Here is a 55,865-nt window from a genome sequence, read left to right as displayed (position 1 = left end):
TCCCGTTTGACCGCGAGCCCGTACATCGGCTCCTCGGCGAGGATCGTTAGAATGTTCTGTTGGAACGCGGTCAAGTCGTGCGCAGTCGTCGTCGCCTCCGGAACCGATCGTGCCTCTGACATGCTGGATAGAAAGGTTCCCTAACATATAACCTTTCTCAACGTTTATCGAATTTACGACCTCTCGACGAGGCCTATCTCGACGAACGGGCGTTTCGGCCGATCGATCCGGCGTTTCCGTGTGATGAACCGATAACGGGGGAGAAACGATCCGTCGGCGTCAGTCGGGCATACATATACTGTGGACGGTGAAACCGGTTTTTCGGTGACGGATCCACGATCGGCTGTCGGTTCCGATCCGCCAGGACCTTCTCGAGAGAATATCGAACGCCTCTCGAGCGAATAGCGCGAACGGTTCGAGTCGTGCCGAAAGCATTTTCCACGCGTTCGTCGCAGTACTCGATACATGGTAAACCTCTGGGAGGACCTCGAGACGGGGCCGGACGCCCCCAGCGAGATCTACGCGGTCGTGGAGTGTCTCAAAGGCGAGCGCAACAAGTACGAGTACGACAAGGACGTTCCGGGCGTCGTCCTCGATCGGGTGCTCCACTCGAACGTCCACTACCCGTACGACTACGGGTTCATCCCGCAGTCGTACTACGACGACGGGGACCCCTTCGACGTGATGGTGCTCGTCGAGGACCGGACGTTCCCCGGCTGTATCATCGAGGCCCGCCCCGTCGCGCTGATGAAGATGGACGACGACGGCGAGCAGGACGACAAGGTGATCGCGGTCCCGACGGAGGACCCGCGGTTCGACCACGTCGAAGACCTCGAGGACATCCCCCAGCAGATCCGCGACGAGATAGACGAGTTCTTCTCGACGTACAAGAACCTGGAGGAAGGAAAGGAAGTCGAGACGCTGGGCTGGGAGGACAAGGCGACGGCGAAGGAGGCCATCGAACACGCCCGGGACCTCTACGACGAGGAGTTCGGAGCCTGACTGCGGCTATCGGCTCCCGAAGCGAGGCGGTGGCGGCCCCCGAGCGATAACCGGCGCGTATGGTTCCCGTCTTTTCCGATGCGTTATGCGTATGGGTAATTTTTAGGGAGTGGAACTGCTACTGTCCGGTAGAACCATGACGGCAACCACCACGTCGTTCGGCATGGATCACCCGACGGTCGTGCCGGTCAACTTCGACCCGGAGCGACGCGACCGGACGGACGATCGCGAGTCGGACGGTGCCGAGGGGTCCGAGTAGTTCCTCGTCGCGGAGACGACGGGTGGCTCCAGTCACCTCCTTCGAAACGGGACGGTAGTTCACTCGTGTGTCGGGGACGACTCTCCGATCACCGTCGAGAGCGGCGTGGCCTCCCTCGCGAGCGCCTCGAACCGCTCGTCGGCCCACTCGCGGACCGTCTCGTTTCCGGACTCGAACACACAGCGCGGGTTGTTGTGCTCGTCGTAGGCGACCACGCAGGCGAGGTCGTCGTACCGGAGGATCCCGTAGCCGATCGGGTCGGGCGCGACGTACACCGCCGCGTCGTCGTCCGTGATCGCACGGTCGGTCGCGGGACCGAACGCCCCGATCGACGTCTCCAGTACCTCCCCGTCGATCACGAGCTCCATCGTCGCGCCGCGATCGAGCGCCGTGGCGGCCGCCTCGTTGTACTGGGCGGTGACGATCGGCGAGACGGACCGGACCGCCGATCCGCCGGAGTCCCGGATCAGTTCGACCACGCGGTCGAGCGCGGCGAGCGGGTCGCGGTCGGTCGCGGCGGTGAGTTCGCCCGTCTCGAGCCCGTCCGCGGGGAACCCCGCACCGGCCCGCTCCAGGTCGGCAGCGAACCGTCCGTAGCGGTCGGCGCGGTCGATCTCCGAGAGCAACGCCTCGTAGGTGTCGTGGACGCGCTCGCCCGTGGGCGTCACGTGGTAGGCACCGTCGCGTTTGACGACCCACCGCCGCTCGCGGAACCCCGACAGGATCCGCTGGACGGTGGTTCGCGTCGCGTCGACCGCGTCGGTGAGGGACGCCGGTCGCCGCGGGTTCCGGTCGAGCGCCCGGAGGATCGCGACCCGTATCGGCGACCCGGCGAGGTATCTTGCGTCGTCGTGTCCGCTGTCGGACGCCATCGTCTCTCACGGGATACGAACACCCGGGTGATAATCGTGTCGTCGGAGGACGCCGCCACGGACGCTATCGACGGGGATCCGTATCCGACGGGGAACGCGCCCTCGCGACCGTGGGGACCGAGTTCCGCAGTGACGTGAACCGTGTTAACGGCCGAACAAATTTGTTTCTCTTAGATGTAGATTCAAACATCTAGAACGTACCACTTCGTATAAGACTAGAACTTAATCTCACGCGCGTTCTGGTGTAATATGCCCGAAAGTGTTGCGGCATACCTGGCAGAGCACCCGAAGATGACCGGCGTCCTGTTCACCGCCCTGCTGTTGTTGACGCAGGCGGCCCCCGCGGCAGCGAACGCGGCTCAGGCGACGCCCGGCCCGTAAGACGAGATACGGATCAAAGCGGCAACAGTTCGTCGCTCCAGTGGAGTTCGTCCTCGAAGAAGACGGGTAGCGTTTCGAGCTGAAGCAGACCAGTCAACCGCTCGGAACTGAGCCCGGCTATTCTCGCGTCGGTCGGAACGGCATAGTTCTCGGAGACCCCGTCGATCGTCGGGCTGTACATGCTCCCCACGCCGTACGGCCCGTTCGGGTACGCCGACATCGTGAAGTCCCACGTCGAGCCCGCCGGTTCGATGTCGACGACGATCGCGATCCCGCTCCGGCTCTGACAGATCGTGGTCGCGCCGTCGCCGACGACGATGTACTGGTGGCCGGTGAGCAGTTCCCGTTTCGCGACGTGTAGTGCGGTCCGGAGGTTGAACCCGCTGTTCATCAGCCGGGCGACGATCCGGCCGAGCTTCGTCGCCGGCGAGTTCGCGACGTCGCTGAGCGTCACGATCCCGCCGCGGCTCCCGCGATGGATCAGCGCCTCCCCCTGCTCGTAGGACTGACAGGCGTTGAGGAGGAACGCGCTGACGCTGACCCGGAGGTCCTCGCGCGTGAGATCGAGGTAGGCGTCGGTACACTGCATGCCCCGGTCGTCGACGTGGCCGACGTAGTGGAGGAAGTCGACGTCCGAGGCGAGCACCTCCCGCATCTCCGCGCGAGTGAGGTCGTGGCGCACCTCGATGTCGAACTGGACCATGTCCCGGAGCCCGTAGAGCTCCGACACCTTCCCCTCCTCGCGCATCTGCTCGTCGTTACAGACGACGAGCACCGAGATGCGCGACTGCTCGACCGTGTCCGTCTCCAGCCGTCGGCGGTAGGCGTCGAGCGTGGCCTTGTTCGCGTCGAGGGGAACCCCGTCGCCGACCCACGCGTGTTCGACCGTCTCGACCGGCTCGGGACGGACGAACTCGGCGGACCCGAGCACTGCCCCGCGGTCGCCCGGGGCGTCGGCCCCGCGCGGTCCCACCCCGCGACGGACCGGATCGTCGCCGAGGTCGGGACCGTCGCCGAGGTCGGAACCGTCGTCGACGCCCGCCCCGCCGCGGACGAACTCGGCGGGCCCCGGGTCCGGCGCTCGGAGGAAGCCGATCCCGCCGCCGGGACCGGTCTCGGCCGGCGTGACCGTCCCCGGCGACCGGACGATGGAGAGCTCCCCGGCCACGAACGGGAGCGACTCGACGTTGTCGGGGTCCGGCCGGATATCCGTCGTGAGCGTCCATTGCGGGAGCTCCGGTTCGATCCGCTCGAACGGCACGTCGAGGTACGCCCCGAGCCGTTCGGCGAGGGGGGCCTCGTACAGCGCGGCCCAGTCGAGGTCGGCGACGGTCGTCGCCCGCTCGTGGAGGTCGACCGGGTAGAACCCCTCCGTCCGGGTGATGCAGTCGAAGTGGAACGACTGTCGGAGGACCTCCGCAGCCCGCCGCTCGACGTCCGGTTCGAGCGGGTGCTCCCAGCCGTCCCCCTCGATCCGCGCGACGGACCCCGGAACCACCTCGGCTGCGAAGTAGTACGCGAGCGGAACGACGGGGTAGAGGTCCCGGTAGGCGGGCGGAACCACGATCCGCACGCCGCTTTCGGGCCGCTCGATCCGGTCCGGCACGTGGAACGTTTCGCCCGGCTCGATGAGCGGCGGGTGGCCGCGGAGCGTCGGGAAGGAGCGCTCCGGGCTCGTCGTCCCGAGCGCCGACCCCAGACACGAGACCGCGTCCAGCAACGACTCGGGGTCCGTCGGCGTCGTGATCGTCCCTGCCGGTCGCTGGTGGAGCGACCTGAACCCGAGGGTCACGTCGGCGACCGCCTCGAGGTCGATCCGGGTGGTTCGGTCCGTCGTGGTGACGGAGAATCCGGACTCGAAGAACGAGTAGAGCTTCGTCGGGGCGGGGTCGATCCCGAGGTGGTACTCCCCGGTTGGCATCGAGAGGTCGTCCCCGCGGGCGAGCAGGGTTCCGTCGCTGGAGCGGGCCTCGACCACCGCGATCCGCGGGATCTCGATCGAGCCGGCTTCGACGGTCACGCTGGCGTCGACCGGGAAGTAGTGCTCCTCGACCGGCGACGGCCGCGGCGTGACCCGTCGGTCGGTGTAGAGTTCGAACTGCGTGTTCTCGATGTGGTCCGTGACCGTGAGACCGGGCGCGTCACACAGCGGGTCGATGTCGATACTCATGTGCGGTGGTCTGCGATCGGCCGCCGGGACAGCGGTGACTACCGCCCGTTCGACCGAAGCGAGTGTAAACCTTGTGTCGCGGAGCGGTCGACACCGCTCGGCGGGGACGCTCCGGACCGCTCGTCATCGGTCGAGCGGGCGGGCGGAAACCGCCGCCGACCGAACGGATAAAGGGGTCGCCGACCCACGTCCGCGTAATGATCACGCTGGGTACGGCGCGAGCGTCCCCGGGCGAGACGGACACCGGCCGTCTCGAGGTGGGCGAGACGCGGGACGGGAGCCCGGTCCGGCTCCCCGTCGCCGTCATCAACGGATCCGAGGAGGGGCGAACCCTCTACGTACAGGCGGTCAGCGACGGCGACGAGCTCAACGGGCTGGGCGTCGTGAACCGGCTCGTTCCACGGATCGACCCGACGGAGCTGTCGGGCGTCGTCCTCGTCGTCGGGATAGTCAACTACTTTGCGTACCAGGTGGCCGAACACCGGAACCCGATCGACGACCGGAAGATGAACCGCGGCTACCCCGGCGACGCCGAGGGCACGACGAGCGAACGGATCGCGCACGCGACCTTCGAGGAGGCGAAACGCGCCGACCTGATCGTCGACCTCCACCAGGGGTCGACGAGCCGCATGATAAACGAGACGCGGGTCCGCTGCGGGATCAGACACCACCTCCACGGGGACTGTCTCGAGCTCGCGAAGGTGTTCGGGTGTGGATACGTCCTCGATATCAAGGGGCCGGACGGCCAGCTCGCGCGGGCCGCCCCCGACCAGGGGGTCCCGACGATCGACCCAGAACTCGGCGGCTGCGTCGGCTGGGACGAGGAGTCGATCCGATACGGCGTCGAGGGGACGTTCAACGTGCTCCGCCACTACGGCTTCCTCGACGGGAATGTCGAGGTCGAACGGCAGGTCCGGGCCCGCGGGTTCGACCAGTACGGGTCTCCGGCGGGCGGGCTCGTCCGGTTCGAGGCCGACCTCGGCGATCGGGTGTCCGCGGGCGAGACGCTCTTCGAGGTCACCGACGTGTTCGGCGGGCGAAAGGGTCGGGTGACCGCCGACGCCGACGGGGTGTTCTGGCGGACCCGACGGCTCCCGCAGGTCGCCGCCGGCGAGTACGTCTGCTCGGTCGGGACCAACGTCGACCGATACTGATGACCGGACCCGACCACGCCGACGACGCGCCCCGACCACTCGTGTGTCCCGACTGCGGAACCACGTTCCCGGACCGCTGGCGCTGTACGTGCGGCTCCCCGCTCGAGTTCGCGGATCGGCCGCTTCCGCCGGGCGGGCCGCCGGACCCCGACGCGTTCGACGCGCGGTCCGGCCTGTGGGCCTTCGAGGAGTTCGTCGCGGTCGGCGACGACCCGGCCGACCGGGTGACCCTCGGCGAGGGGTCGACGCCGCTCGTCGACGCCGACCGCTGGAACGCCGAGTTCAAACTCGAGTACGTCTTCCCGACCGGCTCGTTCAAGGACCGCGGCGCGACGACGACGCTCACGCGCGCCCACGAACTGGGCGTCGAGCGGGTCGTCGAGGACTCCTCGGGCAACGCCGGGGCCGCGATCGCGACGTACGCCGCCCGCGCGGGGATCGACGCCGAGGTGTACGTCCCGGCCGACGTGAAGGAGGCGAAGCTCCGGGCGATCCGGCGGGCCGGCGCGACGCCGGTTCGGGTGGACGGCTCGCGGGCGGACGTGACCGACGCGTGCGTCGCGGCCGTCGAGGGCAGTAACGACGGCGCCGGCACGGACGCCTGGTACGCGAGCCACGCCTGGAACCCCGCCTTCTTCGAGGGGACCGCCACCGTCGCCTACGAGATCGCGTACCAGCGTGACTGGGAGGCGCCCGACGTGGTCGTGACTCCCCTCGGACACGGCACCCTCTTTCTCGGCGCGTACTGGGGGTTCGAGCGACTCCGCAGGGCGGGCTGGATCGAGTCGGTCCCGCGGCTCTACGGCGCGCAGGCGGCCGGGACCGCGCCGATCGTCCGTGAGCTTCACGGCCCCGAGACTGCCGATCCCGACGGGAAACGCAACGATTCGGCGGACGGGATCCGGATCGCCGAGCCGGTTCGACGGGACGGGATCCTCGAGGCGGTACGCGCGACCGGCGGCGACGCGGTCGCGGTCACCGGAGCGGCCGGCGAGCGGGAGCTCGACCGGCTCCACGCCGCGGGCTTTTACACCGAGCCGACGTGTGCGGTCGCGCCGGCCGCCCTCCGCGACCTCCGCGACCGCGGGGCCATCGACGCGGACGAGGACGTCGTCGTCCCGCTGACCGGAAGCGGACTGAAGGGCTGACGGCCCGGGAACGACGCCCCCGCCACCGACACCGCTTTTCCCCGAGGGATCGTTCGGCCGCGCATGGAGGTGCTCGTGTACGGTGCCGGCGCGCTGGGCAGCCTCGTCGGCGGGCTGCTCGCGCGCGCACACGAGGTGACGCTCGTCGGCCGGAACACGCACATGCGGCGGGTCCGCGAGGAGGGATTACGGATCGACGGGGCGATCGAGGCGTGCGTCCGACCGCGCGCGGTGACGGACGGGTACCACCGCTCGTCCGACCTCGCGCTCGTGACCACGAAGGCGTACGACACGGACGAGGCCGCCCGGGCGATCGGGACCGGGGAGCACGGCGCGGTCTGCTCGCTTCAGAACGGGCTCACGGAGGAGCGGCTCGTCGCGGCGCTCGACGCGCCGGTCCTCGCGGGGACGGCGAGCTACGGCGCGCGACTGCTCGAGCCCGGACGCGTGCGGTGTACGGGCGTCGGCGAGGTCGTCGTCGGGGCGCTGGCCGGCGGGGAGAGCGCGCTCGCGGGGCGGATCGCCCGGGCGTTCGTCGACGCCGGGATCGAGGCGGTCGCCACTGCCGACATGCCCCGACGGCGGTACGAGAAGCTCGCGGTCAACGCGGGGATCAACGGCCCGTCGGCGCTCGCCCGGGTCACGAACGGGGAGACGGTCGAGGGGCCGGCGGGCGGGATCGCCCGCGAGGCGGCACGCGAGGTCGCCCGCGTCGCCCGGGCCGAGCGGGTGGACCTGACGGAGTCGGCGGCGGTCGACGCGCTCGAGCGGGTCGCCCGCGACACGGCGACGAACCGCTCGTCGATGTCCGAGGACGTCGCGGCCGGCCGGCGGACCGAGGTCGACGCGATCTACGGGGCCGTCGTCGACCGCGCCGACCGACGGGGCGCGTCGGTGCCCACGTGTCGGACGCTAGCGTCAGTGATCCGGGCGTGGGAGGCGGGGCGGGACCTCGGGGAGGAGGAGGAGTAGCCCGAGAACGGACGGTCAGCGGACCACAGCAGTCAGCACCACTCCTCGAGGACGGTGGCGTTCCGCTCGTCGACGGAGAGCCACGCGTTCTCGCGGGAGACGTCGGCGATGACGAGTTCCGGTCGCGACGAGGAGGAATCGATCGACGCCATCACGTCGGTCGAGGTGGGGGTCGTCGCCTCCGCGTCCGTCGGCAGGCGCGTCGGCCGACGGTCGGGGTCCGGGTCGTCCCAGGGAGTGGAACTCCGTGACATGGTTGTCATTAGTTCACAGTCAGTCAAAAGGGTTGCGAACCACGGATCGGGACCCGCCGGAAAACGCGGCTATTCGTGCCGGGAGCGATGACACGGGCGAGCGATCCCCGTCGATCCGGCGCTCGTGGAGGGAAACGGCGACCGTCGGCCGAACGACGAACCGGAGACGCCGACCGTCGGCCGAACGACGAACCGGAGACGCCGGCCGTCTCCGACGGAGACGGTGGACGAGACGCCGGCATCGATCCGGTAGCGCGCCTCGGTCGCCCTTCGGGGGATACAAGAGGAGCGACGCTGAAAGACGGGGCATGAACGTAGCAGACGCCATGACGCCGCGGGCCGACCTCGTCGTCGTCGAGATCCCCGGGAGCCGGAACGACGTGTTGGAGTACCTCCAGGAGTACGGCTTCTCCTCGGTCCCCGTCGTCAAGGACGTCGACGGCGAGGAGGTGTACCGTGGCCTCGTCTCCCGGGACGACCTCATCGACCAGCCGGACGAGGACCAGCTCGCGCTGTTGATGCGCGAGGTGCCGACGACGACCGCGGGCGCGACGATCGAGGAGGCGGCTGCGACGATGGTCGCCGAGCGTTCCCGGCGGCTCCCGGTCGTCGACGGCGACGACCTCGTCGGGATCCTCACCGTCACCGACGTGGTGCGGGCGATCGCCCGCGGCGAGGTCGACGGCGACGAGCCGGTCGGCGGACTCGCAACCCCCCAGGTCAACGCCACCCACGTCGAGACGCCGCTACCGGTCGCGGAACGGGAGATCGGGCTCGCCGGCGTCCCGTACGCGATCGTCCTCGACGACGACGCGGACATGGCGGGGATCCTCACGGAGGTCGACGTGCTCGAGGTGGCCCGCGTCGTCGAGGGCGAGGCGAGCACGGGCGATTCGATCGCCGAGCAGGACTCCGAGTGGTCCTGGGAGGGGATCAAGGCGACGGGCGCGCGCTACCTCCCGACCCGTAACGTCGAGATCCCCGCGGGCGCGACGCGCCACTTCATGACCGAGGACCTCGTCACCGTCGCCGGCACGCGGACCGCGAGGGAGGTCGCCAAGGAACTGATCTCCAACGACATCGAACAGGTCCCGCTCGTGAACGGGACGGAGCTGTCGGGGGTCGTCCTGGATATCGACCTCCTGGAGGGTATCTGATGGCCGGCGCGGACCTCGTCGAGCTCGCGAAGCGGCGCGGGTTCTTCTTCGGCGCGAACGGCGCGTACGGGGGCACCGCGGGGTTCTACACCTTCGGTCCGCAGGGCGCGGCGCTCAAACGCAACCTCGAGGAGGCCTGGCGCGACCGATTCACGCTCCAGGAGGGGAACCGCGAGATCGAGGCCCCGACCGTGATGCCCGAGGCGGTCTTCGAGGCGTCGGGCCACCTCGAGGGGTTCGACGACATGCTCGTCGAGTGCGGCGAGTGCGGCGAGTCCCACCGCGCGGACCACCTCGTGGAGGACGCCACCGGGATCGAGGACGCCGAGGCGCTCCCGGTCGAGGAGGTCGAGGAGCTGATCCGCGACCACGACGTCGCCTGCCCCTCGTGCGGCTCGCCGCTCGCGGGCCGGGACGTCGAGGACTTCAACCTCATGTTCGCGACGGCGATCGGCCCGGGCGACGGCCAGCCCGGCTACCTCCGCCCGGAGACCGCCCAGGGGATCTTCGTCGAGTTCCCCCGGCTGAAGGAGTACGCCCGCGGGAGCCTCCCGTTCGGGATCACGCAGATCGGCCCCGCCTACCGCAACGAGATCTCCCCGCGGGGCGGCCTGCTCCGGCTCCGCGAGTTCACCCAGGCCGAGCTCGAACAGTTCATCGAACCCGAGGCCGACGAGCCGCCGCTCGAGCGCGTCGAGGACGTCGAGGTCCGGCTCTACCCGGCGACCGAACAGGGGAAAGAGGACGGCGAGTACCTCGACACCACGGTCGGCGAGGCGGTCGCGGACGGGGTCGTCGGCTCGGCGTGGGTCGGCTACTACCTCGGCGTCGCCCAGGAGTGGTACGAGCGGGTCGGCGTCGACATGAACCGGTTCCGGTTCCGCCAGCACCTCTCGGGCGAGCGCGCCCACTACGCCGCCGACTGCTGGGACGCGGAGAGCGAGGTCGACGGCGACTGGATCGAGATCGCCGGCTTCGCGTACCGCGGCGACTACGACCTCTCGAAACACGACGCCTACGGCGACGACTCGTTCACCGTGTTCAAACGCTACGACGAGCCGAGAACGGTCGAGCGCGCGACCGTCGACCCCGACATGTCCGTGCTGGGCCCCGAGTTCGGCGGCGACGCCGCCGCGGTCGCCGAGGCGCTGGAGAGGCTCGCCGGCCGCGACCCCGACGCGTTCGAGGGCGAGACCGTGACCGTCGCGGTCGGCGACGGTGGGAACGACGACGGGACTCGCGAGGTCGAGGTCGACGCGGAGGTGGCGAACTTCTCGGTGGAGACGGTCACCGAGAACGGCGAGCACATCACGCCGCACGTGGTCGAGCCGTCCTTCGGCGTCGGCCGGACCGTCCAGACGCTTTTAGCCCACGCTTACGAGACCGACGAGGTCGACGGCGAGGAGCGGACGTACCTCTCTCTGGCCCCCGAGATCGCGCCGCGGGACGCCGCGGTGTTCCCGCTCGTGACGAACGACGATCGGCTCACCGACCTCGCCGAGCGCGTCGCTGCCGACCTCCGCACGGCGGGGCTGGCGGTCGCGTACGACGACTCCGGCTCCATCGGGCGGCGCTATCGCCGACAGGACGAGGTCGGCACCCCCTTCTGTGTGACCGTCGACCGCGACGGGGTCGAGGGCGACGGCCCGGAGACCGTCACCGTCCGCGAGCGCGACTCGGCAGCCCAAGTGCGGGTCCCGGTCCCGGACCTCGCCGAGGAACTGACCGCGCTCCGTGCCGGCGGGACGTTCGCAACCCTGATCGACCGCTACGGCGTCGTCGAGACCGACGTCGAGACGGCGGCAGAGAGCTGACCGTGGCGCTCCCGGGGACAGCCTGGCGCGAACGCGTGGAATTCGAGCGGCGGCTCGTCCACGCCGGCGGGACGCTGTACCCGGTCCCGTACCTGCTCGGATGGCTCTCGTGGACGGAGACCGCAGTGCTGCTCGCAGCCAGCGTCGTCCTCGTCGCCGTCTTGGAGTTCCTCCGGCTCGTCGTCGGGCTCGACCACGCCGTGTACCGGGCACTGACCCGGGAGTACGAGGCTGACGCGGTCGGCGGCTACGCGCTCTACCAGGTCAGCATGGCTGTGGTCGCGCTGCTCGCGACCACCTCCGTCGCGAGCCCGACGCTCGCGGTCCCGGCCATGTGGATGCTCTCGATCGGCGACCCGGTGAGCGGCGCGCTCGGCGTGAACGGCCCGCGGGAACCGAAACGCCCGCTCGTGTGGGCCGCGATGTTCGTCGTCTGCGTCGCGGTCGCCGTCCCGTTCGTCGTCCCCGCGTTCGGCACGGGGGCGGGCGTCGCCGTCGCGGTCGCCGGCGCAGTGGCCGCGACGGTCGCGGACGGGATCCCCACGATCGTCCGCGGGGTCGCCGTCGACGACAACCTCACGATCCCGCCGGCCGCGATCGCCGGGATGGTACTCACCGTTGTCGTGGTTGCCTGAGTAAGTCCGGAGACGACGGTCTACTGGAGAGATTAACGTCGGCCAACCGCTGATTCACCGTATCGAGTCACTCTCCCAGTACTCGTGGTCCGGGACGACTCGGAAACAGGCGCTTCGGTGGTCGGTTTGGTTCGTGAACTTCTGTAGGATCGGCTGCTGGTTCTGGCAGACGTCGCGAGCGTACTGACAGCGGGTATGAAACCGACACCCGGACGGCGGATCGCTCGGTGACGGCACGTCACCCGGCAGGAGCTCAACGTCCTTGTGCCGTTCTTCGGGCGTGACCCGCGGGACGCTCTCCAGCAGTGCCTCCGTGTAGGGGTGTTGGGGGTCAGCGAATATCTTATCCGTCGGTCCCTTCTCGACGAATTCACCGAGATACATGACGCCGACTCGGTCCGCAATGTGACTGACGACGGCGAGATTGTGACTGATGATCAAGAACGTCAGGTCGTACTCGTCCTGTAGCTCCGTGAGTAGCGAAAGGATCTGTGCTTGGACAGAGACGTCCAGTGCGCTCACCGGTTCGTCGAACACGATCAGGCTCGGCTCTATCGCGAGCGCACGTGCGATCGCGATTCGTTGTTGTTGTCCGCCGCTGAATTCGTGTGGATATCGATCGACGTACTCCGCGCTTAGGCCGACCTCTTCGAGCAGTTCCTTCGCACGGTTCCGTCTGTATTCGGCGTCTCCAACGTCGTGAATCAAGAGCGGTTCGGAGATTATGTCTCCGACCGGCATACGCGGATTTAGACTTGAGTTCGGGTCCTGAAACACGATCTGCGTTCGACGTCTGAACTCATGACGTTCGTTCCGGTTCTCCGATGTAACTGGATATATCGGGTCACCATCGAACGAAACTTCGCCGTTCGTCGGTGTGCGAAGGTTCAGGATTGCTTCGGCTGCGGTCGATTTTCCACAGCCGGATTCCCCGACGATCGCGAACGATTCACCCTCGTTGATACCGAATGAGAGTCCGTCAACCGCTTTGATGCTCTCTCGTTCGGCCATCAGTAACCGATCAGTGATCGTATCGTTCGTGTAGTAGTACTTCTCCAGTTCTTTAACCGTGAGTAGCGGTTTCGTCATCAATCGTCCTCCGCTTCGATGGAGAGAGACTCGTGGTCAGTCCGTTCTTCCGAATCGACGAGAACACACTTGGCCGTGTGATCAGGCGCGATATCGACGTCGTCAGGGTTCGCAGAGAAGCATTCGTCCAGTGCTTCGGGGCATCGATCCGCGAAATAACATTCATCACCCATTTCTTCGTCAAACAGGTTCGGAACGTTCCCGCTTATCGGGTCAAGCACTTGATCGTGTATCGATATCTCCGGAACGCTTCGTATCAATCCACGCGTGTACGGATGTGCTGGCGTATCGAGTATCTGTTCGATGTGAGCGTACTCGACCACTTCTCCGGCGTACATTACGCTGACGTGCTCGCAGGCCCGAGCAACGACTCCCAAGTTGTGAGTGATTAATATGATGCTCATTCCCGTCTCGTCTTGGATGTCAGCCAGCAACTCCAGTATCTGAGCCTGGATAGTGACGTCAAGCGCTGAAGTGGGTTCGTCCGCGATGAGAACGTCAGGATCGGCCGCCAGCGCCTGTGCCAAGATTGCCCGCTGAAGCATACCGCCGGAATACTGGTGGGGATACTCGTCGGCTCGTTGGTCCGGATCCGAGAGTCCGACCATCTCGAGGAGCTCGACGGCCCGCTCACGGCTCCGATCCGAAACGTATCGGTGCGAGTCGGAGACAGTACTCAATAGGAGATCCCGCAATCCGTACTCGTTAGTGGTGTCAGTATCGGCGTCGATCCGTCTCTGAACCTCGACGGCCTCGGCGATCTGTTCGCCGACCGTATAGGAGGGATCGAAGCTCTCCATCGGATCCTGAAAGACCATGCTGAACGAACGTGCGCGAAGGCTACGACGAACTTCATCGGGTAGAGTGAGTACGTCTATGAACGGCCCGTCCGTCTCGACTGCGGGGTCTGCCCCGTACTCGTCGAGTAACGAAGGGTTCCGGTACCAAATCGATCCGCCGTCGACGCGTCCCGGCGAGTCGATCAGCCCCATGATACAGAGGCCGGTCACACTTTTTCCACTGCCGGACTCCCCGACGATACCTAGTACGTCGTTCTCGTACAAGTCGAGGTCGACGTTCTCTACCGCGTTGATCTGGCCCTCGTCGGTGTAGAATCGAACCTTCAGATCCCTCGCTTTGAGGAGTTTCTTTTCACTCATGGTTATTCGATCGCACCTCCAGTATCGATGTCAGGGTCGAGAGCGTCCCGAAGCCAGTCCCCTAGCAAATTGACGCCGATGACGGCGATCACGATCGCGAGCCCCGGGAAGAACGAGATCCACCAAGCGGTTCCCATGTACTCCCGGCCGAAGGCGATATCGAATCCCCACGACAACGTAACCCCCGAGAATCCCAGGAAGGAGAGGACGCTCTCCAGAATGATCGCCGAGGCGACCCGGATCGTGGCGAGAACCAATACGGGGGTCAACGCGTTCGGGAACAGGTGTCGACGAATGATCGCCGTGCTACTGGCACCCGACGCTTTTGCCGCCCGAACGTAGTTCTGATTTCGAAGCGAAAGAGCCTCACTCCGGGCGACACGGGCGAAATGGTCCCACGAGAAGAGGGCGATGACCAGCGTGATCGCTCCCGGGAGGACCGTCGTCTCCGGCATGTCGGCCGCGAGTCCGAGCGAAACGAACGGATCCGGTACTGAAACCGGTATCGATCCGAATATCCCGATAATGGCGATCGCCAGTACCAGTCCGGGAATCGAGAGTCGGACCTCGATCAATCGCATGAAGAGGTCGTCAACCCAGCCCCCGTAATATCCGGAGGTAAGTCCGAAGGCGGTCCCAGCAAGAAAGGCCAACAGGGTGCTGGCGATACCCACCACCAGAGAGATACGAGCACCATAGATCACTCGTGACAGGACATCGCGACCCAACGCGTCGGTACCGAGCGGATGAGCCAGCGTACCCGTGTTCGTCACCGTCTCCGTGGTCTTTTTTTGTTCGAGTCCGTCTAATTCGACGGTCTCTTCAGTGACCTCTTGAGAAACCAACATCGGAGGCTGATTGGAGAGATCCGAGCGCTGTTCGGTGGGATCGTGTGGAGCGAGCAACGGAGCGAAGATTCCCGAAAAGACGATGAGCAAGATACACATGACACCGATCTTCGGAAGTACGGACCTGTACAACACGTCACGTAGGCTCTGAAGGGTTCGTTTTGAGAACATGATTATCCCTCCAGATCGACCGTCGGGTCCAGCGCAGTGTACGTGATATCAACGAGGAAATTGACTGAAACCCACGAGATCGAGACAAGGATCAGATATCCTTGAATGATCATCCAATCACTATTGGTCAGTGCGTCGATGATCAAGGAGCCAACACCCGGCCAGGCAAACACTACTTCGGTGACGATCGAGCCACCGATCAGGTACCCGACCTGAAGGCCGACGACCGTAATGACTGGGAGCATACTGTTCTTCAATGCGTGTTTGTACAGAACTAGCGTTTCCGGGAGACCCTTCGCACGGCAGACCTGAACGTACTCCTGTCCGAGTTCCTCAAGCATTTCGCTCCGGGTGAGTCGCGTTATCAGCGCCATGAAGTACGTCCCCAGCGTGATCGATGGAAGGATGATATGTCGGATCCACGTCGTCAGTCCTCCGACATCGCCATCGAAGAACAACATCGCCATCGCGGTAGCGAATCCGGTTCCACGTCCGCTCGTTGGGAGGAAGCCGACCTGAACCGAGACCACCATGATCAGCATGATACCCAACCAGAAGTTTGGAGTACTGATCCCGAGAAGGGAACCTAACGTCGCGCCGTAATCCAGCGGTTCATCCCGGTTCGTCGCGCTGATAACGCCGAGTGGTATGGCAATACCCAGAGCGATCACCGTCGCGACGATCGCGAGTTCGATCGTTGCCGGGAGTCGCTCAATGAGGAGTTGACTGACGGACGTGCCACGGACGTATGATTCGCCGAGGTCACCCCGCAGGACACCGCTGACATAGTCGATGTACTGGACGTGGAGCGGTAGATGTAATCCGAGCTCTCGGGCGACCCGCTCCCGTAGTTCCGGCCCAGCGGTCGGTGGAGTCATCACGTTTACCGGGCTACCGGGAGTGATATGTCTGAGACCGAATATGAGTGTGATCGCGCCTAACACGACTAGAATGCCGTGAGTAAACCGCTTGAACAGGTATTTCGCTGAGATCATGATCTCTCTTTTTTTATTGATTGGGCCTACTCGCTGCGGCGAACCATGGCGGGATACACACCCTCGTCGATCCGTGGATCGAACTCGACACGATCGCTCATCCCGTACAGGTTAAACGAGTTGTAGAGCCAGACGTTGACGTACTCCTCGTGGAGCCACCGGCTGATCTCACGGCTCGCCTCGATGTACGGATCGTACTCTTCGATCGTGTTCGCTTCGTCGATCAAGTCTTCGAGTTCGTCGTAACAGTTTCCTCCCCACGACCCCTCCACTAGCGAGCACTGAACGACGGCGGTTTTGACCAGGAAGTCCGCACCGCCCCATCCGACGATCGACGCCATGGGCTGATCCGACGCGTCATCGGAGGTCAGATCGCTGATCCACGAATTCGAGTCCCGAATGTTGACCGAACAGGAGACGTTCGAGAGCGAGTCGATGTCTTCAACCACTGCCTGTGCGACCTCCGAATCCCTGAGATAGCGTCCCTGGGGAGTGTGAAGTTCGAACTCCGTGCCCTCCAACCCGCTTTCGGAAACGAGTTCTTCGGCTCGTTTCGGGTCGTACGGATACGGTTCGAGATCCGGGTGAGTTTCAGGCAGGATATCCGGGGCGAGCGTCGTCGTCGGATCGCCGTATTCGCCGACGACGTTCTCGACGATGTCCTCGTTATCGATTGCGAGACACATCGCCTGCCGGAACTCCTTACTCTGGAAGGGCGTGTCGTCACCGACGTTCCGCATCTGCATGAACACGGACCGCGGCGTCGGCGTCGTCGCGGTGTGTGCGCCGTCATAGTCGCTGAGTTGATCCAATCCTTGTGGATTGATCTCCACGGCGAGATCCGTCTCGCCGGCCTGTACCTGTGAGACCTGGGTCTGGGTTTCAGGTGCTATCTTCCAACGGACGGTCGAGAAGTCCGGCTCTTCGCCCCAGTAGTCCTCGTAATACGTGTAGACGAGTTCCTCCCCTTCGGTCCGGTCTTCGATCTGGTACGGACCCGTCCCCATCGGGTCCTCGGCCGGATCGTTAGCCTCGACGAACGCCTCGTTCATGATGACCGGAGTGCCACAGACCCGATCGATGGTCTTGGGGCTCGCATTGGACAAGATCAGGTCGACGGCGAACTCGTCGTCGACGACGACCATGTCCTCGTACTGTGGAAGTTCGGTCAACCCGGGAGCACCGATCTCGCTTTCCTCGACGTCGAACTGGCGCTGGAACGTGAAGACGACGTCTTCGGGCGTGAACTCGTCCCCGTTGTGGAACGTTACGCCTTCGCGAAGGTAGAATCGGAGTTCGGTTTCGTCGTCGGAGACGAACTCCCAGTCGGTGGCGAGCCCGGGATACGGGTCCACCAAGTAGTTTCCCTCGTCGTCGGTCGCCTCATCGTTGTAGAGGAGCGGCTCGAACAATGATTGATTGATCATCTGATACGTGTTTGTGGACGCGTGATTGTGCGGATCGAAGGTCGTAGGATACAGCGGCTCCGTGGCGACGAGCGTGTCGTCATCCGTGTCGCCGCTCGTACTCTCAGATCCATCGTCGAGTGACTCCGAGCCGTCAGTATCATCGTCTGTCTCACCGGAACAGCCCGCGAGCGCGACGCCGACACCGGCACTCGCACCGAAACGTTTCATCAGGGATCGGCGATCGATGTGTTCGCGTTCCATGAATTCCTCAGAAGAACCCACAAACGAACATATATACGTTTGGCTAGTACCCATTCAACCAATAGTACCGCATACAGTAAAGTTATAATCATATACCACCCTAATATACTGTACATTCAATCAAAAACAGAATAATTTTGGAAGGAATATCAATCAAATGTTTAGATCGGGAGGACGTCCGGACGACCATTACATATACATACATATATCCACCCGAATGTTTATGAACGTGGATAGTATCCCGAGTATTTGTTAGGTCTACCAACATGAGTGTCGAAACGGTGTACGAGACGGTCGAGACGGAACGGGAGCTGCTGTACGACCTCGCAGAGCGGCTCTGGGAGACCCCCGAGCTGGGCCTCCACGAACACGAATCTTCGGAGGCGCTCGCGACCACCCTCCGCGAGGAGGGGTTCGACGTAGAGATGGACGTCGCCGGGATGCCGACGGCGTTCGTCGCGACCTACGGCGAGGGCGACCCGACGATCGGGATACTGGGCGAGTACGACGCGCTCCCGGGGCTCTCACAGGAGGTGAAAGCCGAACGGTCGCCGATCGAGCGGGGCGGGGCGGGCCACGGCTGCGGGCACAACCTCTTCGGGACCGCGACGCTCGGGGCCGCGGTCGCGGTGAAGCGGGCGATCGAGTCCGGGGAACTCGAGGGGACGATCCGGTACTACGGCTGTCCGGCCGAGGAGACGCTCGTCGGGAAGACGTACATGGCCCGCGCGGGCGTCTTCGACGACCTCGACGCCGCGTTGACGTGGCACCCGGGCGACCTGAACACGCCGCGGGTCGGGAGCTCGAACGCGCTCAACTCCCTGCTCTTCGAGTTCGAGGGCGAGGCCGCCCACGCCGGCGGATCGCCGGACTCCGGGCGGAGCGCGCTCGACGCCGTCGAGCTCACCAACGTCGGCGTCGAGTTCATGCGGGAGCACGTCTCCGACGACGCGCGGCTCCACTACTCGATCCCGGACGGCGGCGACGCCCCGAACGTCGTCCCCGCGGAGGCGTCGGTGTGGTACTTCGTCCGCGCGCCGACCCGCGAGGAGGTCGAGCGCAACACCGACTGGCTGCGGGACATCGCGCAGGGCGCGGCGACGATGACGCAGACCGAGGTCAGCGAACGGTTCCTCTCGGGGTGTCACGACTACCTCGCCAACGGTCCCGTCACGGACGTCATCTGGGAGAACATCGAGGCAGTGGGCCCGATCGACTACGACGAGGCGGACCGGGAGTTCGCCCGCGACCTCCTCGAGACGGTCTCGGAGAGCAACCGGGAGTCCCGACTCGAGAAGCTCCCCGAGGACCTCCGCGAGACCGTCGAACCCCACGCGCTGTACCCGGAGCCGGTCGAACCGTTCAACGAGGACGTGACCTCGGGTGGATCGACGGAGGTCGGCGACGTGAGCTACATCGCGCCGACCGGCCAGTTCAACGCGGCGACCTGGCCGGTCGGCGCGCCGGGCCACTCCTGGCAGGTCGTCGCCGCCAACGGCGACTTCGGGAAGAAGGGGATGCTGTTCGCTGCGAAGGTGCTCGCCGGGTCGGCTCACGACCTCATGGGCGACCCGGAAACGCTCGAGAGAGCGAAGGCGGAGTTCGAGGAGGCGACCGACGGCGAGCCGTACGAGACGCCGCTCCCGCCGGAGGCGGAGCCGCCGTTCGACATGACCGCCGAGTGAGGAGCGGGGGGCGGCTCACTCTCCGGTCTCCGGCGCGGGTCCGGCCGGATCCGGGCCGTCGAGCCACGAGACGGCCGCCCGCTCGAACGGCCCCGAGTAGCTCATCAGCGTGGTCCCGAGTATCGCCATCACGAGGACGTAGCCGACGGCGAAGGCGTTGATCGTCGCGGCCACCGCCGGGTCGAACGTGCCGGCCGTGGCTCCGCCGACGGCGACCGTGGCGATGATCAGCGAGAACTCCCCGCGGGTGGTCATACCGAGCGCGACGCGGCTCGACCGCCGGACGTCGAGGTCGAACGCACGCCCGGCGAAGTAGCCCGTGACGAGCTTCGTCGGGGTAGTCACGACGACTGCGAGCGCGACGAGCGGGGCGACGCTGCCGAAGAGCAACGGGTCGGTGACGAGCCCGATCCAGAAGAAGAAGACCGCGGCGAAGGTGTCGCGGACGGGTTCTAAGAGCGTCTCGATCTCGTGGACGTAGTTCGTCGCCGAGAAGGCCATCCCGACGAAGAAGGCGGCGACCGCCTCGCTGACGCCGAGCGCGAGCGCCGTGCCCGCGATCAACACGACCGTCCCGATCGACCGTAGCGCGACGAACTCCTTGTTGTCGGTCGCCACCAGCCGGTCGAACGCCGGCGCGCCGAACCGGACGAGCCCCAACAACACGAGAATGAAACCGATCGCGATCCCGACGTCCGTCGCCGCCGCGGCGACGTCGCCGCCGCCGAGCACCAGGGCCGACGCGACCGCGAGGTAGACCGCGATGAACAGGTCCTCGTACACCAGCGTGCCGAGCATCGGCTCGGCCTCGTCGTTGGCGATCCAGCCGAGGTCGATGAGCGACTTCGTGATCACCGCCGACGAGGAGATGTAGACGATCCCCGCGAGCAGGAACGCCGGCAGGAACGTCCCGAAGACGAGCCACCCGAGCACGAGCCCCACGCCGAAGTTCGCCAGGTCGATCGTGCCCGCAGTTCCGATCTGAGAGCGCCTGGCGAGCAGTCGGTCGAGGTTGAACTCCAGCCCGAGAAAGAAGAGCAGGAAGACGATCCCGAGCTCCGCGCCGAGCGAGACGAACTCCGACTCGGCGACGTACACCTCGCCGAGGACGGGGAGCCCGACCCGCCCGATCACGAACTCCCCGAGCACCATCCCGGAGACGATGTAGAAGGGGATCACCGACTGGCCGAGCCGGTTCGCGAGGGCCCCGGCAGCGGCGATCGCTGCGAACATGACGCCGACCTCGAGGAGGAGGTCAGCCACGGGGGATCACCGCCGGGAGAGACGTGAAAATCACTCGAGAGCGCGGGGAACGCGCCGTCATTCGGTGAGAAGCTCCTCGAAGGCCTCACAGTTCTCTCGGGTGCCGACGCCGATCACCGTGTCGCCCTCCTTCAGCGTCGTGTCCGGCGGGGGACTGTCGATGGTCTCCTCGTCGCGCTGGATCGCCACGATCGTGAGTCCGGTCCGATTGCCGACCTCGGCGCTCTCGAGGGTCTCGCCGATCAGTCCGGAACCGGGATGGAGCTCGTACCACTCGAGGAGGATCCCGCCCGGCAGCGTGGTCTCCTGGGTCGCCGGCTCGAGCGGCTGGAAGTGTGCCCCCTCGATTATCGACCCGATGGTGCGGGCCAGGTCGTCGCCGAACTCGAACACCTTCTCGCTGTCGGCGTTCGGTTCGGGACGGTAGAACAGCTCCCGTTTGCCCGTGTTGTGGATGACGACGACCATCTCGCCGTCCGCGAGTTCGATCTCGAACTTCTTTCCGACCCCCGGGAGGTCGGACTCGGTGATCGTCATACCCGGTGTACGATCGGCCTCGGTAATAGTCCTGTATGCCGTACGCGGGGACGCCGGCGTCGGGAGCGACGTCGGCGTCGAACGCGATTTCGAAACGGCCTCGCCGGAACCGCCCCTCCGACGAACGTCCGCCGGTTCACGGCGGGACGAACGGGCCGACCGAGACGGTCCGCCGGGCGACCGTCGCCGCCCTGAGGACGTACGACACGAAAAGCGTCAGCGGCGTGGTGACGACGCCGAGCCCGAGAGTGACGACAACGGGAAGCATCGAGGACGGGAGCGTGACGACGCCCTCCCGGTAGACGAGCGTCACCGCGATCGTCGTGACGAACGCGATCAGTCCGGTGTAGGCGATCATCCGCGAGAGCTCCGCGAAGTCCTCCTGGAGGGCTATCGTCTTGTAGAACTGGCGGACGACGGCGATGGCTTCGAGGAGCTCCTCGACCGCCCGGATCTCCGTCCGAACGCCCGTTGGAGCCGACTCGGCGTATCCGTTCCTGACGTGTTGGACGGCACGGAGGTTCACCGCGTATTCGGTTCCCAGGAGGACGTTGAGAACGTGGTTGACGGGGGCGTTGTCCTCGAGGTGCGAGTCGATGTTCTCCCCGTACGCCCCGATGTCGCGAACGGCGTCCGTCACCTCGCTCGGCGGGTCCCACTCGCCGGAATCGCCCATCTCGCGGAGGGCGTCAGCCCGGTCACACAGCGTCCGGGCGATGAGCGAGAGGAACGCGGCCGGGTCGTTCGGACTGGACGGCCGTCCGGCGAGGGCCGCGACGTCCTCGTGGAGTTCGCGAGCGCCGTCGAGGCGGTCCGTCAGCGAGTTCACCGTCCCGAACACCCGCGAGATGACGAGCTGATTTATCGAGAGGGAGACCGTGATGAGCGTGACGACGCCGGCGGTGAGCCCGCTCGAGAAGAGCGAGTCGACGGAGCTGTCGGGCCCCACAGCCAGGATCCCGCCCCAGATCAGCGCACCGACGATCCCGACGATCCCGAGGGTGATACCGCCCGCGACGACGGGTCGGCTCCCCTCGATGAGCGCCCACGCTCGCAGGCGTTCCCGGGTGGTCTTCTCGTAGACGGAGCGCTCGGTTCGGAGTTCAGGGTCCATGTCGGACGACCGTGTCGAAGCGGGAGACCGCTCCTCTCGTCGACGAGGACGCGACGGCAGGGCCGTCGGACGCGTGAGACGCGGGGACGAACGCGGTGTCGTGCGTGCGGAGAGGCGCGAACATGACTCGTCGGAGGGACGCGCCGGGCGAGCATAGTCGGGCGGCATGCGAGCGCAAGGGCGTGAAATCGGCCCCGCGTTCCGGCCGCCGACCTACACCGACTCCTCGGTTCCCTCCTCGCTCTCCGTGCTACCGCCGCGGTCCGAGTAGTTATCCCGGCCGATCGCCTCGTCGCTGACCATCCCGATGACGCACCGGCGCACGTCGTCGGCGGATTCGTAGGTGGCTTCGCCTTGGGCTTCCAACACCGTCCGGATCGTCGTCGTGTCGCCTTCCAGCTCCAGTTCACGGTCGCCGTACCGCTCCAGTAGCGCCGCCTTGTCGATCGGGTACTCCTCGTCTTCGAGCTCGTCGGCGAGCGGACCGAACTCCACGCCCTGCTTGCGGCTGTCCTCGTTCTCGTCGGTCATCGTCCCGGAAGCCGCGCGGAAGCCGTTTACCAGCTGTGCCGGCACTTGCCGGGTCAAGTCGTCGACGTCGACGGCGGGAGGGCGTGCGATCCGCCCCGGTCGGCGCGTTCCCCGCGGCGACGGCGACGACCGACGACGGCGGGCGAGTTCGGTCGGTGCCGGAAACAGCGCACGCGTCGTGCGGGGTCGCCCGCGTCGCCCGAAAGGGGTCTGGGCGTTCACACCGCCCGAACCGCGAGTCGTCCCGTCTCGATTTATGAACCACGGCCGACGCGTGAGCGATAACGACCGCCTAACGATTCGACGGCAGTGCGAGTAGTACGTCGTGTCTCGAACGCCGCTAACCGCTCCGAACGGAGCCGTCCAGGACCGTCAAGTCCCACGATCGAACGCTACACGCGGAGGCGTCGGGAGCGACATCACCACCCGGTCCACCGCCGCGTCCGACGGGGTGTAACATGGCGGAAACGATGATCGTGTACAACCCGCAGAGCGGGAGCGGCTCCCATGCCGACGAGGTCGAGGCCCGAGCGGACCTGAGCGGGTACGCGGTGGAGCGGTCAGAACGGGCCGGCGAAGCGGTCGTGCTGGCGCGGGAGGCCGCCGAGTCCGGGTACTCGACTATCGTGGCCGGCGGCGGCGACGGGACGGTCAACGAAGTCGTCCAGGGGATCGACCGAGCGGACGCGTTCGACGACGTGACGTTCGGTGTCCTCCCGCTGGGGACGGGCAACAACTTCGCGAAGCAGATCGGCATCACCGATCTCGAGGCCGCGTTCACCGCCCTCGAAGACGGTCCCAGGCGTACCGTCGACGTCGGAATGGCGACCGACCGACCCTTCGTGAACTCCTGTGTCGCGGGGCTGACCGCCGAGTCGGTCAGCGGGACGTCCGGATCGTTGAAATCGCGCATCGGCGGGTTGGCGTACGTGCTCACGACGCTCCGGACCGTGAGCGAGTTCGAGCCGCTCCGGCTCACCGTCGACGACGGGACGAGCGAGGCCAGCACGCCGACCTGGAGCGGCGAAGCGCTCGTCGTGATGGTCGGGAACGGGCGTCAGTTCGCGCCCGACGGGACGACGCAGGCCGACATGGAGGACGGTCTCTTCGAGGTCGCGATCGTCAAGGACGTGCCTGCGCTCGACCTGATGAGCGAGAGGGTGTCCGAGCGCCTGTTCGGACAAGATTCGTCGCACATCGATCGGTTCCAGGCGCCGTCGCTGGAGATCACAAGCGACTCGCCGGACCCCGTCAGGTTCAGTCTCGACGGGGAGGTCGTCCGACGGCGCGAGCTCGCGCTCGAGGTCCGACCGGAAACGCTTCGGCTCGTCGTCGGGGAGGGGTACGATCCCGCCCCGATGGGTCCATGAACCCGAGCGGTCCCGCGAACGGCCGGGACACGCCGCGTCGCCGCCCGAGGGGCCGATGTTCACGGTAGACCTCCACGCCCACACGCGGTTCTTCCACGGCTTCCGAGGGGAGCCGACCGCCTACGACCCGGTCGGCGCGCGTCTGTTGGCGCTGTGGGGTCGGCGCTCCGGGCTGGACGGCGTCGCGGTGACCAATCACGACTACTACCGACCGTTCGACGGCGCGACGGGGGGACCGCGGTTCGTCCCGGGAATCGAGGTGACGACGACCGCCGGTCACCTCCTCGTGATCGGGCCGGATCCGCCGCGTCGAACGGTTCCGGGCGAACGGACCCCGGAGGAGGTGGTCTCGCGGGCGCACGACGACGGGTGTGTCGCGGTCGTCGCGCATCCGTATCGACGGAGCCGTGTCCGCGAGAGCTCCGCGGCGTTCGACGCCGTCGAGATAAACGGGAAACACCCCGGAAACGCCGACCGCGTGCGGAAGCTCGCCGAGTCGCTCGACGTCCCGGTCGTCGGCGGGAGCGACGCCCACTACCCATTCGAGGTCGGCCGGACGGTGACCCGGTTCGAAGCGCCGGACTTCACGCCCGAATCCGTGGTCACGGCGATCCGGGAGGGGACGATCGAGGTGGCGGTCCGCAACTCACGGGCCGACGAACTCGTGCGAACCGGCTACGAGTACGTCCACCGATACCTGTGAGCGACCGGCGAGCGATCACGTCGCAGTCGGCGTGCCGGGAGCCGGCGTGCCGGGCACCGGCCTGCCGGTGGCTCGCGTCCGGAGGTCGGTCGGCCGTCGACTACGGCCGGTCGCGGAACAGCGCGAGGTGGCGGAGCGCCATCCGGTTCTCGATCCCGCCCGCGAGCGCGCCGGACAGCACGCCCAGCGTGCTGATGAAGCCGCCGACGCGGACGAGGTCGACGAGTCCGACGGTGGGGTCCTCGAGGCTCGGCCAGTTCGTCATCAGGTTCGGCGGGAAGACAGCGAGTTCGATCAGGAGCATGATCGACCCGACGAGGACGAAGAGCCCGGCCATCGCCGCGACGAGGATGAAGAACACCGTCACGTTCACCAGGACCATGTGCTCCGTGATCACCTGACTGCGCTCGCGGGGGAACGACAGCCGCTGGACGTACAGGAGGTGCAGCGCGGCAGCGAGGACGCTCCCGACGGCGAACAGCGCGGCGGTGCGGTTGGTGAGGTTCAACCCGACGTCCCACGCCTCGGCGCTGAACACTAAGATTAGCGTCGGCGTCACCGCGGCCGTCGAGAGGCGCGGGAGCGAGAACGGGAGCAACGGCGCGCGGCTCTGGAGGAGCGTCGAGACGACGGTCCGTGGGTTCCGCACGAGGCTCGACGCGTGAAACGCGAGCCGGCGAAGCCGCCCCCTCGACGCGTCCGCCTCGGGGATGCGGGCGGCGATCGTCCGGAGGTGGCGCGTGACGTCCGCGTCGAACGGCGGGACGCGCCGACGATCGGGATCGAACGAGAACGGTGCCATCACCCCGCCGTCGCCGTGGTCCGCGCCGAACACGTGTCCGAGGAGGTGGACGAGGAGGGTCGCAGCGTTCCAGCGGACGGCCGCCGAGTCGAGCGCCCGAACCGTCTCTCGACCGGGCCGCCGGAGGAGTCGCCGCGTCGAGACGACGACCACGCGCGCGAGCGGCGACGCGAGCCCCTCGACGGAGCGCTCCTCGCGCGTGGTCAGGGGAACGTCGGTCACGACGACGACGAGGTCGTAGGGGCACTTCACCATGTGGAGCGCGGCCTCGTCGAGGAACTCGGACGGTCGCCGTGGGGCGGCGTCCGCGAGCGGGTCGGGTTCGGCGCAGTGAACCCGCCAGCCTGCGTCCGTGGCCGCCGCCAGTTCGTCGACGCCGTCGCGGGCCGTCCGCTGGGCGAACGACCGCAACGGCTCGACGGCTGCCCCCGGCGAGTGCGCGATGAGAACCCCGACGTCGATCCGGGGCGTGTCTGCCCCGTCGCGCCGGTCGTCCGCCGTCGAGGAGTCGGACCGTTCGGTCCCGTCGCCGGTAGCCCCCGTCCCGCGGGAGGCGTCCGGATCGACGTCGGTCTCGACACCGCCCGAGCGAGTTCGGTCGTCGCCGCCGGAGCGAGTTCGGTCGTGGCCGGACGACCGCGGGAACGCCGACGGAGCCTCGTCCATCGTGGTCCGCCTCAGAGGTACGCGTCGTCCCACTCGTCGGCCAGGTGAGTGTTGCCGCACTCCCCGCATTCGAGCCTGTCGAGGCCGTCTGTGGAGACGTTCGTACTGCCGCACTGCGAACAGAAGTACCCGTACGCGTCCGCCTCGTCGTCGGCGCAGTACACGGTGAAGAACGGGGCCTCGCTGCCGGGGACGCTGTCGTCGCGGTCGACGGATCGGTCGACTCCGTCGACGGTGACGGACGCCGGAACCGTGACGGTCGGTTCGGCCGGGTTCGCCGTCGACTGACCGCCGGTGAACACGGTGACCGCGAACTCCTCACCGCCGACCCGTATCCGGTCGTGACCGCTCTGTTTGAGGCCGAACCCCTCCAGGAACTCGCCGCCTTCGACGGCGTCGTCGAGGATGCTCGCCGCGATCGGCTCGTCGTCGAACCGTTCGCGAACGCGATCGAGCAACGCCGTGCCGACCCCCTCGCCCCGTACTGCCGGGTCCACGTGGAGCCACCGGATCGTCGCTTTCGTTCCGAGTTCGACGGTGACGAATCCGTGAACCGTTTCCACCTCGTCGACCGTCACCTCGGCGACGAGCACGACCGTATCCGGGTCGTCGAGCAGGTCGGTCAGCGCCGCGTCGTCGAACTCCTCTTCGAGTATCGTCTCGATCTGGGCCGGGCTGAGCGAGTAGGACGACTGCAGCGAGTCGCGCGTTATCTCGCCGATCCGTTCCCGGTCGTCCGATTCCATCGGACGGACGTTCACGTGGCTCGGTACCCTCGAACTGCTGTCTTTTGATGTTTCCATAGTGACGCGGTGTGACTTCGTCCCGAAAACTGGGGTTCGACGGAAGGCGGTCCGGTGGCTGTCCAGTCGGGAGCGTTATCTGCTCAGACGGATCTCGTCGTCGGAGACGGCCGCGATGCTGGAGGTGTCGAGCTGGAAGTCGTCCTCGTCGGCGTCGCCCCAGCCCAGTTTGGATCGGATCGTGTCCGCCAGTCCCGGATCGGGGTCGACGTGCGCCGAGCCGTGTTCTACGCTCATGACGCGACCGACGGGGTCGCCGTCGGCGTTCACTACGTTCTTGCCTTCGTCGTCCTCAGTCAGGGTTACCTCGTCTCGCATAGCGATCGAACGGACGGTGCTCCGGATCCTAACCGTTCTGCTTGCCCCTGCGGGGAGTATATATAAAATATAAGATATAATATATATGGTCTGCTTGCTATTGAAAGCCGTTGATATGTCGACGGTTTTCTGCCCCTATACGCCCTATTAGTGGCTTTCTCGCAAGATTCAAGAATATCGGTGCCCAAATATTTAATATGTGTGATGTATCAGCATCCGGTACGGTCCGTCGGGTCGGCGACCGTGACCGGGTGACCGTCCGGACCGGCGACCGACGCGGGAGCGGACCGTCCTCGGCGCGGGTGGCGGGCGGACCGGACCCGTCCGCCGCTGTACCGGCACGACGCCCGTCACGGGGGCGGTGAGATGGACCGACCCACGAGCGGACTCGAAGGCCGACTGCCGACCCGGAGTCGAACCGCCTGGTGGGCGTTCGTCCTCTTCCTCGGCGCGGTAGTCGCGTACGTCGTCGGCTCCTTCATGGGGCTGGTCGTATTGGGGGTGTTCGGCTACTACGCCACGCGACCGATCTGCGTCCGCCTCCGCTCGGTAACGGGCTCGCGACAGCTCGCGGCGACGCTCACGGCGCTGTCGGTCATCGTGCCGATCCTGGTGCTTTTCGCCGTCGCCGGTCTCCGGCTGTTTCAGACCGTCAGCGAGCAGTTCGGGGACGGGAACGTCGTCGGGAGGCTCATCGCCAGGATCACCGGCGTCGACGCGCTCTCCGCGGAGCAACGCGAGCAGTTGGTGTCGCTGCTGTCGAACCCCACGTCGGTCCTCGACGCCGGCGGATCGCTCTGGGCAAACCTGGGGACCGTCGTGACCGCGCTTCAGGGCGTCGTGGGGGGACTGTTCCTACTCGGGCTCGCCACGACGCTGGCGTACTTCCTGCTCGCCAACGACGACGACGTCTCGGAGGGGCTGGTCGAACTGATCGGGGGGCGCGACTCGACCGCGTACGCCTACGCGATCGCGGTCGACGCCGACCTGGAGTCGGTGTTCTTCGGCAACCTGCTGTTCGTCGTCGCCTCGGCGATCCTGGCGACGGTGGCGTACGCAGTGACGAACCTCGTGGCGCCGCCCGGACTCCAGGTGCCGATGGTGCTCGTGGCCGGGTTCCTGACCGGGATCGCGAGCCTGATCCCCGTCGTCGTCGGCAAGGTCGTCTACGTCCCCATCGTCGCGTCGCTCGGGTTCCAGGCCGTCAGCGGCGATCGGGGCGACGGGAGCCTCGTCTTCGTCGGGGCCGTGCTCGTGGCCTACGTGCTCCTCCTGGACGTCCTGCCGCAGTCGTTCCTCCAGCCGTACCTCTCCGGGCGGCGGATCGACCCGATCCTGCTGCTTTTCGCCTACCTGATCGGGCCGATCCTGTTCGGTTGGTACGGCATCTTCCTCATGCCGATCCTGTTCGTGCTCGTCCTCGAAGCGATCCGGATCGTCCTCCCCGAACTGCTCGACGGGGAGAGGATCCGCCCCGAGGCGACGGTCGCGGAGGACGTCGGGACGGACCCGAAGGACGCCCACGCGGGAGAAGAGGAGTTCCAACGCGACGACCCCCAGCCGACGACCGAATCCGAACCCGGGCCCGAAGCCGAGTTCGAATTCGATACCGGGCCCGAAGCCGATCGAAACCCGAACGCGGACCGAAGCTGAGACCGCGAGGGAGACGAAAAAAGGGTGTTGCGTTCGCAAGCCCCGGCGTTATCCCTCTCAGAGCCGCCTACCTCCCATGGCAGTCGTCGAGACGATACTGTTCCTCGTGAGTCCGGTCGTCGCCGGGTTCGTGGCGGAGCGATCATGAGCGTCGCCGACCGCTACTGGAGCCTCCGCGACTGGTTCCCGGTCCCACGGCGGAACGGTCGCATTCACGTGGTCCGATGGGTCCTGTTGGAGGCCAATCGGCTCGCGGTCACCGGCGCGCTGTTGACGTTCATGTTCTCGGCGCTCATGGCGGTCGGGTTGACCTGGCCCTTCGAGATGGAACAGGTTCTCACGGAGACGCCCGCGGTCCAGACGCTCCTGAGCGCGCTCTTGAGCGGCATCATCCTGCTCGTGTCGGTCGTGGTGTCGATCAACTCGATCGTCCTCTCGCACGACATCACCTCCGTGGAGGCGCAAGGGAACCGCATTCGGGGCGTGGTGGAGTTCCGACGGGACATCGGCGGGCTGACCGAGAGCGGCGAAAGCCCCACGGACCCGGCCTCGTTTCTCGGCCTGATGGCGACGGTCATTCACGACCGCGCGACCGCCCTCGAAGCGGTCGGCACGGGAGACGACGAGGAGCTGGCCCGAGACATCCACGAGTACGTCGACGAGGTCATCCGAACCGTCGAACCGCTGGGAGAGCAGGGCGACACCGCCTCCGGGGCGGATTTCGGTGTGCTCTGGCTCGGGTTGGAGGCGGACTACGGGGTGTACATGGACCGCTCGCGGATGCTTCGTAGCTCCTACGAGGACAGCCTCTCCGACGCGTTCGAGGAGCGGCTTGACGACCTCATTCGAGCGTTCCGGCTGTTCGCCACCGGCAAGGAGTACTTCAAAACGCTCTACTACACCCAAGAGGTGTCCCAGCTGTCGCGGACGCTCCTCGTCATCTCGCTTCCGTCGATCCTCGTCACCGCGTCGGCCATCCTCGCGATCAACGCACAGCTCCTGCCCGATGAGTGGGTGTTCGGCCTGCCGCCGCTCATGAGCTTCGTCGCGACCGTGTTCACGATCGCGTTGGCCCCGTTCCTCGTGTTGACCTCGTACATGCTACGGCTCTCGACGGTCGCCCAACGGACCGCCGGAGCGGGCCCGTTCTCCCTACGACAGTGACCGTCGCGGTCACGGCGACGACCCGCCGCTGTGGTCCCGTTCTCCCGCCGACCCCGCCAGTCCGTCGGTCTCCACCTCCCCACGCACACGCAGGCACCGGCGTTACCCAACTGGTCGGCGTCCGTATACAACGATGAGCACCGTCGTAGCGATCGAGACGCCGACAGGAGTGGCCATCGTCGGGGACACCCGGGTCGTCGACGGGGGGACGGTGTCGTCGGACCGGTTCCAACGCGTGTTCGACCTCGGCGGCGTCGGGATCGGGATCGCGGGAAAATCGGCCGCGGTCCAGGAGTTCTACCGGTCCTTCGAGGTCGCCTTACGGGACCGCGGACTGGAGATCAGCGACACCCCTGACATCGACGCCGTGGCCCGCATCGCAGCCCGAGAGACGGAGAAGGCGAGCGTCGACGCCGTGGTCGGCGCGCGCGACGCCGACACCGGCGGCGAGGTCGACGTCTGGACCATCGAGAGCGCGGACCGGATCACCCCGGACGTCCGGCGCGCCGGCGAGGGGGCGGAGCGGTGACCGACCGTCGGCCCACGAAACGGGGCGGAATCGCGACGCTGACCGTCGACGTCAGTTCCACGTCGCGCTCGGCGGGAGGCGGGCCGGCCGCGCCCGGGGGACCGCTCGGATGGTAGACGTGACCGGCCACTTGGGGATGGCGCTGCTCTGGCTCGCACCCGCGTGGTTCCTCCTCGATCGTCGGAAAACGGCGGGGACGTTCGTCGCAGTCGGCGTTCCGTTCGGGATGTTGTCGGACGTCGACCTCGTCTTGGAGGGGCTCGTTCCGACCGTCAAACACCACGGGGTGTTTCACACCGTCCTCGCGGTGACGCTCCTCGCAGTGGTCGTCGGTCCCGTCGTCGGGAAGGCCGTCGAGTCGGTCGCCGGTACCACGGACTGGCTGTCCCCGGAGACTGCGGCCCACAGCGTCCGGTTCGGCTTCCTCGCCGTCTGGATCCCTGGGCTCGCTCACGTCTTCGCGGACATGCTCTCCGCGCCGGACATCGCCGACTCCATCGAGCCGCTCTGGCCGCTCTATCACGGGTCGATCGGCGTCGACCTCGTCTGGTACAACGACCCCGTCGTCAATTGGGGGCTCCTCGTCGCCGGCGTCCTCGTCAACGTCGGCCCGTTCCTGTACGTCGGTAGTCGACCCTCGTCGAAGTGAGCGGATCGACCGCGTGTCCCTCGCGGGGGAACTCCGCGGGGAAGAGAAACCCTTGCGGACGCAAGCCGGAGCCAGTTCCCTTTCGGTCCCGTAAGTCGTCGTGATGAGATCGATACACGGCGGAAAGACGCTACGGAGACTGGGAATCGTCTCGACCCTGATAGACGCCGCCGCAGCGTTCGCCCGTCGGGACACCCGGACGGGGTTCCTCCTGCTCGGTGCGGCCCTCGCGTCGAGGTGGGTGCCGGGGTTGGGCGTGGTCGTCTCCGTGTTCAGCCGACTCTATCGGCGGATTCGGCGGGACGGGGGGGCGGGTCTCGGGGAGACCGAACTGCTCGAACAGGGCGTGGTCCCCGCCGGACAGGTGGCGGAACGATGACCCGCACCGTGTCCCACGCCGAGCGACTTCCACGGAGGTGTCGAACATGAGCGAGGAGGCGGCGGAGCCGTCGTCGGGATCGGTCCCCGACGAGAAGCCTATCGATCCGGGCGAGTCGGTGTACGACGAGGACGGACGGCACCTCGGCCAGGTCAGCGGGTACACCTCCGACGGGTTCGAGGTCTCGATCGCGGAACGCGGCTCGACCGGCGGGGACGACACGGAGACCGTGCCGGGACAGGAGTTCGGCGAGGGGTACCTGATGTGGCGCTGTTCGGAGTGCGGCGAGATGGGCGATCTGGAGGGAGGGATGCCGGACTCGTGTCCGGAGTGTGGCGCGCCCAAAGAGGCGCTGGCCGCGATCGAAGAGGACTGACGACACGCGACGCGCACTGATCCCCTATCTGACACAGAAACACCCGCGAACGGCGGCGACGATTATTTATAAAGAACGATGCGGTGCGGTGGCGCGCCTCCGAGCGGTCGCCGACGGCGACCGCGAGGAGTCCGCGAGGGACGCCGCGAACGCCCGAAGGGCGTGAGCGGCGAGGCTGGGGAGGCGTGAGGTGCGGTGCTGTGCGGTACGGGTGGGACTCAAAGGGGCAGTCGCGAGGGCGAAGCACGCCGACGGAAGCACTGGAAGGAGCGAGCAGCGCGAGCGACTGAAGCGCGCAACGAGGCGCGCGAGTCCTCGCGACTGGGGCTTTGGAGGTGTTCACCGCTGTTCGAGAGCCAGTCACGTACAGCCGAGCGACTGGGGCTTTGGAGGTGTTCGCCACCGACCACGGTGGATAGTATATAATGGTACGGCTGGAGGTTTGGCGGTAGCCTCCGTAGAATCGCTGATCAAAATAAACGGCCGACAGCAACGCCCCGAGTTGAGCTATGACCGACCCCTCAGGCGTCGTTTTGCTCGTAGGCGTCGAGCCAGCCGGTGACGGTCCCTTCGAGCGCCGCGGTCGTGCTCCCGAGATTCAGCATCTGGTAGCCGTTCGACGCCTTCTCGTTGACGTCGTCCATCCCGAATCCGAGTCCGGCGATGGGGACGTCCGCGTCGACGGCCTTCGATCGAACCGTCTCGACAGCCTCCTGTACCCGCGGATGGTCGACTTCGCCCGGGTGGCCGAGCGCCACCGAGAGGTCGAACGGACCGATGAAGACGAATCCCAGCTCCGGGACGGCGAGGATCTCGTCCAGGTTCTCGACGGACGCCTCGGTTTCGATAGTCACGCCGACGAGGGTTTCGCGGTCTTCGGTGGCGACGTAGTCGTCGGCGAGCCCCCAGCGGCTGGCCCGCGGCGACGCCAGCCCTCGGTCACCGGGGCCCCCCTCGTAACGAAACCGAGCGGATCGAACCGCGTCGCGGACCTCCTCGGCGGTTTCCACGCGCGGGAGGAACACGTTTCGCGCGCCGAGGTCCAGCGCCTTCCGGACGAGCGTCGGGTCCGTATCGGGAAGCCGCACGAGCAACTCGACGCCCGTCCGCTCACCCGCACGGAGCAGGCCCTCCACCCGACTCGCGTCCCACGGGTCCGGCCCGCCGTGTTCGAAGTCCAACCAGACGAAATCGACGCCGAGCTCGCCGTAGAACTCCACGAGCGTCGGACTGTACGTGTTGTCGAGCATCCCGAGTGCGACGTCCCCGGCGTCGAGGGTCGTGACGAGGTCGTTCGCGGGTTGAGACGGGGTCATCGGTCACCGACCGGGGCACCGTTCGCCGGTGCGCGTTCGGCGTTTGTCGATCCGGCTTCGACACCGTCCGTCGCCTCTCGGATGAGAGTCTTCGTTCGTTCCATCTCGGACTCTCCGACGGGGTGCTCGCGAATTGTTATGGACGCCGTATCCGGGATGATGTCCGTAATGGCTGACCGTCTCGATTCGATCGTCCGCAGTCGGTCGAGACCTCATCGAGCCGTCCCCGTCCCGGCGGAGACCGGAGCCCGGCGACCCATGACGACGACGTTCGTCGTGGCCCCGATCAGGATCACGAGCGCGCCGAAGTAGAGGAACGTGATGAAGAGGATGACGCCGCCGATGACGCCGTACAGGTCCTGCGTCGACGAGTACGCGACGTAGACGCCGAAGCCCGCGTGGAGCAACGCCCAACCGACGGCCGCGACCACGGCACCGGGGAGAACCATCCGCGGGGGCAGGTCCGCGTCGGGGAACACGTAGAAGACGGGGAGGAACACGATCGAGAGGGCGAGAACCAACGACGTGCTCCGGACCAGCCCCGGAACCGGGAGATCCGGGACGAACCGGAGGATCATCGCCGCAGCGAACATCGCCAGCAACGCGGCCCCGAGGGCCACGAGGACGACGGCCCCGTCTCTGAACTGGTTTGGGAGGTCGTTCCGCTGGTGGGTGTCGTAGATCGCCGAGAAGGCCGTGTCGAGCGCGCGCAGGACCCGAAACACGCCCCAAAAGAGAACCACGATCCCGAGGATCGAAAGCCCCGTCTGACTCCCGGCCTGGCTGATGCTGTCGGCCACCAGGGACTGGCCGGTCGGCGACAGGTAGCTCCCCGTGGCGCCCCGGACGCGGCTCGCCAGCGGTTCGCCGCCGACCACGGACGCCGCGATCACCAGCAGTAACACGAGCGGTAGCAGCGAGACGAACGCCGAGTACGCGATGCTCCCGGCCATGAACGGGACGTTTTTCGTTCGGGCCTCTCTGACGATACCCCGGACGATCCGGGCGACGCGTTCCGTCGAGTGCGTGTACGGGGAACTCACGCGCTACCACTCCGGATGGGGCACGGAACGACCGTCACGGGCGGCCTTCCGACCCGACCGTCGATTCCGAAAGCATCCGCTCGACGAGGTGGGAGTGACCCCGCCGGAGGCGTTCGGAGACGGCCTGGTGTGACACCCCGAACTCCGCCGCCAGTTCCTCCAGCGTCGTGCCCCGCGGGACGTCGTAGTAGTCCGTCCGAAACGCCTGCGCGATGGTGGTGTGTTGTGTCTCCGACAGTCCCCCCGTGTCGCGCTCTCGACAGGAGAGGCTACCGACGCGGGAGAGTGAGACGTCGGTCCCGGCGTCACACCACGTCTGGAACGTCTCGGACGCCATCGCGCGGTCGGCGAACAGGATCCGGAACAGCCAGCAGTCGGCGGTGCCGCGGACGTCGAGCACCGAGCCGTCCGCCTCGGCGAACCCGTCGATGAGGCCGGCCGCGCGTGCCGTCCAGTCTATCGAGTACAGGTCCCGGCCGTCGTCTCTGGAGAGGTGGTTCACGCGCTCCGTAGAGGGGTCGTCCCGCAGCGCGGCTTCGAGCCGGTCGGGACGGCTCGTCGACGCCCACAGGAACGGCATGGGACGCGCCGAACTGTGGACGGCCGACTGGACGAACTCCAACTCGACGTCCGGAACCCGCTCGATGGTTTCTTCGAGCACGAACCGATCCAGCGGGACGGTGGCATCGACGACGGTCTCCATGCCTCTTCACTGTCCGCGAAGGGACTTTGCTAAGAGCAGCGTACAGTGTCCCGGGCTGGGAGTCGTCGAACGGGTGAGAGTCGTCGGACAGCTGAGGATCGACGCCGGAAACCCGCCGCGAACGACCGGATATCGTCACCTTATTTTTTTGTGCCGATAGATCAGTTGAGCTTAATGGTTCGGACCGGCCCCGTCTCGCCCACCTCGCCTCCCCCCACCCTGCCGATGGCATCAAACGCTAAGTAGACCGGGTCCGAGGTGACGTGTATGTGGCGCTCCCCGAGGAGTCGGGACCGTCGGACCGTGGTCTGTATCGCGTGCGGGGAGTCCGTGTTGCGCGAGGACGCGCGCGAGTACGACAAGGAAGGGAACCGGTGGGATCGACGGGACAAGGAGTTCGAGTACCTCTGTGTCGACTGTGACGACGAACTGTGTCACCAGCCCCGCGACGGCCTCGAGTCGCTCGTCCTCTCCATCGAGTCCGATGGCCTCTCACAGGAGGAGTTCCTCGAGCGGTACACCGACGCCGTCGCCGACTCCGCGAAGCGACGCGACGACGGATGACGGAGGGACGCGACGACGGGGCGATCCGCCCCGACAGGCCTTTCTAACGCACCCCCGTTGAGGTCGGTATGTCAGACGACGAGCCGAAACAGGGCTCCGCCGAGGACCAGGGCCCCGTCACGGTCACGCCGGAGTTGGCCGACCGCCTCGCCGACAAGCGCGAGGACCTGTTCGAGGAGTTCGGGATCCGCGACGAGTTCCCGAGCGAGGTCCTCCGCGAGGCCGAAGCCCGGACCGAGGGCGTCTACGACGAGATCGAAGCCGAGATCGACGGGCGGCGGGACCTCCGGGAGCTCACCACCTGGACCACGGACCCGATCGACGCCCAGGACTTCGACGACGCCATCTCGATCGAACGGGAGGAGGACGCCTACCGGCTGTGGGTCCACATCGCCGACGTGACCCACTACGTCACGCCCGACACCGCGATGTGGGAGGAGGCGGTCGAGCGCGCGAACACCGTCTACCTGCCCGCCTACACGATCCACATGCTCCCGCCGGTCCTCGCCGAGACCGTCTGCTCGCTCGTCCCCAACGAGGACCGGCTCGCCCACACGGTCGAGATGGAGATCGACGACGAGACGCTCTCGTTCGAGGACATCGACATCTACAAGTCCGTCATCAACTCCGACGAGCGGCTCACCTACAACGAGTGCGAGGAACGGCTGGAGGACCCCTCGCTCCCGCTCGGCGAGGAGAACGCGCTCGCGTTCGAGCTGGCCGACCGGATGCACGAACAGCGCAAGGAGGACGGCTCGCTCGTGTTGAACCCCAGTCGCGACCGCGCACACACCATCATCGAGGAGTCGATGCTGAAGGCGAACAAGGCGGTGACACACACCCTGATGTGGGACCGCGGCGTCGAGGCGATGTACCGCGTCCACCCGCAACCGACGCCCGACCAGTGGAACAAGGCGCTCCAGGAGATCCAGGAGCTCGACGGCGTCTCCATCCCCGGCTCGGCGTGGGGCGACGACCCGCGTAAGGCGGTCAACGCCGCCCTGGAGGAGTCGCCCGACCGCCAGCTCAACAAGATCCAGCGGGCCGTCCTCAAGGTGATGCCCCGTGCGAAGTACATGAACGACCCGTTCGGCGGCCACCACGCGCTCAACTTCGACATCTACGGCCACTTCACCTCGCCCATCCGCCGGCTCTCGGACACCATCAACCACTGGATCGTCCACGAGAACGACGTGCCCGAGAACCTGATCGAGCTGTGCGACCGCGCCAGCGACAAACAGAAGGACGGCGAGACCGCCGAGCGGCTCTACAAGCAGTTCCTTCAGGAACAGGGGCTCGACCCCTACGCCGTGAACAACCGCGGGCTGGAGGTCGTCGAGGACGCCGAGGAGGCGAAACACACGATTTGACTCGCCGTGTCCGGCCTCAACGACCGATCGCCACGATTAGCATCGACGTAGTCGGTGGGTCGATCCCCCCCGTCGGCACGCGCTTCGACGCGTTCCGGAACGCGAACGAACGCACCGTCGAGTATGCGCCCTTCGACCTCGCCGACCCACGTACCGAGAACTCGAGATGAGCGAGGGAAGCCGACGAAAAAGCACTCAGGCGTCCTTCGCGCCCCGGACCGTCTCGCGGACCGCGTCGACCCCTTCGTCGTGGAGGAGGTCGCCGACGACGATCACGTCGCTGTGGCGCGCCATCGCCGTCGCCGACTCGTAGTCGTGGATCCCGCCGCCGTAAAACAGGGTGGCGTCGTCGAGCGCGTCGCCCGCAGCGGCGACGATCTCGGGGTCGCCGAAGACGCCCGAATACTCCAGATAGACGATCTCTTGGCCGAACATCCGCTCCGCGACCTTCGCGTACGCCTCCACGTCGTCCGCGTCGAGGTCGCAGTTCGCGTCCGTCAGCTCCGCGACCGAGGCGTCTGGGTTCATCACGATGTACGCCTCGGTGTGGGTTCGGTCCCAGTCGAGGTCGTCGATGCGGACCCACTCCTTGTGTGCGCCCGTGATCCAGAAGGGGCCGCCCGCGTTGAACACCGTCGGTATCAGGTACCCCTGGAGCGCCGGCGAGTCGATGACGACGCCGGGGTTCGACGGCTCTTGATAGAGGGGAACGTCGTACTCGGCGGCAGCATCGATGACTCGCGTCATCTTCTCGGCGGTGACGTCGAGGGTCCCGCCGATCTCGATCGCGTCGGTTCCGGTCCGGCACACGTCCTCGAAGGTCTCCCCGTCGCGGAGGTCCTTGTCGGGATCGACCTTCAGCACGTGATCCCAGTCGTCCCACGGGTTGCTCATCGGACGACTGTCTTCCGGGCGGAACCAAAAAGGTGCGGAAGCGCGTCGACGGCGGACGCCTCCGATCGAGCCGCCGCACGTCGACACCCCACCTCACATCAGGTCGTCGAGCTCGTCGGTGTGGAACGCAGCCGCGGGGTCGGAGGTCGCCTCCGGCTCGTCGCGGACGGCCTGTCGGGCGCGCTCGAGGAACTCCTCGACCCGCGTGGAGCGATCGACGCCCGCGAGCAACACCACGGCTGCGAGCCGGTCGGAGTCCAGCGGGAAGTCGCCGCCGCGGACCTGCATCGATCCCGTCTCCTCTTGAAGCCACTTTCGGGCCTTCTCAGCGCCCTTCCGGGAGATCCGGTTCGGATCGCCGACGACCGCGACGAGCCCGGCGTCGGCGTCGGCGGCGTTCGGCAACGAGAGTCCGGTCATCACCGCGCTGCGGACCGTACTCGTCACCGTGTTGACGTTCTCGCCGGGGTCCTCGGCAGCGGGGGAGGAGGCGTACCCGACCGCCGCCATCCCGCCGGCCCGGAGCGTGTTGATGACCTCGCTGGTGTCGACGACGGACTCGCCGACCCCCTCCGTGGCCTCGCCGGCCGCGAGCAGCAACCCGACGCGTTTCGCCATCGACCGGTTGATCGCGGCGTAGCCGCCCTCGACGCTCTCGCCCGCCGAGCGCCAGGCGTCGTTGTCGAGGAGGATCGTGGCGTCGGCCTCCCGCACGAGCGTCTTCAGCGACCGACCGGCGTTCACCTGATAGAGCGCGCCCTCGTCGCGGCCGGGGAGCACGCCGAGCGCGTACACCGGCACGTCGTACACCCGAGAGAGCTCGCGAACGAGGACCGGCGCGCCGCCGGATCCGGTCCCGCCGCCGAGGCCGGCGACGACCACGACCGCCTCGATCTCCGCGGTCATCCGCGGGGCGAGCGCGTCCAACACCTCGATCGAGTCCTCGTCCATCAGCTCCGCACCGAGTTCGTTGTCGCCGCCGACGCCGTGACCGTTCACGCGTGACTGACCGATGAGAACCATATCGAGCGGGAGGGGTTTCAGGTCGGCCACGGCGGTGTTGACGGCGAGCGCGTCGCGGACCGAACCGAACCCCATCTCCGCATCGAACTCGGAGAGGGCGGTCGCGAGCTTCCCGCCCGCCTGTCCGACGCCGACGAGGAGGGCCTTCATGCGGTCACGATGCGTCGCTGCCAGTAATACTCTTTCCCCGACCGCTTAAACGTGAAACCGCGGCCAACCGGCGTATGGAAAACGAGACGAACGCGAACGGATCGCTGTCGGACCGCGACCGCCTCGAGGAGCGGCTCGAGGCGGTCGAGCGCGCGCTCACCGGAAGCGACCGCTCGGTCACAGCGGTCGCCGACGCCGCCGACGCCGACGCCGAGCGCGAGGAGCTCGCCGACCGGCTGGCGAGCCTCGAGGAGCGCGTCGAGGAGGTGGAGGCGGCGACACAGGCCGTCCGCGGATACGCGGGAGCGATCCGGGCCGTCAACCGCGAGGTCGAACGGCGGGCCGACCTCGCGCTCGCACGAGCGACCGCCGCCACGAGGGGAAGCGATACGACAGTGCGAAACGCCACGGGGGGAAGCGACGCGACGGCGGGAACCACCGCCTCCAGTGACCGCCCCGCCGCCGCGGCCGTACCGGACGACGACGCGCTCTCCGCGGCCGTACCGGACGACTCGCACACGGCCGAAGGGGACGAACACACGAAGGGGAGGGAAAACCCGCTTGAACGGCTCCGAGAGGCATTCTAGCCGGTGGGTCGGCCGTTTCGGCGGTCGTGACCGACGGGGAGGGGGACCACCGTGATCCGCGTCGTCACGACCGTGCTCGTGGCGGTCGCGCTCCTCGCCGTCTCGATGCCCGCGATAGAGGACGCTCGAGCCGAGACGACCGTCGAACGGATCGGAACGCAGGCGGACCGGATCGAGCGTGTCGCCGGGGAGACGACGGCGAACTCCGTCGCGGTCGTCGACGCGGACCTCGCCGGACGACGGTCGATGATCGTCTCCGCGCCGACCGGGGTCGCTGCCGCGCCGGTCGACCGGATCGCGCTCGAGAAGCCGGGGGACGGCGACGCGGTCCCCGACGACCGGGCCCCTCACGGGAGCGTCGTCGTCGCCTACCGACTCCGGCACAGTTCGACACGCGCGGTGGCGATCCCGCCGCCGACCGACGCCGCCGAGTTCGCCCTCGTCGACGGCCCGATCGAGTTACGACCCGACGGGGAGACGCGCCTCGAACTCCGGGTCGTCGACCGCGGTGGACCGACCGTCCGGATCGAACGGGTCGGGTGAGTCGGTGAACGCGCCGCTGCGAGCCGACGGGTCGCCCGACGATTTATATAGGGAGTCGCGGCCACGGCCGCCATGAGCCTGGATCTCCCGTCGTTCCCGTGGGAAGGGAGCGACGACGGGTGCGGCTGTGCCGTCTCGTTCGAGCGACCCGTGGGCACCGGCGTCGACGACCGCGTCGTGCTCGAGGTCGACGCGGGCGGGTGTCCGGGAGGTGGCGACCTCGCCGCCAGTCCGGACTGTCTGGCGACGGTCGTCGAGGCGTTGACCGAGCGCGACGCCGACGTCGTCCGTACCGAACACGCGGGGAAGGAGCGCGCGTACACCGGACGGGCGGCGGCCTGTCTACTCGCAACCGGTCGGTTCCGCGAACGCGTCGAGTTCCACGAAGCCCGGCTCGCGGAACGGGCGGCCCGCGATCCGGTCGCGACTGCGCGGGAAGCGACCGGTCGCGCGGGTCCCGTGAGCCGGATCGCCGCCGAGACCGGGCTGGCGGAGACGGTCGCGGACGTCGATCGAACGGCCGACCTCCTCCGTCCACACGTCGGCCCCACCGTGTCGGCGACCCGGATCGCGTCGACGCCGCCGCCGCGGGCGACGCTGGTCGACCGGTGGGAACTCGACACGGACGCGACGGTCCGGCTCTACGAGGGCGAGGGACCCCTCCGGACGTACCACCTCACCCCGCCGTCGGCCCGGTTCGACGACGACGCGTTCGAGACCCTCGCAGCCGCGACGGAGCGGTTGCTCTCGGACCCGGTCGGCGGGGAGCGGGCGCCGGGACGGGCGGTGCGCGCGGTGGCGAGCGACGACGACCCGGTCCCGGAGCTGACCGACACGCTCCGCCGACACACCCACGGCTACGGCGCGTTCGAGCACGTCTTCGCCGACGACCGCGTGAGCGACGCGACGCTCTCCGCGCCGGTTTCGGAGAACCCGCTCCGGGTCGTCCTCGACGGGGAACGCTGTCGGACGAACGTCCGCCTGCCACCCGAGGGGGCGGCGACGCTCGCGTCACGCCTGCGTCGAACGAGCGGGCGGGGGTTCTCGCGGGCGACACCGACGCTCGACGCGACGCTCGAGACGGAGTCGGGGAGCGTCCGGGTAGCGGCGACGACCGCACCGGCGAGCGACGGGCTCTCGTTCACGTTCCGGCGCGGCGACCCCGACGCCTGGACGCTGGCGCGGCTCGTTGCCGTCGGGACGCTCCCGGCGGCTGCCGCGGGACTCCTCTCCCTCGCCGTCGAACGCGGCGTGTCGGGACTCGTCGCCGGCGGCCGCGGGGCGGGCAAGACGACCGCCCTCGGCTCCCTGCTCTGGGAACTCCCCGCCGATTCGCGGACCGTCCTGATCGAGGATACGCCGGAACTCCCGGCAACGGCGCTCACAGCCGCCGACAGGGACGTCCAGCGGCTCAACGTCGGCGACGGGACCGAGCCGACGCCGCGGGAGGCGGTCCGGACGGCCCTCCGGCTCGGGGGTGGCGCGCTCGTCGTCGGCGAGGTCCGCGGCGAGGAGGCGACGGCGCTGTACGAGGCGATGCGGGTCGGGGCCGCCGGCGAGACCGTCCTCGGGACGATCCACGGCGAGGACCCGGCCGCGGTCCGCGAGCGCGTCGTCGCCGACCTCGGCGTGTCCCCGTCGTCGTTCGCTGCGACCGACCTCCTCGTGATACTGAACGATCACCGCGTGGAAACGGTCGTCGAGGTGACCGACCACGCCGGCGAGGTGACCTTCGACGCGCTCTTCGAGCGGGAGGGGGAGCGCCTCGTGGCGACCGGGCGGGTCGATCGGGGCGAGAGCCGTCTCGTCGCTGGCTTGGCCGGAGGCGGGGAGACGTACGCGGACGTCCGCTCAGCGATCGGACTGCGGACAGAGCGGATCCGCACCGCGGTAGACGACGTCCGAACGACGCCGGAACGGTATGCGGGGTTCGATCGATGACGGGAGCGAGGTCGGACCGGACCACGAACGGAGCCGGGACGGAACGGGGGAAGCGATCGGGACGCGCCGGGGACGACGTCGGCTCGAACCGACCCGGCGACGACGCGGACGGCGGATCCACGCTGGAGCGCGTGACACGAGGAGTCGTCGAGCTCACAGCCGGAAACGACTCGGAGACGGGATCCGACGAGCTCCGTCGGGCGATCGCGTTCCTCGAGTGGGACGTCACGGCCGATCGCGTCGTCGAGACGGGGTATCGTCTCGGCGTCGGCGCGGGCCTCTGTCTCGTCGTCGTCGGGACGCTGGCCGCCGGGACGACGGCCGGACTGCTCGCGGGCGTCGCGGGGGGACTCACAGCGACACACGCGGTACATCGGGGGCCGGTGTGGCTCGCGACGCTCCGCCGGACGCGGGCGCTCGGGGCCACGCCCGGGCTCGTCGGGCGGCTCGTGTTGCGGATGCGGCTCGACCCGTCGACGGAACGTGCCGTCCGGTTCGCTGCCCGGACTGGTCGGGGGCCGTTGGCGGACGGGCTGTCGCAACACGAACGTCGCTGTGTCAACGGGCCGACCAGCGGGCTCCGAGAGTTCGCACGCGAGTGGGGCGAGTGGTTCCCGGCGATCGAACGCGCGACGACGCTCGTTCGGACGGCGGCGTCCGCTCCGCCGGAGCGTCGGGGGCGGTGTCTCGACCGCGCACTCGAGACCACGCTCTCGGGGACGACGGAGCGGCTGGCGGCGTTCGTCGGCGACGTCCAAGGGCCGGTGTCCGCGCTCTACGCGTTCGGGGTACTCCTCCCGTTGGCGCTCGTCGCCCTGTTGCCGGCGGCCGCCGCCTCCGGCGTGGCGATCCCGCCGTCCGTCGTCGCAGGGACCTATCTCCTCGTGCTGCCGACCGCGTTGCTCGCCGCCGCCGCGTGGCTCCTCTCGAAACGGCCGGTCGCGTTCCCGCCGCCGCGTATCGACGGCGATCACCCGGACGTGCCGGACGGACACGCCCACGCGGTCCTCGCAGGAGTCGGAACCGGGAGCGTCGCGGCCGTCGTCGCGGGGCGGTTCGTCGCACCCTGGGCCGTGCCGATCGCCGGCGTCGGCGTCGGGGTCGGCGTCGCGCTCGTCGTGGCGGTTCGACCGCGCCGTGCGGTGCTCGCCGAGGTCACGGCGATCGAGAGCGGGCTCCCGGACGCGATGACGATCGTCGGCGGCGACGTCGCCGAGGGCGTCTCCGTCGAACGGGCGACCGCGAACGCCGGCGGGAAACTCGACGGCGCGACCGGGGAACTCTTCGAACTGGCCGCCGGGCGGAGCGACACGCTCCGCGTCGACGTCCGGGAGGCGTTCACGGGCGACGGTGGCCCGGCGGCGACGGTGCCGTCGCCGCGAGTCCACGGCGCGGTCGCCCTCCTCGCCGTCGCCGCACGGGAAGGACGGCCCGCCGGCGACGTGCTGTTGGAACTCGCCGACCAACTGGAGCGGCTTCGGGAGCTCGAACGCGACGCCCGACGCCAGCTGGCGACGGTCACCGGGACGCTGTCGAACACTGCGGCGCTGTTCGCTCCGCTGGTCGGGGGCGCGACCATCGCGCTCGCGACCGGCATCGAGACGGCCGGGACGGGCGGCTTCGGCACGACGGTCGGCCTCGCAGCCGACCCGCTCGCGACGGATCCGATCGCTGCCGGCGACGCCGCCGGGGCCGCCTCGGCGACGGAGGGGAACGGGGACGCCGGTACCGTGCTCCCGGTTCCCGTCCTCGGCCGGATCGTCGGGACGTACGTGCTCCTGCTCGCTGCCATCCTCACCGCGCTGGCGACGGGGCTCGAACGGGGGTTCGACGCGACGCTCGTCGCCTATCGGGTCGGGATCGCGTTGCCGACGGCGGCGACGACGTACCTGGTCGCGTTCGTCGCTGCGGGGGCGTTGTTGTAGCCGGGGTTCCGCCGGCCCCCATCCCCGGCGACGAGCCGTCGTCCGCGACGCCCCGCGACGCACCCGATCGACCGCCGCGGGACCGACGATTTATATACGAAACCGGGGCCAGCCGCCCCATGTTCGAGACACAGGTGGACGCGACCTACGCGTGGGTCGGCCTCGCGCTGGTGAGCGTCGTCGCCGTCGGCGTGGTCGCCGCACTCCCCACGGCACCGCCGCCCGACGCGGACGGCGTCGCGCACACGGTCGACTCGGTGGCGGACGGCGAGTACGTCGCGACGGCCGAACACGGGCTGGCCGCCGAGCGAATTCGGCTCACCCCCCGAACGATCGAGCTCGCGGGCGACGGCGGGACCGCCCGGGCGACGTTTCGAGCGGGTCCGATCACGCCGGTCGCCACCGATCGATCCGATCCCCGTCTTCGGCGGGTACTGAGCGGAGTCCCACCGCAGGCCGTGTTCGACGACCCCGACGCGTTCGCCGCCACAGCGGAGCGCGCACGGACGAGCGAACACGGGTGGCGGAGCGCCCCGGAACGGCTAACCGTGCGACAGGTTCGATACGGAGGTCACCGTGTTACCCTGGTCGGCTGATCGGTTCGACACGACCGACCGTGCCGCGGTGGAGCCGGTCGCCGCGCTGGTGGCCGTGCTCGCGGTCGGCGCGGGGCTCGGCCTGTACGCGGTGGCGCTCGACGGGGCGACGCCGACCCCGGAGCCCGACGCGCGGGCGGCCGACGCCACGCTCGAGCGGGTCGAACGCGACGTGTCGGTCGGCGGGATCGTCCGTCCGGACCGCTTGTACCACCTCGAAGGGACGCCCCAAGCGACCGTGGAGGTAGCGACCGAACGCCGGACGTGGCGGGTCGACCTCGGGGACGGATCGCCCACAGCCGGTCGGAGTGACCCGCGGTCCGACCGGGTCGCCGAGCGACCGGTGACGGTCGCCGTCGGTCCGGGCGAAGCCGTTCGCGGCGTACTCCGGGTGGTGATCGACCGATGACGAGCACCGTCCTCGACGTGACGCTCATGTTGCTCTGTGTCTCCGCGAGCGTCGTCGTGCTCGGAGCGGCCGGAAACGTGGTCGGTCACGGAACGGAGGAACACTCCGCCGCCGACGTCGCCGACCGACTCGCGACCGAGACCGCGACGGTGACGTACGAGGTCGACGGCGCCCACGATTCGCGGACGGTCCACGCGACCCTGGTGGAACTGCTCGTCATGACCGCCGGGGGAGGACCGAACGACGGAGCGGAGACAGCCGGTCGGTTTCGAGCGCAGGCGCTCGAGGCGGTGGAACACGCGCTGGGTGGGCGGACCCGCGTCGACGTCCGCTACGACGCGGACGGAGAGGCCGCCGGAGCCGGGCCGTGGATGGGAGCCGAACGGGACGCGTGGACGGTCGCGGTCGGACCCGAACCGCCGGCCGGCGCGGACGTCACCGCCGCCGTCGTCACCCACCCGGGATCGGCCGGAGCCGACGAACCCGACCCTCCCGAAGTCGAGCGGTTCCGGATCGTCGTGAGGACGTGGTGACGATGACGGAGACGACACGCGCCCGGACGGTGTCGCTGGCCGACGACGAACGGGCTCGCGTGCCGTTCGCGCTGGTCGGCGTGTTGCTCCTCGTGACCAGTTCGGCGTACGCCGCCGGCGTCGTCGATCAGGGGCTCGTCAGCGACGACCGGAGCGTCGAGCGGGCCGTCGAGCGCGTCGACGCGGACACGACCGCCGCGCTCAGACACGCCGCACGCGAGGCAGCGTACGAGACGGCCGCACGGCCGGTGACCCGGCCGGCGAGGGGGACGGACGGGAACGGCGACGGCGCGGGCGTGACGTCGACGGACGCGGTCCGGCCTGGCTCCGCCTTCGAGGACGCGTTTCGGATCCGGCTGGCGCTCGCCGGCGACGAGGCGCTGCGGGCGGTGAACGCCGAAGTCGGGGACGTAACCGCGACGGCGGGGTTCCGGCGGATCGACGGACGGGTCGAGCCGGGGGACCTCGAGACGCTCCGCGGGACGGTCCGCGTGAGCCCCGTCGCGAACGGGACGGCGACCCGCGTGGTCTTCGAGGACGTGACGGTGACCGCGACTCGGGGCGGGCGGACGGTCGCCGAGCGGACGGCGGATCGAACCGTCGTCGTCGCCGTTCCGACGCTCGCAGCCCACGAACGGACCGAACGCTTCGAGGAGCGGTTGAATCGCGGCCCGGTCGAGGGACCCGGGCTCGGCAGGCAGTTGACCGCGAGCATCTACCCGATCGCGTGGGCACGGGGGTACGGCCAGTACGCGAAGGCACCGATACAGAACGTGATCGCGAACCGACACGTGGAGCTGTCGACGAACGCCGGGATCGTCCGGACCCAACGGGACGTGTTCGGCACGAGCGATCCGGACGCCAGGGGTGGAGTCGCCAAGGCGACGGCGAGAACCGGCGTGACCGACCTGCTCGCGCCGACCGACCTCGACGAGTCGTCGTGGAGCGACGCGGTCCTCGACGCGCCGACGCCGGGCCCGGACGCCGGAAACGACGGAGTCGGGCCGGCGAGGGGGCACGCGGACGAGACGACGACGGTGGACGTCGGTCACGCCGCGGACGTCGCCGCCGTGTCCGTCCACGACGACCTCGAGTCGACGGTGCGGGACAGCTACCGGGTGGAGGTGTCGCTCGACGTCTCCGCGGACCGATTCGTCGACGGCGGGCGCCCTCGACCGCCACGACCGAGTTCCGGTGCGGGGACGTGGGAACGCGTCGGCGTGAGCGTCGACGAGACGACACGTGTCGTCCCGGAAACGGGAGCGCCGGACGGCGTGCCGTCGGGAACGGTCCGTCCGGACGAATCACTCGATTTCGGCACCGAGACGCGCGAAGTCAGGACCGAACGGGTGGCGACGGCCCGGTGGAAACGGACCGTCAAGCGGAAGGTCCTCGTCGAGCCCGCCGAGACGAACGAGTCGGGCGAAGTGGTGAGCCCGCCGGTGTTCGAGATGCGAGACGTGGTCGCCGAGCGGGAGACGACGCGAGCGAGCGCGACGGATCGGTACCGCGTCGTCGTCGACGTCACGGGGGAGTACGCACCGCGGGACGGTGCGCCGGACCGGCCGATCGAGACGTTCGGGGCGGGGACGGGCAGCGGCGACCTCGTCGGGACGCCACGGGCTGGCCGATCGGAGCTGGGTGTCGACGACGCCGACGACGTCGACCGGCTCGCGCTGGAGGCGGTCACGGACGGGGATATCGACCGATCGACGGTCGTCCACGGGGAGCGTCCGAGCGGCGAGACGGACCGTATCGCGCGCGACCTCGACGGCCTTCGGAAGGAGGTGCGCGCGATCGAAACCGACCTGTCGATGGAGGAGGCGGCGGTCGGGGACGCCGACCCGTACGGTGAGCTGGCGCGGACGCTCCGGGACCGGCGGGCCGAACTCGTCGACACACCGGGGACCTACGACGGTGCCGTCGATCGAGCGCGGATAACGGCACGGACGGCCTACCTCGACGCGGTCATCGACGAGCTCGAGTCCGCCTCGGACGACGAAGAGGCCACGGCCGACGGCTTCACCGAGCACGTGGAGGACGCGTTCGGCGGCCCGTCAGTCGGGGAGGTCGTCAGGAGCCGGGAGGCTGCGCGGGAGACGGAGCCGTACCGGATCGGCGCGGACGGCCCAGGGGGGGCGGTCGAACTCACGCCGAACGCCTCCCCCGGATACCTGCCGCGGACCGCCGTCGACGGATCGAACGTCGCGGCCGTCGACGGGACGACGACCCGACCGCTCGCCGTCCGGAACCTCAACTACGTGACGGTCCCGTACAGCGACGTCTCGAGCGGGATCGTGGATCGGGTCCTCGGAACCGGCGACACCGTGCGGCTCGGCACCGCGGGCCGCGTCCTCCTCGCGACGGACGAGTCGCTCGCCGACCGCCCCGATCCGGACCTCCGAGCCGACAGGGACGAACTCGCGGCCCGGGTGGAGTCGTCGAGGGAGGTCGTCGATCGCGAACTCGTCGCTGTGCTCGGCGCTCGGACCGACCTGACCCGCGAGGACCGGAGATCGGTCATCGACGCGACCGCGACGGCGTACGATTCGCCGGGGGCCAGGGCGGTCGCCATCGGCGACGGCGAGTACGCGGAACGGGCCGCCGCCGAAGCTACGAGGGTGGGGTCGCTCTCTCCCGGCGAAGAGAGCGCGCTCGCCGCGCGACTCCGCGTTGCGCTCCGGGAGTCGACCGCGCGGAACGACGTCCGGATACCCGCGAGGTTCGTCGACGGGCCGACGGGGGTGGTCCGGGAACGCACGCGAGGGAAGCTCGAAGACGCCGTCGAGGCCGGCGCGGAGGTGGCCGTGGAGAACGCCTCCGAGCGGTGGGCGCCGGAGTCCGTCCGGGGGGTCGGCGCGGGGCTTCCGGTCGCGCCGGTTCCGGGCTACTGGGTCGCGACGGTCAACGCCTGGAAGGTGGAGGTACGGGGAGAGTACCCCCGGTTCACGCTCTCCGGCGACGTGGGCGAACCCGGGAGGGAATTCGAATACGTTCGGGAGGAGGCGACCGTGACCGCGGACGTCGGCGGCGAGCGAGTGCTGCTGGGGACGACGGAGCCCGTCCGGTTCGAGACGGAGACGCTCGTCGTCGTCGCGGTACCCGCGGGGCCGCCCGGCGTCGGCGACGTCGACGGCACCCGCGACGAGACCTCCCCCGGCTGGTGAACCGACGGGGACGCGCGTGGACCGCGAGTACGCGACGCCGGACGCGGGGTCGACCGGAGACGTTTTGGGACGCGGGAGCCGATCGTCGGTATGTTTCACGAAGTCGTCGACGGCTCCGCCGGTCCCGCCTCGATCGGCGACGAGGAGGGAGACGGAGCGGGGATCGGCAACCCGACCCACGGCGAGTCGATCGAGCCGGCGACGTTGCTGACGGCGTTCGAACGACTCCTCGTCGGGGCGACCGAGTCGCTCGAAAACGAGCGGGTGACGGCGGAGACGGGCCTCGACGCGACCACGGTCGAGGCGATCGCGCGTGGCGACGTCGCGGACCTCACGGTCGAGGAGGGCGTCTCGGTCCTCGCAGCGGCCGACGGCCGCGACGCGGACGCGATGGTCGCCGAGCTCCGCGACCACCTCCTCATGGGAATGGCGACCGCGGTGCTCGACGTCGACACGATCGCGGCGACCATCGACGCCGACCTCACCGGACAGGAGGTCCAACAGGTGCTCGAGGGACGCGCCGCGATGACGATCGAACAGCTCGCGGAGGTCATGGCGGTCATCGAGACGCGGAAGCCATGAGGGTCGCGATCGTCGGGTGCGGCTACGTCGGGCTGGAACTGGCGCGTGATCTCGCCGAACGGGGCCACGAGGTGACCGGGGTCCGGCGGTCGACGGCGGGGCTCGACGCCGTCGAGGCGGTCGTCGGTGACGGCAACGGGGACGCTGACGGGACCGGTACCGTCGACGGTGACGGCAACGGGAACGCTGACGGGACCGGTACCGTCGAGGCGGTTCGCGCGGACGCGACCGACCCCGCGTCGCTCTCGGCGCTTCCCGACGCGGACGCGGTCGTGTTCGCCGCGAGCTCGGGCGGGCGAGGTGCGGCGGCGGCGCGGGCGGTGTACGTCGAGGGGCTCGGAAACGTCGTCGAAGAGTACGGCGACCGTGCTGTACCGCCGGAGCGGCTGGTGTACACCTCCTCGACCGGCGTCTACGGCGACCACGGGGGCGACTGGGTCGACGAGGAGACCCCGATCGAGCCGACCACGGAGAAGACGCGGGTGCTCGCGGAGGCCGAGCGCGTCGCGTTGGAGGGGGCGTCCGACGTCGGGATCGACGGCACGGTGGCACGGTTCGCGGGGCTGTACGGCCCGGACCGGTATCGGCTCGAACGCTACCTGGAGGGCCCCGTGACCGCGGGCTTCCTCAACATGGTCCACCGCGACGACGCCGCCGGGGCGATCCGGTACCTCCTCGAGGCCGACCTCGCCCGCGGGGAGCCGGTGGTCGTCGTCGACGACGAGCCGGTCGACAAACACGCGTTCGCCGACTGGCTCGCCGACGAGTGCGGCGTCGACCGCCCGGAGAAGCGCTCGAAGGCGGAACGGATCGCCGCCGGTGACCTCTCCACTGCGGCCGAACGGCGGATCCGGACGAGCAAGCGCTGTTCGAACGACCGGCTCCGGTCGTTCGGCTACGAGTTCGCGTACCCGACGTTCCGGGAGGGGTATCGCGACGCGATCGACGGGGTCCGTCGATCACGCGGGTGACGGCGGGGTCCTCGCGAGGGCGACGATGACGTCTCCGCGGACGACGGCCACGGGAGGGGGTTGCCGGCGGATCCGGTCGGTTTCACCGGGACGGAATCCCCACGAAGCTTCTTGTATCGCCGGTGACTCCGGGGGGACGTATGTGGCCTCCAGCGACGCTCGCCGGGTGGACCTCGGAGGCGGAGACGTTCGCCCGGGAGAACCCCGAACTGGTCGTCACCGCGGTCTTCTTTGTCGCGTTCGTGCTCGGCAGCACGTACGTGTTCGTCCGGGCACGGCGACCGGCCGGCGAGGAGTTCCGGCGGTTGCTGGCGGACGAATCGGAGATCGCGGTGCTGATGCACCCCAACCCGGACCCGGACGCGATGGCGGCCGCGATCGGCGTCTCGTCGCTGGCCGACCAGCTCGACGTCGACGCGACCATCCAGTATCCGGGACAGATACGTCACCAGGAGAACCGGGCGTTCCGAACGGTGCTCGACCTCGAACTCGACCGGATCGACCACGTCAGCGACCTCGCAGCGGAGACGGTCGTCCTCGTCGACCACAACGAGGCGCGCGGGTTCGCCGGGGCCGACGGGGTGTTGCCGACCGCCGTCGTCGACCACCATCCGGGGGACGGACGGGGCGGGGAGTTCACCGACGTCCGGACCGACTACGGGGCGACGGCGTCGGTGATCGCGGAGTACTTCGACGACGTGGGGGCGGTCCCGGTGCCGCCGGACAAACACGCGAGCGAGACGGGCGGCGATCTCGTGTTGTCGACGCGGGCGGCGACCGGGCTCCTCTACGGGATCTTGACCGACACCAAACACCTCACGGTCGGCGCGAGCGAGCCGGACTTCGCCTCGGCGGCGTACGTCTACCCCGGCGTCGACCAGGACCAGCTCGACCGGATCGCCAACCCCGCCGTCGACGCGGAGGTGCTGGAGGTGAAAGCTCGCGCCATCGCCGGCAGGCAGATCGAGGGGTCGTTCGCGGTCGCCGACGTCGGTGGCGTGAACAACGTCGACGCGATCCCGCAGGCAGCCGACGAGCTGATCCAGCTCGAGGGCGTGAGCGCCGTCGTCATCATCGGCGAGCGGGACGGGACGATCCACCTCTCGGGGCGCTCGCGTGACGACCGGGTCCACATGGGCAACGCCATCGAGTCGGTGCTGTCGGAGGTCACGAACGGGAGCGGCGGCGGCCACTCGCGGATGGGTGGAGGGACCATCACGCCCGAGGTGGACCCCTCGGGTGAGGGAGAACGGGAGACGGTCGACCGGGACGGCCTCGCGGACGCCCTGTTCCGAGCCATGGCCGGCGACGTGTGACCGCCCAGGGTCGGCGACGTGTGACCGCCCAGGGCCGGCGACGTGTGACCGCCCAGGGCCGGCGACGTGTGACCGTAGTGGTGGGAAACGCGAACGACGCGTGAGCGCGGCGGCGCGCGATCGGACCGACGGCAACGGTTAAGCCGACACCGCCGTACCGGTGGGTATGGCGCTCGACGGTGTCGACGGCGGGATCGGAGGGATCGACGACGGGTGGCTGGCGCTCGCGGGGGTCGGCGCCGGCTACGCGGTCGCGACGGGACTGATATTTTTCGCGGTCTTCGTGCTCCCGTACCTCGCCGTAAGCGTGCTCTGAATTCGGAGCGAACTCCCCGGAGGGACGGTCAGTCGGTTCGTGGGACCGCGTACGCGCCGAGTGCGAGGAACCCGACCGCGAGCGCGGCGAGCACGGCGAGGTCGCCGGTCCACGCACTCGGCTCGTAGACGATCGCGCGCGTCCCGCGGGCGAAGTAGGTGAGCGGCGAGGCGGCGACCGCCGGCAGGAACCAGTCGGGCAACAGTGCGGGCGGGACGAACGTCTCGGAGAGGAACAGAAGCGGGAGCGCGACCGTGTTGCTCGCGGCGATCACGCCGTCCTGCGAGTCCGCGAGCGCGCCGAGCACCGCGCCCAGTCCGCAGAAGAGCGCGACCGCGACGGCGACGAAGACGGGTAGGGCCGCAAGCGCGGGCGAGACGACGAGTTCCGCGTCGGTCACCGCGAGCACGAGCCCCAGGATGAGGAGGCTCGCTGCGCCGATGATCGCGACGTTGACGAGCGTGTGTGCGAGCAACCACTCCGTGCGGGTCAGCGGCGTGGTCGCGAGCTTCTCGAAGCGGCCGCCGTCGCGGTGGCGGGCGATCTCCGACCCGACCCGCGAGAGCGGCGTGAAGAGCACGACGACCGCGAGGTAGCCGGGGATGTAGTAGCCGGCCGGCTCGGCGAAGAGGCCGCCGCCGGTCGGCTGGGTCCGGACCAGCGCGCCGAAGATGACGACGAGGATCACGGGGAAGAAGAACGTGAAGAAGACGGCGGTGCGCCGCCGGAGGAACGACCGGGCGGCCGCGGTCGCCTCGGTGAGGACCCGCGAGACGCGACTCATCGGTCCCCCCCGTCGTCGGGGACGTCCCCGGAGGATCCCCCGCCGGACCGCGGCGAGTACTGCTCGCCGGTCAGCCGGAGGTACACGTCCTCCAGCGACGGCTCCGCCCACGTCAGCGACTCGAACTCGACGCCGGCCGTGCCGAGCGCGTCGACGACCGCGCCGATCCCCTCGGGCCGCACGCCGAGCACCCGTAACCCGTCGGCGGTCGGTTCGACCGCCGGTCCGTTGACGGCCGCCCCCGTCTCGGTCCCGGCAACCGCCCCCGTCTCGAGCGCGCCGGCGACGGCGTCGACGTCCCCGTCGTCCGGTCGCGACCCGTCCAGGTCGACCTCGAGGCGGGGGCGGCCGCCGTGGTCGGCGATCAGGTCGGCGGGCGTGCCGACGGCGACGACGCCCCCGTGGCGGAGCAGCGCCACGCGGTCGGCGAGCCGTTCGACCTCGTCCATCGCGTGGCTGGTGAGGAACACCGTGGTGCCGTCGGCGGCGAGCCGTTCGACCAGTCGGTGGATCGACCGCCGGCCGGCGGGGTCGATCCCGGTCGTCGGCTCGTCGAGGAAGAGCAGGTCGGGGTCGTTGACGACCGCGGTCGCGACGCAGGTCCGGCGCTTCTGCCCGCCCGAGAGCGTCTCGTACCACGAGTCGGCGTCGTCGGCCATCCCCACGTCGCGGAGGACCGCCCCGACCTCGCGGGCCTCGTCGTAGAGGCCGCCGTAGTAGCCGACCAGCTCCCGGGCGGTGAGCCGTTCCGGCGGGTCGAACGACTGCGGGAGCAGACCGATCCGCTGGGGGTCGACCGCGTCGGGCGACGCGCCGAGGACGCGGATCGACCCCTCCGCGTCGGTCGTCCCGGTGAGCGCGCGCACCAGCGTCGTCTTGCCCGCGCCGTTCGGCCCGATCAGGCCGAACACCTCGCCCGGCTCGACGACGACGTCGACGCCGTCGAGCGCGACGACGTCGCCGTACGACTTCCGGATCCCCTCGCCGACGACCACGGGGGCGTCGCCGGCTCCCGCCGTGTGCCCTCCCGCCGTGTCGGCGTCGGCCGTGGCGGCCGTCGTCTCGTTCATGCGTTGGGGTCCGGGATCCGCGCGCCTAAGGGTTGCTCTTCGAGGGCGATCGGTTCTCGTCGAGGGCGATCGGTTCTCGTCGAGGGCGATCGGTTCGTCGATCGTCGGGGCCGAGCCGTTCGTCGTCCCGTCCCGGATCGTCCCGGTGCGCTCCGCATCCGATCCCATCCGGTACGTCTAAACGACCCGGAGCCGACCCACAGCGTATGCACTACCACGAGGCGGCGAACTTCCTGTTCGACCTCCGTCGCTTCTCGGTCAAACCCGGCACGGAGCGCATCGAGGCGCTCCTCGACCGGCTCGGGAACCCCGAGACGGCGGTCCCGTGCGTCCAGGTCGCGGGCTCGAACGGCAAGGGGAGCACCGCGCGGATGCTCGAGTCGGTCCTGCGTGAGACCGGGCTCTCGGTCGGCCTCTACACCTCGCCGCACCTCTCCGCGCTCTCCGAACGGATCCGCGTCGACGGCCGGCCCATGACCGACGCGGCCGTCGCCGACTTCGTCGCGGAGGTGAAGCCGTGGCTCGTCGAGCGGGCGGCCGGCGGCGAGCCGCTCACGTTCTTCGAGGTCGTCACGGCGATGGCGCTCCACGACTTCGCGCGCCGCGGCGCCGACGTCGTCGTCCTCGAGGTCGGCCTCGGCGGCGAGTACGACGCGACGAGCGCGGTCGACCCCGTCGCCACCGCGGTGACGAACGTCTCCCTCGAACACACCGCGGTCCTCGGCGACACGATCGCGGAGATCGCCCGCACCAAGTCCCGGATCGCACAGCCGGGCGCGCCGATGGTCACGGCCTGTACCGGCGAGGCGCTTGAGGTCGTCCGCGAGGTCTCGGGGGAGGCCGGCGCGCCGGTGACGACCGTCACGGGACCGGGGAGCGGCGGGGACGGCGACGGTCCCGCCCCGGCGATCGACGCGAGCTACGGGGGTCGCGTGAGTGCGACGGACGCCGCGGTGACGTTCGCCGGCGAGTCGGCCGGGCGATATCGGATCCCGCTGGTCGGGGAACACCAGGCGACGAACGCCGCGGTCGCGGCCGCACTGGCGCGGCGGACCGTCGACGCACTCGGCGCGCCCGACGCGACGGACGGCGTGGGTGACGACGGGACGACGGGGGTCGACGACCCCTCGGCGACGTTCGAGCGGGCGCTTGCGGACGGGCTCGCGCGGGCGACGTGGCCCGGCCGGTTCGAGGTCGTCGACACGGGGCCGCTGACCGTCCTCGACGGGGCGCACAACCCCGCAGCGTGCGCGACGCTCGCGGAGACGCTCGCGGAGTACGAGTACGCGGACCTCCATCTCGTGTACGCCGCGATGCACGACAAGGACCACGCGGGCGCGGTCGGCGCGCTCCCGGACGCCGCGACCGCGATCGCCTGCCGGCCCGCGCTCGACCGCGCGGAGGACCCGGCAGTGCTCGCGGCGGCGCTCCGGACGGGCGGCGTCGACGACGTGACCGAAGGTGACGACGTCGCCGACGCGGTCGCGGCCGTGACCGAGCGCGCGGACCCGGCCGACTGCGTGCTCGTCGTCGGCTCGCTGTTCGCGGTCGCGGAGGCGCGCGCGTCCCTGTACCGGACGGTGACGCCGAAGTCCGTCGACGGCCCGGAGGACGCTGTACGGGCGCTCGAACGCGGCGGCGTCCCCCCGGCGGACGTCGACCGCGCCCGCGACGGGGTCGACCACCGCGTCCGGACGCTCCGGTTGCGCGGGGACCGCGCTCGCCGGGTCGCTGCCACGCTCCGGACGGTCGGCGGCGAGGCCGCCGTC

At 68.6% G+C, this 55,865-nt stretch carries 56 protein-coding genes (1 of these 56 running past the window's edge); 33 read left to right on the top strand and 23 right to left on the bottom strand.

The window, feature by feature from the left end:
* Nucleotides 1-122: the 5' portion of a PadR family transcriptional regulator gene (locus DQW50_RS13500; protein WP_112079795.1), read on the bottom strand. Its footprint begins 232 nt before the window's first position; the window shows 122 of its 354 coding nt (coding positions 1-122); its start codon is at nt 120-122; its stop codon lies beyond the left edge, outside the window.
* Nucleotides 123-465: 343 nt separating this feature from the next.
* On the opposite strand from DQW50_RS13500, the gene DQW50_RS13495 reads away from it, so the two are divergent.
* Nucleotides 466-1,002, top strand: coding sequence for an inorganic diphosphatase (locus DQW50_RS13495; protein WP_112079794.1), 537 nt, complete (start codon nt 466-468; stop codon nt 1,000-1,002).
* Between the two features lie 136 nt (nt 1,003-1,138).
* The gene (locus tag DQW50_RS18655; RefSeq protein ID WP_255417641.1) at nt 1,139-1,261 is read left to right on the top strand and encodes a hypothetical protein; all 123 of its coding nucleotides are present in this window, start codon (nt 1,139-1,141) and stop codon (nt 1,259-1,261) included.
* A 59-nt stretch (nt 1,262-1,320) separates the two neighbouring features.
* Here DQW50_RS18655 and DQW50_RS13490 read toward each other — a convergent pair whose 3' ends face one another.
* Nucleotides 1,321-2,133: a winged helix-turn-helix domain-containing protein gene (locus DQW50_RS13490; RefSeq protein WP_112079793.1), complete on the bottom strand. Its 813-nt coding sequence runs from the start codon at nt 2,131-2,133 to the stop codon at nt 1,321-1,323.
* Nucleotides 2,134-2,382: 249 nt separating this feature from the next.
* Between DQW50_RS13490 and DQW50_RS18650 the strand changes: the two genes are divergently transcribed.
* On the top strand, nt 2,383-2,514 hold the full coding sequence (locus tag DQW50_RS18650) for a hypothetical protein (RefSeq protein ID WP_255417640.1): 132 nt from the start codon (nt 2,383-2,385) through the stop codon (nt 2,512-2,514).
* Between the two features lie 13 nt (nt 2,515-2,527).
* Here DQW50_RS18650 and DQW50_RS13485 read toward each other — a convergent pair whose 3' ends face one another.
* Nucleotides 2,528-4,684: a caspase family protein gene (locus DQW50_RS13485; RefSeq protein WP_112079792.1), complete on the bottom strand. Its 2,157-nt coding sequence runs from the start codon at nt 4,682-4,684 to the stop codon at nt 2,528-2,530.
* Between the two features lie 197 nt (nt 4,685-4,881).
* On the opposite strand from DQW50_RS13485, the gene DQW50_RS13480 reads away from it, so the two are divergent.
* From DQW50_RS13480 to DQW50_RS13470, 3 genes are all read left to right on the top strand, one after another.
* Nucleotides 4,882-5,838 (top strand): succinylglutamate desuccinylase/aspartoacylase family protein, encoded by a 957-nt coding sequence (locus tag DQW50_RS13480; protein WP_112079791.1) that lies wholly within the window; start codon nt 4,882-4,884, stop codon nt 5,836-5,838.
* Nucleotides 5,838-6,986 (top strand): pyridoxal-phosphate dependent enzyme, encoded by a 1,149-nt coding sequence (locus DQW50_RS13475; protein ID WP_112079790.1) that lies wholly within the window; start codon nt 5,838-5,840, stop codon nt 6,984-6,986. The genes DQW50_RS13480 and DQW50_RS13475 overlap by 1 nt, the downstream gene beginning before the upstream one ends.
* A 63-nt stretch (nt 6,987-7,049) precedes the next feature.
* On the top strand, nt 7,050-7,958 hold the full coding sequence (locus DQW50_RS13470) for a ketopantoate reductase family protein (RefSeq protein ID WP_112079789.1): 909 nt from the start codon (nt 7,050-7,052) through the stop codon (nt 7,956-7,958).
* Between the two features lie 32 nt (nt 7,959-7,990).
* Here the strand turns inward: DQW50_RS13470 and DQW50_RS13465 are convergent, their stop codons facing one another.
* Nucleotides 7,991-8,212 (bottom strand): hypothetical protein, encoded by a 222-nt coding sequence (locus DQW50_RS13465; protein WP_112079788.1) that lies wholly within the window; start codon nt 8,210-8,212, stop codon nt 7,991-7,993.
* 308 nt (nt 8,213-8,520) lie between these two features.
* Between DQW50_RS13465 and DQW50_RS13460 the strand changes: the two genes are divergently transcribed.
* Genes DQW50_RS13460 through DQW50_RS13450 form a run of 3 tightly spaced genes read left to right on the top strand, consistent with a single transcriptional unit; the run spans nt 8,521 to nt 11,818 of the window.
* On the top strand, nt 8,521-9,369 hold the full coding sequence (locus tag DQW50_RS13460; RefSeq protein WP_112079787.1) for a CBS domain-containing protein: 849 nt from the start codon (nt 8,521-8,523) through the stop codon (nt 9,367-9,369).
* Nucleotides 9,369-11,183 carry a glycine--tRNA ligase gene (gene glyS, locus DQW50_RS13455; RefSeq protein ID WP_112079786.1) on the top strand — a complete coding sequence of 605 codons (1,815 nt, stop codon included), beginning with the start codon at nt 9,369-9,371 and terminating at the stop codon, nt 11,181-11,183. Before DQW50_RS13460 ends, glyS begins: the two co-directional genes overlap by 1 nt.
* A 2-nt stretch (nt 11,184-11,185) precedes the next feature.
* Nucleotides 11,186-11,818 (top strand): dolichol kinase, encoded by a 633-nt coding sequence (locus DQW50_RS13450; RefSeq protein ID WP_112079785.1) that lies wholly within the window; start codon nt 11,186-11,188, stop codon nt 11,816-11,818.
* Nucleotides 11,819-11,872: 54 nt separating this feature from the next.
* Here the strand turns inward: DQW50_RS13450 and DQW50_RS13445 are convergent, their stop codons facing one another.
* The 5 genes from DQW50_RS13445 to DQW50_RS13425 are packed head-to-tail and all read right to left on the bottom strand — an operon-like array spanning nt 11,873 to nt 17,751.
* Entirely contained in the window at nt 11,873-12,907 is a 1,035-nt protein-coding gene (locus DQW50_RS13445) for an ABC transporter ATP-binding protein (protein ID WP_112079784.1), read from the bottom strand.
* A complete protein-coding gene (locus DQW50_RS13440) occupies nt 12,907-14,067 on the bottom strand; it encodes an ABC transporter ATP-binding protein (protein WP_112079783.1) in 1,161 nt (386 codons plus the stop codon). Before DQW50_RS13440 ends, DQW50_RS13445 begins: the two co-directional genes overlap by 1 nt.
* A gap of 2 nt (nt 14,068-14,069) precedes the next feature.
* Nucleotides 14,070-15,086, bottom strand: a complete 1,017-nt coding sequence (locus tag DQW50_RS13435) for an ABC transporter permease (RefSeq protein WP_112079782.1) — start codon at nt 15,084-15,086, stop codon at nt 14,070-14,072.
* A 2-nt stretch (nt 15,087-15,088) separates the two neighbouring features.
* Complete coding sequence (locus tag DQW50_RS13430; RefSeq protein ID WP_112079781.1) at nt 15,089-16,081, bottom strand: ABC transporter permease; 993 nt, start codon at nt 16,079-16,081, stop codon at nt 15,089-15,091.
* Between the two features lie 26 nt (nt 16,082-16,107).
* Nucleotides 16,108-17,751, bottom strand: a complete 1,644-nt coding sequence (locus DQW50_RS13425; RefSeq protein WP_198664686.1) for an ABC transporter substrate-binding protein — start codon at nt 17,749-17,751, stop codon at nt 16,108-16,110.
* Between the two features lie 266 nt (nt 17,752-18,017).
* Between DQW50_RS13425 and DQW50_RS13420 the strand changes: the two genes are divergently transcribed.
* Nucleotides 18,018-19,436: an amidohydrolase gene (locus tag DQW50_RS13420; protein WP_112079779.1), complete on the top strand. Its 1,419-nt coding sequence runs from the start codon at nt 18,018-18,020 to the stop codon at nt 19,434-19,436.
* A 15-nt stretch (nt 19,437-19,451) separates the two neighbouring features.
* Here DQW50_RS13420 and DQW50_RS13415 read toward each other — a convergent pair whose 3' ends face one another.
* The 4 genes from DQW50_RS13415 to DQW50_RS13400 form a co-directional block, all read right to left on the bottom strand.
* A complete protein-coding gene (locus DQW50_RS13415; RefSeq protein ID WP_112079802.1) occupies nt 19,452-20,669 on the bottom strand; it encodes a cation:proton antiporter in 1,218 nt (405 codons plus the stop codon).
* Nucleotides 20,670-20,756: 87 nt separating this feature from the next.
* The gene (locus DQW50_RS13410; RefSeq protein ID WP_112079778.1) at nt 20,757-21,236 is read right to left on the bottom strand and encodes a cation:proton antiporter regulatory subunit; all 480 of its coding nucleotides are present in this window, start codon (nt 21,234-21,236) and stop codon (nt 20,757-20,759) included.
* Nucleotides 21,237-21,372: 136 nt separating this feature from the next.
* Nucleotides 21,373-22,350, bottom strand: coding sequence for a hypothetical protein (locus DQW50_RS13405; RefSeq protein ID WP_112079777.1), 978 nt, complete (start codon nt 22,348-22,350; stop codon nt 21,373-21,375).
* A gap of 213 nt (nt 22,351-22,563) precedes the next feature.
* Nucleotides 22,564-22,881 (bottom strand): hypothetical protein, encoded by a 318-nt coding sequence (locus DQW50_RS13400; RefSeq protein ID WP_112079776.1) that lies wholly within the window; start codon nt 22,879-22,881, stop codon nt 22,564-22,566.
* Between the two features lie 458 nt (nt 22,882-23,339).
* Between DQW50_RS13400 and DQW50_RS13395 the strand changes: the two genes are divergently transcribed.
* Nucleotides 23,340-24,251 (top strand): diacylglycerol kinase family protein, encoded by a 912-nt coding sequence (locus DQW50_RS13395; protein ID WP_112079775.1) that lies wholly within the window; start codon nt 23,340-23,342, stop codon nt 24,249-24,251.
* 55 nt (nt 24,252-24,306) lie between these two features.
* Nucleotides 24,307-24,954: a PHP-associated domain-containing protein gene (locus tag DQW50_RS13390; protein WP_112079774.1), complete on the top strand. Its 648-nt coding sequence runs from the start codon at nt 24,307-24,309 to the stop codon at nt 24,952-24,954.
* Nucleotides 24,955-25,054: 100 nt separating this feature from the next.
* Here DQW50_RS13390 and DQW50_RS13385 read toward each other — a convergent pair whose 3' ends face one another.
* From DQW50_RS13385 to DQW50_RS13375, 3 genes are all read right to left on the bottom strand, one after another.
* On the bottom strand, nt 25,055-26,422 hold the full coding sequence (locus DQW50_RS13385; protein ID WP_241964427.1) for a hypothetical protein: 1,368 nt from the start codon (nt 26,420-26,422) through the stop codon (nt 25,055-25,057).
* A gap of 11 nt (nt 26,423-26,433) precedes the next feature.
* Nucleotides 26,434-27,183 (bottom strand): GNAT family N-acetyltransferase, encoded by a 750-nt coding sequence (locus DQW50_RS13380; protein ID WP_112079773.1) that lies wholly within the window; start codon nt 27,181-27,183, stop codon nt 26,434-26,436.
* Nucleotides 27,184-27,300: 117 nt separating this feature from the next.
* Nucleotides 27,301-27,543: a PRC-barrel domain containing protein gene (locus DQW50_RS13375; protein ID WP_112079772.1), complete on the bottom strand. Its 243-nt coding sequence runs from the start codon at nt 27,541-27,543 to the stop codon at nt 27,301-27,303.
* Nucleotides 27,544-27,909: 366 nt separating this feature from the next.
* Here DQW50_RS13375 and DQW50_RS13370 point away from each other — a divergent pair, with 366 nt between their 5' ends.
* The 6 genes from DQW50_RS13370 to DQW50_RS13345 all read left to right on the top strand — a co-directional run bounded on the left by DQW50_RS13370 (nt 27,910) and on the right by DQW50_RS13345 (nt 32,293).
* Nucleotides 27,910-29,196 (top strand): AI-2E family transporter, encoded by a 1,287-nt coding sequence (locus DQW50_RS13370; protein WP_112079771.1) that lies wholly within the window; start codon nt 27,910-27,912, stop codon nt 29,194-29,196.
* Between the two features lie 144 nt (nt 29,197-29,340).
* Nucleotides 29,341-30,360 carry a hypothetical protein gene (locus tag DQW50_RS13365; RefSeq protein ID WP_112079770.1) on the top strand — a complete coding sequence of 340 codons (1,020 nt, stop codon included), beginning with the start codon at nt 29,341-29,343 and terminating at the stop codon, nt 30,358-30,360.
* 133 nt (nt 30,361-30,493) lie between these two features.
* On the top strand, nt 30,494-30,889 hold the full coding sequence (locus DQW50_RS13360; RefSeq protein WP_112079769.1) for a hypothetical protein: 396 nt from the start codon (nt 30,494-30,496) through the stop codon (nt 30,887-30,889).
* Nucleotides 30,890-30,998: 109 nt separating this feature from the next.
* Complete coding sequence (locus tag DQW50_RS13355; protein WP_112079768.1) at nt 30,999-31,538, top strand: metal-dependent hydrolase; 540 nt, start codon at nt 30,999-31,001, stop codon at nt 31,536-31,538.
* 103 nt (nt 31,539-31,641) lie between these two features.
* Complete coding sequence (locus tag DQW50_RS13350; RefSeq protein ID WP_241964425.1) at nt 31,642-31,917, top strand: hypothetical protein; 276 nt, start codon at nt 31,642-31,644, stop codon at nt 31,915-31,917.
* Nucleotides 31,918-31,963: 46 nt separating this feature from the next.
* Nucleotides 31,964-32,293, top strand: a complete 330-nt coding sequence (locus DQW50_RS13345; RefSeq protein ID WP_112079767.1) for a hypothetical protein — start codon at nt 31,964-31,966, stop codon at nt 32,291-32,293.
* A 521-nt stretch (nt 32,294-32,814) separates the two neighbouring features.
* Here DQW50_RS13345 and DQW50_RS13340 read toward each other — a convergent pair.
* From DQW50_RS13340 to DQW50_RS13330, 3 genes are all read right to left on the bottom strand, one after another.
* Entirely contained in the window at nt 32,815-33,609 is a 795-nt protein-coding gene (locus DQW50_RS13340) for an HpcH/HpaI aldolase/citrate lyase family protein (RefSeq protein WP_112079766.1), read from the bottom strand.
* A 212-nt stretch (nt 33,610-33,821) separates the two neighbouring features.
* On the bottom strand, nt 33,822-34,652 hold the full coding sequence (locus tag DQW50_RS13335) for a YihY/virulence factor BrkB family protein (RefSeq protein ID WP_112079765.1): 831 nt from the start codon (nt 34,650-34,652) through the stop codon (nt 33,822-33,824).
* 34 nt (nt 34,653-34,686) lie between these two features.
* Entirely contained in the window at nt 34,687-35,355 is a 669-nt protein-coding gene (locus DQW50_RS13330) for a helix-turn-helix domain-containing protein (RefSeq protein WP_112079764.1), read from the bottom strand.
* A gap of 267 nt (nt 35,356-35,622) precedes the next feature.
* Between DQW50_RS13330 and DQW50_RS13325 the strand changes: the two genes are divergently transcribed.
* Together DQW50_RS13325 and DQW50_RS13320 are read left to right on the top strand one after the other, a co-directional pair.
* Nucleotides 35,623-35,919 carry a hypothetical protein gene (locus DQW50_RS13325; RefSeq protein WP_112079763.1) on the top strand — a complete coding sequence of 99 codons (297 nt, stop codon included), beginning with the start codon at nt 35,623-35,625 and terminating at the stop codon, nt 35,917-35,919.
* A 68-nt stretch (nt 35,920-35,987) separates the two neighbouring features.
* The gene (locus tag DQW50_RS13320; protein WP_112079762.1) at nt 35,988-37,289 is read left to right on the top strand and encodes a ribonuclease catalytic domain-containing protein; all 1,302 of its coding nucleotides are present in this window, start codon (nt 35,988-35,990) and stop codon (nt 37,287-37,289) included.
* A 195-nt stretch (nt 37,290-37,484) separates the two neighbouring features.
* Here DQW50_RS13320 and DQW50_RS13315 read toward each other — a convergent pair whose 3' ends face one another.
* Nucleotides 37,485-38,183: a phosphoglycerol geranylgeranyltransferase gene (locus DQW50_RS13315; protein ID WP_112079761.1), complete on the bottom strand. Its 699-nt coding sequence runs from the start codon at nt 38,181-38,183 to the stop codon at nt 37,485-37,487.
* A gap of 93 nt (nt 38,184-38,276) precedes the next feature.
* The gene (locus tag DQW50_RS13310; protein ID WP_112079760.1) at nt 38,277-39,356 is read right to left on the bottom strand and encodes a tubulin/FtsZ family protein; all 1,080 of its coding nucleotides are present in this window, start codon (nt 39,354-39,356) and stop codon (nt 38,277-38,279) included.
* Between the two features lie 74 nt (nt 39,357-39,430).
* Between DQW50_RS13310 and DQW50_RS18230 the strand changes: the two genes are divergently transcribed.
* The 12 genes from DQW50_RS18230 (at nt 39,431) to DQW50_RS18225 (ending at nt 52,242) form a co-directional block, all read left to right on the top strand.
* Nucleotides 39,431-39,943 carry a hypothetical protein gene (locus DQW50_RS18230; RefSeq protein ID WP_198664685.1) on the top strand — a complete coding sequence of 171 codons (513 nt, stop codon included), beginning with the start codon at nt 39,431-39,433 and terminating at the stop codon, nt 39,941-39,943.
* Nucleotides 39,944-39,994: 51 nt separating this feature from the next.
* Nucleotides 39,995-40,486, top strand: a complete 492-nt coding sequence (locus DQW50_RS13300; protein ID WP_112079759.1) for a hypothetical protein — start codon at nt 39,995-39,997, stop codon at nt 40,484-40,486.
* Between the two features lie 72 nt (nt 40,487-40,558).
* Complete coding sequence (locus DQW50_RS13295) at nt 40,559-42,427, top strand: ATPase, T2SS/T4P/T4SS family (protein ID WP_112079758.1); 1,869 nt, start codon at nt 40,559-40,561, stop codon at nt 42,425-42,427.
* Complete coding sequence (locus tag DQW50_RS13290; RefSeq protein WP_241964424.1) at nt 42,424-44,352, top strand: type II secretion system protein; 1,929 nt, start codon at nt 42,424-42,426, stop codon at nt 44,350-44,352. Before DQW50_RS13295 ends, DQW50_RS13290 begins: the two co-directional genes overlap by 4 nt.
* A 119-nt stretch (nt 44,353-44,471) precedes the next feature.
* A complete protein-coding gene (locus DQW50_RS13285; RefSeq protein ID WP_112079757.1) occupies nt 44,472-44,948 on the top strand; it encodes a hypothetical protein in 477 nt (158 codons plus the stop codon).
* Nucleotides 44,929-45,357: a hypothetical protein gene (locus DQW50_RS13280; protein ID WP_112079756.1), complete on the top strand. Its 429-nt coding sequence runs from the start codon at nt 44,929-44,931 to the stop codon at nt 45,355-45,357. The genes DQW50_RS13285 and DQW50_RS13280 overlap by 20 nt, the downstream gene beginning before the upstream one ends.
* Entirely contained in the window at nt 45,354-45,890 is a 537-nt protein-coding gene (locus DQW50_RS13275; RefSeq protein WP_112079755.1) for a hypothetical protein, read from the top strand. The genes DQW50_RS13280 and DQW50_RS13275 overlap by 4 nt, the downstream gene beginning before the upstream one ends.
* 2 nt (nt 45,891-45,892) lie before the next feature.
* Entirely contained in the window at nt 45,893-49,057 is a 3,165-nt protein-coding gene (locus DQW50_RS13270) for a hypothetical protein (protein WP_112079754.1), read from the top strand.
* Nucleotides 49,058-49,147: 90 nt separating this feature from the next.
* On the top strand, nt 49,148-49,639 hold the full coding sequence (locus DQW50_RS13265) for a DUF5791 family protein (RefSeq protein ID WP_112079753.1): 492 nt from the start codon (nt 49,148-49,150) through the stop codon (nt 49,637-49,639).
* Entirely contained in the window at nt 49,636-50,610 is a 975-nt protein-coding gene (locus DQW50_RS13260) for an NAD-dependent epimerase/dehydratase family protein (protein ID WP_112079752.1), read from the top strand. Before DQW50_RS13265 ends, DQW50_RS13260 begins: the two co-directional genes overlap by 4 nt.
* A 140-nt stretch (nt 50,611-50,750) precedes the next feature.
* Nucleotides 50,751-51,926 (top strand): bifunctional oligoribonuclease/PAP phosphatase NrnA, encoded by a 1,176-nt coding sequence (locus DQW50_RS13255; RefSeq protein WP_112079751.1) that lies wholly within the window; start codon nt 50,751-50,753, stop codon nt 51,924-51,926.
* A 166-nt stretch (nt 51,927-52,092) separates the two neighbouring features.
* Entirely contained in the window at nt 52,093-52,242 is a 150-nt protein-coding gene (locus DQW50_RS18225; RefSeq protein WP_198664684.1) for a hypothetical protein, read from the top strand.
* Nucleotides 52,243-52,270: 28 nt separating this feature from the next.
* On the opposite strand, the gene DQW50_RS13250 is transcribed toward DQW50_RS18225, so the two are convergent.
* Complete coding sequence (locus tag DQW50_RS13250; protein WP_112079750.1) at nt 52,271-53,026, bottom strand: ABC transporter permease; 756 nt, start codon at nt 53,024-53,026, stop codon at nt 52,271-52,273.
* Complete coding sequence (locus DQW50_RS13245; RefSeq protein WP_112079799.1) at nt 53,023-54,096, bottom strand: ABC transporter ATP-binding protein; 1,074 nt, start codon at nt 54,094-54,096, stop codon at nt 53,023-53,025. Before DQW50_RS13245 ends, DQW50_RS13250 begins: the two co-directional genes overlap by 4 nt.
* A gap of 206 nt (nt 54,097-54,302) precedes the next feature.
* Here DQW50_RS13245 and DQW50_RS13240 point away from each other — a divergent pair.
* The coding region (locus DQW50_RS13240; RefSeq protein WP_133258793.1) for a folylpolyglutamate synthase/dihydrofolate synthase family protein at nt 54,303-55,865 on the top strand (1,563 nt) is incomplete at its 3' end.

It is taken from the genome of Halorubrum sp. 48-1-W (genome assembly GCF_003287355.1).
GTDB lineage: Archaea > Halobacteriota > Halobacteria > Halobacteriales > Haloferacaceae > Halorubrum.
This window is presented reverse-complemented; position numbering and strand designations above follow the sequence as displayed.

Bases quoted from the DNA above. Each gene is read 5' to 3' on its own strand.
- DQW50_RS13495 (WP_112079794.1), top strand. From the start codon at position 466: ATGGTAAACCTCTGGGAGGACCTCGAGACGGGGCCGGACGCCCCCAGC.
- DQW50_RS18655 (WP_255417641.1), top strand. From the start codon at position 1,139: ATGACGGCAACCACCACGTCGTTCGGCATGGATCACCCGACGGTCGTG.
- DQW50_RS13490 (WP_112079793.1), bottom strand. From the start codon at position 2,133: ATGGCGTCCGACAGCGGACACGACGACGCAAGATACCTCGCCGGGTCG.
- DQW50_RS18650 (WP_255417640.1), top strand. From the start codon at position 2,383: ATGCCCGAAAGTGTTGCGGCATACCTGGCAGAGCACCCGAAGATGACC.
- DQW50_RS13485 (WP_112079792.1), bottom strand. From the start codon at position 4,684: ATGAGTATCGACATCGACCCGCTGTGTGACGCGCCCGGTCTCACGGTC.
- DQW50_RS13480 (WP_112079791.1), top strand. From the start codon at position 4,882: ATGATCACGCTGGGTACGGCGCGAGCGTCCCCGGGCGAGACGGACACC.
- DQW50_RS13475 (WP_112079790.1), top strand. From the start codon at position 5,838: ATGACCGGACCCGACCACGCCGACGACGCGCCCCGACCACTCGTGTGT.
- DQW50_RS13470 (WP_112079789.1), top strand. From the start codon at position 7,050: ATGGAGGTGCTCGTGTACGGTGCCGGCGCGCTGGGCAGCCTCGTCGGC.
- DQW50_RS13465 (WP_112079788.1), bottom strand. From the start codon at position 8,212: ATGTCACGGAGTTCCACTCCCTGGGACGACCCGGACCCCGACCGTCGG.
- DQW50_RS13460 (WP_112079787.1), top strand. From the start codon at position 8,521: ATGAACGTAGCAGACGCCATGACGCCGCGGGCCGACCTCGTCGTCGTC.
- glyS (WP_112079786.1), top strand. From the start codon at position 9,369: ATGGCCGGCGCGGACCTCGTCGAGCTCGCGAAGCGGCGCGGGTTCTTC.
- DQW50_RS13445 (WP_112079784.1), bottom strand. From the start codon at position 12,907: ATGACGAAACCGCTACTCACGGTTAAAGAACTGGAGAAGTACTACTAC.
- DQW50_RS13440 (WP_112079783.1), bottom strand. From the start codon at position 14,067: ATGAGTGAAAAGAAACTCCTCAAAGCGAGGGATCTGAAGGTTCGATTC.
- DQW50_RS13435 (WP_112079782.1), bottom strand. From the start codon at position 15,086: ATGTTCTCAAAACGAACCCTTCAGAGCCTACGTGACGTGTTGTACAGG.
- DQW50_RS13430 (WP_112079781.1), bottom strand. From the start codon at position 16,081: ATGATCTCAGCGAAATACCTGTTCAAGCGGTTTACTCACGGCATTCTA.
- DQW50_RS13425 (WP_198664686.1), bottom strand. From the start codon at position 17,751: ATGGAACGCGAACACATCGATCGCCGATCCCTGATGAAACGTTTCGGT.
- DQW50_RS13420 (WP_112079779.1), top strand. From the start codon at position 18,018: ATGAGTGTCGAAACGGTGTACGAGACGGTCGAGACGGAACGGGAGCTG.
- DQW50_RS13415 (WP_112079802.1), bottom strand. From the start codon at position 20,669: ATGTTCGCAGCGATCGCCGCTGCCGGGGCCCTCGCGAACCGGCTCGGC.
- DQW50_RS13410 (WP_112079778.1), bottom strand. From the start codon at position 21,236: ATGACGATCACCGAGTCCGACCTCCCGGGGGTCGGAAAGAAGTTCGAG.
- DQW50_RS13405 (WP_112079777.1), bottom strand. From the start codon at position 22,350: ATGGACCCTGAACTCCGAACCGAGCGCTCCGTCTACGAGAAGACCACC.
- DQW50_RS13400 (WP_112079776.1), bottom strand. From the start codon at position 22,881: ATGACCGACGAGAACGAGGACAGCCGCAAGCAGGGCGTGGAGTTCGGT.
- DQW50_RS13395 (WP_112079775.1), top strand. From the start codon at position 23,340: ATGGCGGAAACGATGATCGTGTACAACCCGCAGAGCGGGAGCGGCTCC.
- DQW50_RS13390 (WP_112079774.1), top strand. From the start codon at position 24,307: ATGTTCACGGTAGACCTCCACGCCCACACGCGGTTCTTCCACGGCTTC.
- DQW50_RS13385 (WP_241964427.1), bottom strand. From the start codon at position 26,422: ATGGACGAGGCTCCGTCGGCGTTCCCGCGGTCGTCCGGCCACGACCGA.
- DQW50_RS13375 (WP_112079772.1), bottom strand. From the start codon at position 27,543: ATGCGAGACGAGGTAACCCTGACTGAGGACGACGAAGGCAAGAACGTA.
- DQW50_RS13370 (WP_112079771.1), top strand. From the start codon at position 27,910: ATGGACCGACCCACGAGCGGACTCGAAGGCCGACTGCCGACCCGGAGT.
- DQW50_RS13365 (WP_112079770.1), top strand. From the start codon at position 29,341: ATGAGCGTCGCCGACCGCTACTGGAGCCTCCGCGACTGGTTCCCGGTC.
- DQW50_RS13360 (WP_112079769.1), top strand. From the start codon at position 30,494: ATGAGCACCGTCGTAGCGATCGAGACGCCGACAGGAGTGGCCATCGTC.
- DQW50_RS13355 (WP_112079768.1), top strand. From the start codon at position 30,999: ATGGTAGACGTGACCGGCCACTTGGGGATGGCGCTGCTCTGGCTCGCA.
- DQW50_RS13350 (WP_241964425.1), top strand. From the start codon at position 31,642: ATGAGATCGATACACGGCGGAAAGACGCTACGGAGACTGGGAATCGTC.
- DQW50_RS13345 (WP_112079767.1), top strand. From the start codon at position 31,964: ATGAGCGAGGAGGCGGCGGAGCCGTCGTCGGGATCGGTCCCCGACGAG.
- DQW50_RS13340 (WP_112079766.1), bottom strand. From the start codon at position 33,609: ATGACCCCGTCTCAACCCGCGAACGACCTCGTCACGACCCTCGACGCC.
- DQW50_RS13330 (WP_112079764.1), bottom strand. From the start codon at position 35,355: ATGGAGACCGTCGTCGATGCCACCGTCCCGCTGGATCGGTTCGTGCTC.
- DQW50_RS13325 (WP_112079763.1), top strand. From the start codon at position 35,623: ATGTGGCGCTCCCCGAGGAGTCGGGACCGTCGGACCGTGGTCTGTATC.
- DQW50_RS13320 (WP_112079762.1), top strand. From the start codon at position 35,988: ATGTCAGACGACGAGCCGAAACAGGGCTCCGCCGAGGACCAGGGCCCC.
- DQW50_RS13315 (WP_112079761.1), bottom strand. From the start codon at position 38,183: ATGAGCAACCCGTGGGACGACTGGGATCACGTGCTGAAGGTCGATCCC.
- DQW50_RS13310 (WP_112079760.1), bottom strand. From the start codon at position 39,356: ATGAAGGCCCTCCTCGTCGGCGTCGGACAGGCGGGCGGGAAGCTCGCG.
- DQW50_RS18230 (WP_198664685.1), top strand. From the start codon at position 39,431: ATGGAAAACGAGACGAACGCGAACGGATCGCTGTCGGACCGCGACCGC.
- DQW50_RS13295 (WP_112079758.1), top strand. From the start codon at position 40,559: ATGAGCCTGGATCTCCCGTCGTTCCCGTGGGAAGGGAGCGACGACGGG.
- DQW50_RS13290 (WP_241964424.1), top strand. From the start codon at position 42,424: ATGACGGGAGCGAGGTCGGACCGGACCACGAACGGAGCCGGGACGGAA.
- DQW50_RS13285 (WP_112079757.1), top strand. From the start codon at position 44,472: ATGTTCGAGACACAGGTGGACGCGACCTACGCGTGGGTCGGCCTCGCG.
- DQW50_RS13275 (WP_112079755.1), top strand. From the start codon at position 45,354: ATGACGAGCACCGTCCTCGACGTGACGCTCATGTTGCTCTGTGTCTCC.
- DQW50_RS13270 (WP_112079754.1), top strand. From the start codon at position 45,893: ATGACGGAGACGACACGCGCCCGGACGGTGTCGCTGGCCGACGACGAA.
- DQW50_RS13265 (WP_112079753.1), top strand. From the start codon at position 49,148: ATGTTTCACGAAGTCGTCGACGGCTCCGCCGGTCCCGCCTCGATCGGC.
- DQW50_RS13260 (WP_112079752.1), top strand. From the start codon at position 49,636: ATGAGGGTCGCGATCGTCGGGTGCGGCTACGTCGGGCTGGAACTGGCG.
- DQW50_RS13255 (WP_112079751.1), top strand. From the start codon at position 50,751: ATGTGGCCTCCAGCGACGCTCGCCGGGTGGACCTCGGAGGCGGAGACG.
- DQW50_RS18225 (WP_198664684.1), top strand. From the start codon at position 52,093: ATGGCGCTCGACGGTGTCGACGGCGGGATCGGAGGGATCGACGACGGG.
- DQW50_RS13250 (WP_112079750.1), bottom strand. From the start codon at position 53,026: ATGAGTCGCGTCTCGCGGGTCCTCACCGAGGCGACCGCGGCCGCCCGG.
- DQW50_RS13245 (WP_112079799.1), bottom strand. From the start codon at position 54,096: ATGAACGAGACGACGGCCGCCACGGCCGACGCCGACACGGCGGGAGGG.